General features: G+C 72.7%; 51 protein-coding genes and 1 pseudogene (2 of these 52 only partly in view). 33 read left to right on the top strand and 19 right to left on the bottom strand.

Annotation, left to right across the window (positions count from 1 at the left end; genetic code table 11):
• From ACF08F_RS04350 to ACF08F_RS04340, 3 genes are all read left to right on the top strand, one after another.
• Positions 1-178: the 3' portion of a GNAT family N-acetyltransferase gene (locus tag ACF08F_RS04350; protein WP_392296973.1), read on the top strand. It extends 290 nt beyond the left edge of the window; the window shows 178 of its 468 coding nt (coding positions 291-468); the start codon falls outside the window, past its left edge; it ends in the stop codon at positions 176-178.
• Between the two features lie 113 nt (positions 179-291).
• On the top strand, positions 292-1,878 hold the full coding sequence (locus ACF08F_RS04345; RefSeq protein WP_392296972.1) for a Na+/H+ antiporter: 1,587 nt from the start codon (positions 292-294) through the stop codon (positions 1,876-1,878).
• Between the two features lie 90 nt (positions 1,879-1,968).
• Positions 1,969-2,538 carry a dienelactone hydrolase family protein gene (locus tag ACF08F_RS04340; RefSeq protein ID WP_392296971.1) on the top strand — a complete coding sequence of 190 codons (570 nt, stop codon included), beginning with the start codon at positions 1,969-1,971 and terminating at the stop codon, positions 2,536-2,538.
• A gap of 76 nt (positions 2,539-2,614) precedes the next feature.
• Here the strand turns inward: ACF08F_RS04340 and ACF08F_RS04335 are convergent, their stop codons facing one another.
• From ACF08F_RS04335 to ACF08F_RS04315, 5 genes are all read right to left on the bottom strand, one after another.
• Positions 2,615-3,571: a zinc metalloprotease gene (locus ACF08F_RS04335; protein WP_392296970.1), complete on the bottom strand. Its 957-nt coding sequence runs from the start codon at positions 3,569-3,571 to the stop codon at positions 2,615-2,617.
• A 356-nt stretch (positions 3,572-3,927) separates the two neighbouring features.
• Positions 3,928-5,577 (bottom strand): alkaline phosphatase D family protein, encoded by a 1,650-nt coding sequence (locus ACF08F_RS04330; RefSeq protein WP_392296969.1) that lies wholly within the window; start codon positions 5,575-5,577, stop codon positions 3,928-3,930.
• Positions 5,578-5,795: 218 nt separating this feature from the next.
• On the bottom strand, positions 5,796-6,611 hold the full coding sequence (locus ACF08F_RS04325; RefSeq protein WP_392296968.1) for a DsbA family protein: 816 nt from the start codon (positions 6,609-6,611) through the stop codon (positions 5,796-5,798).
• A gap of 59 nt (positions 6,612-6,670) precedes the next feature.
• Complete coding sequence (locus tag ACF08F_RS04320) at positions 6,671-7,357, bottom strand: hypothetical protein (protein ID WP_392296967.1); 687 nt, start codon at positions 7,355-7,357, stop codon at positions 6,671-6,673.
• Between the two features lie 85 nt (positions 7,358-7,442).
• A complete protein-coding gene (locus tag ACF08F_RS04315) occupies positions 7,443-8,792 on the bottom strand; it encodes a DUF2252 domain-containing protein (RefSeq protein WP_392296966.1) in 1,350 nt (449 codons plus the stop codon).
• A 190-nt stretch (positions 8,793-8,982) separates the two neighbouring features.
• Between ACF08F_RS04315 and dnaE the strand changes: the two genes are divergently transcribed.
• Positions 8,983-12,522 carry a DNA polymerase III subunit alpha gene (dnaE, locus tag ACF08F_RS04310; protein ID WP_392296965.1) on the top strand — a complete coding sequence of 1,180 codons (3,540 nt, stop codon included), beginning with the start codon at positions 8,983-8,985 and terminating at the stop codon, positions 12,520-12,522.
• 106 nt (positions 12,523-12,628) lie between these two features.
• Here dnaE and ACF08F_RS04305 read toward each other — a convergent pair whose 3' ends face one another.
• A complete protein-coding gene (locus tag ACF08F_RS04305) occupies positions 12,629-12,802 on the bottom strand; it encodes a hypothetical protein (protein WP_190622960.1) in 174 nt (57 codons plus the stop codon).
• 259 nt (positions 12,803-13,061) lie between these two features.
• On the opposite strand from ACF08F_RS04305, the gene ACF08F_RS04300 reads away from it, so the two are divergent.
• The 4 genes from ACF08F_RS04300 (at position 13,062) to ACF08F_RS04285 (ending at position 16,929) form a co-directional block, all read left to right on the top strand.
• Positions 13,062-14,357, top strand: coding sequence for an NYN domain-containing protein (locus tag ACF08F_RS04300; protein WP_392296964.1), 1,296 nt, complete (start codon positions 13,062-13,064; stop codon positions 14,355-14,357).
• A 20-nt stretch (positions 14,358-14,377) separates the two neighbouring features.
• On the top strand, positions 14,378-15,349 hold the full coding sequence (locus ACF08F_RS04295) for an ABC transporter ATP-binding protein (RefSeq protein WP_392297320.1): 972 nt from the start codon (positions 14,378-14,380) through the stop codon (positions 15,347-15,349).
• 61 nt (positions 15,350-15,410) lie between these two features.
• Entirely contained in the window at positions 15,411-16,235 is an 825-nt protein-coding gene (locus ACF08F_RS04290; RefSeq protein WP_392296963.1) for an ABC transporter permease, read from the top strand.
• 34 nt (positions 16,236-16,269) lie between these two features.
• On the top strand, positions 16,270-16,929 hold the full coding sequence (locus ACF08F_RS04285) for a DUF2567 domain-containing protein (protein ID WP_392296962.1): 660 nt from the start codon (positions 16,270-16,272) through the stop codon (positions 16,927-16,929).
• A 75-nt stretch (positions 16,930-17,004) separates the two neighbouring features.
• On the opposite strand, the gene ybaK is transcribed toward ACF08F_RS04285, so the two are convergent.
• The 4 genes from ybaK to ACF08F_RS04265 form a co-directional block, all read right to left on the bottom strand.
• Positions 17,005-17,502 carry a Cys-tRNA(Pro) deacylase gene (ybaK, locus tag ACF08F_RS04280; RefSeq protein ID WP_392296961.1) on the bottom strand — a complete coding sequence of 166 codons (498 nt, stop codon included), beginning with the start codon at positions 17,500-17,502 and terminating at the stop codon, positions 17,005-17,007.
• Between the two features lie 17 nt (positions 17,503-17,519).
• Positions 17,520-18,257 carry an LON peptidase substrate-binding domain-containing protein gene (locus tag ACF08F_RS04275; RefSeq protein WP_392296960.1) on the bottom strand — a complete coding sequence of 246 codons (738 nt, stop codon included), beginning with the start codon at positions 18,255-18,257 and terminating at the stop codon, positions 17,520-17,522.
• 10 nt (positions 18,258-18,267) lie between these two features.
• Complete coding sequence (locus ACF08F_RS04270; protein WP_392296959.1) at positions 18,268-19,308, bottom strand: hypothetical protein; 1,041 nt, start codon at positions 19,306-19,308, stop codon at positions 18,268-18,270.
• 165 nt (positions 19,309-19,473) lie between these two features.
• Positions 19,474-21,087: an oxidoreductase gene (locus ACF08F_RS04265; RefSeq protein WP_392296958.1), complete on the bottom strand. Its 1,614-nt coding sequence runs from the start codon at positions 21,085-21,087 to the stop codon at positions 19,474-19,476.
• Between the two features lie 214 nt (positions 21,088-21,301).
• Between ACF08F_RS04265 and hisD the strand changes: the two genes are divergently transcribed.
• The 10 genes from hisD (at position 21,302) to ACF08F_RS04215 (ending at position 29,084) form a co-directional block, all read left to right on the top strand.
• On the top strand, positions 21,302-22,645 hold the full coding sequence (gene hisD, locus ACF08F_RS04260) for a histidinol dehydrogenase (protein ID WP_392296957.1): 1,344 nt from the start codon (positions 21,302-21,304) through the stop codon (positions 22,643-22,645).
• Positions 22,642-23,763 carry a histidinol-phosphate transaminase gene (locus ACF08F_RS04255; RefSeq protein ID WP_392296956.1) on the top strand — a complete coding sequence of 374 codons (1,122 nt, stop codon included), beginning with the start codon at positions 22,642-22,644 and terminating at the stop codon, positions 23,761-23,763. The genes hisD and ACF08F_RS04255 overlap by 4 nt, the downstream gene beginning before the upstream one ends.
• Positions 23,760-24,353: an imidazoleglycerol-phosphate dehydratase HisB gene (gene hisB, locus ACF08F_RS04250; protein ID WP_351818962.1), complete on the top strand. Its 594-nt coding sequence runs from the start codon at positions 23,760-23,762 to the stop codon at positions 24,351-24,353. Before ACF08F_RS04255 ends, hisB begins: the two co-directional genes overlap by 4 nt.
• Before the next feature lie 2 nt (positions 24,354-24,355).
• Positions 24,356-24,520, top strand: a complete 165-nt coding sequence (locus ACF08F_RS04245; RefSeq protein ID WP_189505976.1) for a hypothetical protein — start codon at positions 24,356-24,358, stop codon at positions 24,518-24,520.
• The gene (hisH, locus tag ACF08F_RS04240) at positions 24,517-25,167 is read left to right on the top strand and encodes an imidazole glycerol phosphate synthase subunit HisH (RefSeq protein WP_392296955.1); all 651 of its coding nucleotides are present in this window, start codon (positions 24,517-24,519) and stop codon (positions 25,165-25,167) included. The genes ACF08F_RS04245 and hisH overlap by 4 nt, the downstream gene beginning before the upstream one ends.
• On the top strand, positions 25,164-25,892 hold the full coding sequence (gene priA / locus ACF08F_RS04235; protein WP_055644081.1) for a bifunctional 1-(5-phosphoribosyl)-5-((5-phosphoribosylamino)methylideneamino)imidazole-4-carboxamide isomerase/phosphoribosylanthranilate isomerase PriA: 729 nt from the start codon (positions 25,164-25,166) through the stop codon (positions 25,890-25,892). Before hisH ends, priA begins: the two co-directional genes overlap by 4 nt.
• Positions 25,889-26,290 (top strand): RidA family protein, encoded by a 402-nt coding sequence (locus ACF08F_RS04230; protein ID WP_392296954.1) that lies wholly within the window; start codon positions 25,889-25,891, stop codon positions 26,288-26,290. The genes priA and ACF08F_RS04230 overlap by 4 nt, the downstream gene beginning before the upstream one ends.
• On the top strand, positions 26,287-27,042 hold the full coding sequence (gene hisF / locus ACF08F_RS04225) for an imidazole glycerol phosphate synthase subunit HisF (RefSeq protein WP_392296953.1): 756 nt from the start codon (positions 26,287-26,289) through the stop codon (positions 27,040-27,042). Before ACF08F_RS04230 ends, hisF begins: the two co-directional genes overlap by 4 nt.
• Before the next feature lie 111 nt (positions 27,043-27,153).
• Positions 27,154-27,747 (top strand): helix-turn-helix domain-containing protein, encoded by a 594-nt coding sequence (locus ACF08F_RS04220; RefSeq protein ID WP_392296952.1) that lies wholly within the window; start codon positions 27,154-27,156, stop codon positions 27,745-27,747.
• A complete protein-coding gene (locus tag ACF08F_RS04215; protein WP_392296951.1) occupies positions 27,744-29,084 on the top strand; it encodes an MFS transporter in 1,341 nt (446 codons plus the stop codon). The genes ACF08F_RS04220 and ACF08F_RS04215 overlap by 4 nt, the downstream gene beginning before the upstream one ends.
• A 4-nt stretch (positions 29,085-29,088) precedes the next feature.
• Here ACF08F_RS04215 and ACF08F_RS04210 read toward each other — a convergent pair whose 3' ends face one another.
• The gene (locus tag ACF08F_RS04210) at positions 29,089-29,724 is read right to left on the bottom strand and encodes a TIGR03085 family metal-binding protein (protein ID WP_392296950.1); all 636 of its coding nucleotides are present in this window, start codon (positions 29,722-29,724) and stop codon (positions 29,089-29,091) included.
• 84 nt (positions 29,725-29,808) lie between these two features.
• Between ACF08F_RS04210 and hisI the strand changes: the two genes are divergently transcribed.
• The 11 genes from hisI to lgt all read left to right on the top strand — a co-directional run bounded on the left by hisI (position 29,809) and on the right by lgt (position 39,577).
• Complete coding sequence (gene hisI, locus ACF08F_RS04205; RefSeq protein ID WP_392296949.1) at positions 29,809-30,159, top strand: phosphoribosyl-AMP cyclohydrolase; 351 nt, start codon at positions 29,809-29,811, stop codon at positions 30,157-30,159.
• 11 nt (positions 30,160-30,170) lie between these two features.
• Entirely contained in the window at positions 30,171-31,661 is a 1,491-nt protein-coding gene (locus tag ACF08F_RS04200) for an anthranilate synthase component I (RefSeq protein ID WP_392296948.1), read from the top strand.
• Positions 31,662-31,675: 14 nt separating this feature from the next.
• Entirely contained in the window at positions 31,676-32,326 is a 651-nt protein-coding gene (locus ACF08F_RS04195) for a TIGR02234 family membrane protein (RefSeq protein WP_392296947.1), read from the top strand.
• A 154-nt stretch (positions 32,327-32,480) separates the two neighbouring features.
• Entirely contained in the window at positions 32,481-32,735 is a 255-nt protein-coding gene (locus tag ACF08F_RS04190; RefSeq protein ID WP_392296946.1) for an HGxxPAAW family protein, read from the top strand.
• A gap of 77 nt (positions 32,736-32,812) precedes the next feature.
• Positions 32,813-33,505, top strand: coding sequence for a DUF2752 domain-containing protein (locus ACF08F_RS04185; RefSeq protein WP_392296945.1), 693 nt, complete (start codon positions 32,813-32,815; stop codon positions 33,503-33,505).
• 154 nt (positions 33,506-33,659) lie between these two features.
• Positions 33,660-34,469: an indole-3-glycerol phosphate synthase TrpC gene (trpC, locus tag ACF08F_RS04180; protein ID WP_392296944.1), complete on the top strand. Its 810-nt coding sequence runs from the start codon at positions 33,660-33,662 to the stop codon at positions 34,467-34,469.
• 7 nt (positions 34,470-34,476) lie between these two features.
• Positions 34,477-34,758, top strand: coding sequence for a tryptophan biosynthesis modulator TrpM (gene trpM / locus ACF08F_RS04175; RefSeq protein WP_150271250.1), 282 nt, complete (start codon positions 34,477-34,479; stop codon positions 34,756-34,758).
• A gap of 726 nt (positions 34,759-35,484) precedes the next feature.
• A complete protein-coding gene (trpB, locus tag ACF08F_RS04170) occupies positions 35,485-36,774 on the top strand; it encodes a tryptophan synthase subunit beta (RefSeq protein WP_392296943.1) in 1,290 nt (429 codons plus the stop codon).
• Positions 36,771-37,589, top strand: coding sequence for a tryptophan synthase subunit alpha (trpA, locus tag ACF08F_RS04165; protein ID WP_392296942.1), 819 nt, complete (start codon positions 36,771-36,773; stop codon positions 37,587-37,589). Before trpB ends, trpA begins: the two co-directional genes overlap by 4 nt.
• Before the next feature lie 64 nt (positions 37,590-37,653).
• Positions 37,654-38,502 (top strand): DsbA family protein, encoded by an 849-nt coding sequence (locus tag ACF08F_RS04160; RefSeq protein ID WP_392296941.1) that lies wholly within the window; start codon positions 37,654-37,656, stop codon positions 38,500-38,502.
• A 64-nt stretch (positions 38,503-38,566) separates the two neighbouring features.
• On the top strand, positions 38,567-39,577 hold the full coding sequence (lgt, locus tag ACF08F_RS04155) for a prolipoprotein diacylglyceryl transferase (protein ID WP_392296940.1): 1,011 nt from the start codon (positions 38,567-38,569) through the stop codon (positions 39,575-39,577).
• A gap of 70 nt (positions 39,578-39,647) precedes the next feature.
• Here the strand turns inward: lgt and ACF08F_RS04150 are convergent, their stop codons facing one another.
• The 7 genes from ACF08F_RS04150 to ACF08F_RS04120 form a co-directional block, all read right to left on the bottom strand.
• Positions 39,648-40,481, bottom strand: a complete 834-nt coding sequence (locus ACF08F_RS04150) for an HpcH/HpaI aldolase/citrate lyase family protein (RefSeq protein ID WP_392296939.1) — start codon at positions 40,479-40,481, stop codon at positions 39,648-39,650.
• Entirely contained in the window at positions 40,478-41,704 is a 1,227-nt protein-coding gene (locus ACF08F_RS04145) for a CaiB/BaiF CoA transferase family protein (RefSeq protein WP_392296938.1), read from the bottom strand. Before ACF08F_RS04145 ends, ACF08F_RS04150 begins: the two co-directional genes overlap by 4 nt.
• Positions 41,701-42,621 carry a ribokinase gene (rbsK, locus tag ACF08F_RS04140; RefSeq protein WP_392296937.1) on the bottom strand — a complete coding sequence of 307 codons (921 nt, stop codon included), beginning with the start codon at positions 42,619-42,621 and terminating at the stop codon, positions 41,701-41,703. Before rbsK ends, ACF08F_RS04145 begins: the two co-directional genes overlap by 4 nt.
• Complete coding sequence (locus ACF08F_RS04135) at positions 42,618-43,994, bottom strand: ADP-ribosylglycohydrolase family protein (protein WP_392296936.1); 1,377 nt, start codon at positions 43,992-43,994, stop codon at positions 42,618-42,620. The genes rbsK and ACF08F_RS04135 overlap by 4 nt, the downstream gene beginning before the upstream one ends.
• Complete coding sequence (locus tag ACF08F_RS04130; RefSeq protein WP_392296935.1) at positions 43,991-45,157, bottom strand: ADP-ribosylglycohydrolase family protein; 1,167 nt, start codon at positions 45,155-45,157, stop codon at positions 43,991-43,993. The genes ACF08F_RS04135 and ACF08F_RS04130 overlap by 4 nt, the downstream gene beginning before the upstream one ends.
• Positions 45,123-46,484 carry an ADP-ribosylglycohydrolase family protein gene (locus ACF08F_RS04125; protein WP_392297319.1) on the bottom strand — a complete coding sequence of 454 codons (1,362 nt, stop codon included), beginning with the start codon at positions 46,482-46,484 and terminating at the stop codon, positions 45,123-45,125. Before ACF08F_RS04125 ends, ACF08F_RS04130 begins: the two co-directional genes overlap by 35 nt.
• A 266-nt stretch (positions 46,485-46,750) precedes the next feature.
• A complete protein-coding gene (locus ACF08F_RS04120; protein WP_392296934.1) occupies positions 46,751-47,743 on the bottom strand; it encodes an ADP-ribosylglycohydrolase family protein in 993 nt (330 codons plus the stop codon).
• 254 nt (positions 47,744-47,997) lie between these two features.
• On the opposite strand from ACF08F_RS04120, the gene ACF08F_RS04115 reads away from it, so the two are divergent.
• The 3 genes from ACF08F_RS04115 to ACF08F_RS04105 all read left to right on the top strand — a co-directional run bounded on the left by ACF08F_RS04115 (position 47,998) and on the right by ACF08F_RS04105 (position 55,294).
• Positions 47,998-48,726, top strand: a complete 729-nt coding sequence (locus ACF08F_RS04115; RefSeq protein WP_392296933.1) for a VIT1/CCC1 transporter family protein — start codon at positions 47,998-48,000, stop codon at positions 48,724-48,726.
• Between the two features lie 555 nt (positions 48,727-49,281).
• Positions 49,282-53,841 carry a glutamate synthase large subunit gene (gene gltB / locus ACF08F_RS04110; protein WP_392296932.1) on the top strand — a complete coding sequence of 1,520 codons (4,560 nt, stop codon included), beginning with the start codon at positions 49,282-49,284 and terminating at the stop codon, positions 53,839-53,841.
• Positions 53,834-55,294, top strand: a complete 1,461-nt coding sequence (locus tag ACF08F_RS04105; RefSeq protein ID WP_392296931.1) for a glutamate synthase subunit beta — start codon at positions 53,834-53,836, stop codon at positions 55,292-55,294. The genes gltB and ACF08F_RS04105 overlap by 8 nt, the downstream gene beginning before the upstream one ends.
• A gap of 251 nt (positions 55,295-55,545) precedes the next feature.
• Here the strand turns inward: ACF08F_RS04105 and ACF08F_RS04100 are convergent.
• Positions 55,546-56,668 (bottom strand): annotated as a pseudogene (locus ACF08F_RS04100) (LLM class flavin-dependent oxidoreductase).
• A 141-nt stretch (positions 56,669-56,809) separates the two neighbouring features.
• Here ACF08F_RS04100 and ACF08F_RS04095 point away from each other — a divergent pair.
• On the top strand, positions 56,810-56,964 hold the beginning of the coding sequence (locus tag ACF08F_RS04095; protein WP_392296930.1) for a PadR family transcriptional regulator. The gene runs 436 nt beyond the window's last position; the window shows 155 of its 591 coding nt (coding positions 1-155); it begins with the start codon at positions 56,810-56,812; the stop codon falls past the right edge of the window.

Raw genomic sequence — 56,964 nt, 5'->3', positions numbered from 1 at the left:
CGGCGCGGCCCTCGTGCGGGGCATCGAGGAGGCGGCGCGCGAGCGCGGTCTGACCGCCGTCGACCTGCACGCGCAGACCCACGCGCTCGGCTTCTACGAGCGGCTCGGCTACGAGGCGTACGGGCCCGAGTTCCCGGACGCCGACATGCCGCACCGGGCCATGCGAAGGGCCCTGTAGGCCGGAGGTCCACCCCGGGGCGGGCCGGACACCGCGTCCGTCTTCCGGGCTCCGTCGGGACGGTCACGGGGGGCAGTTGCTATGAAAACGGACATACGTGGCAGGGTGTGTCCGTGGATCAATTGGCCCTGTTGTTCTTGCTGCTGCTCGGCGCCCTGCTCACCGTTCCCCTCGGTGACCGGCTCGGACTGCCCGCCCCCGTCCTGATGACGCTCGTCGGGATCGCGCTGGCCTTCCTGCCGTTCGTGCCGACCGTCGAGATCCCGCCGGAGTTCATCCTCCCGCTGGTGCTGCCGCCCCTCCTGTACGCCTCCGTGCAGCGCACGTCCTGGCGGCAGTTCGCGGCGAACAGACGGCCCATCTTCCTGCTCGCGGTCGCGCTCGTCTTCGTGACCACCGCCGCCGTCGGCGCGGTCGCGCACGCGCTCGTGCCCGGCATCTCGCTGGCCGCCGCGATCGCGCTCGGCGCCCTCGTCGCGCCGCCCGACCCGGTCGCGGCGACCGCCGTCGCCGGCTCGCTCGGGCTGCCGCGGCGGCTCGTGTCGATCCTGGAGGGCGAGGGCCTCTTCAACGACGTCACCGCGATCGTGCTGTACCACGTGGCGATCGCCGCCGTGGTCAGCGGCTCCTTCTCCTGGCCCGAGGCGATCGGCGAGTTCGTGCTGTCCGCGGTGGTCGCCACCGTCCTCGGCCTGGTGCTCGGCTGGCTCACCAACAAGCTCATCGGGCTCCTGGGGGACGCCACGCTCCAGACCGGGCTCACCCTCCTCGTCCCCTTCGTGAGCTACGTCCTCGCGGAGGAGCTGCACGGCTCCGGCGTCCTCGCGGTCCTGATCACCGCCCTCTTCCTCGCCGAGCACTCGGCCGACGCCGACGACGTCATGGGCCGGCTCGCCGGACAGACCTTCTGGCAGATCGTGGACACCCTCGTCACCGGCATCGCCTTCGGGCTCATCGGTCTGGAGCTCGTGCACGTCTTCGGGGTGGCCGAGGGGCGCGGCTGGGAGATGCTCGGCTGGGGGGCCGCGGTGGTCGGCGTCGTCGTCGGGGTCCGGCTGCTGTGGCTGCTGCCCGCCACTTGGCTGGCGAAGCGGCTCCACACGCGCCGGGACGTCGACGAGGAGATCCCGATGAGCTGGCGGGAGACCGTCGTCATGTGGTGGGCGGGGATGCGCGGGGTGGCCTCTGTGGCGCTGGCGCTTGCCATCCCGCTCCGTACCGACGACGGCGAGCCCTTCCCGGGCCGCGACGAGATCGTCTTCATCGCCTTCTGTGTGATCATCACCACCCTCGTCTTCCAGGGGCTCACCCTGCCCTGGCTGGTCCGGAAGCTCGGGGTCCGGGCCGACGCCGACGCGGAGCGGGCGCTGGAGCGGGATCTGGCCGTCCGGGCCGCGAAGGCGGCCAAGCGCAGGCTCAAGGAGATCGAGGAGGTCGAGGAGCTGCCCGAGGAGGTCCAGGAGCGGCTGCTGCGCGGGGCGTACGACATCGGGGCGCGGATCAGTCCGGACATGGTCGACGAGGAGCGCCGGGCCGCGTTCGTCGAGCGGACGAAGCGGTTCAAGGCGGTGCAGCGGATCCAGCGGGAACTGATGTCGGCCGCCCGGCACGAGGTGCTCTCGGCCCGCAGCGAGCCGGGCGCCGACCCGGAGGTGGTGGACCGGGTGCTGCGGCAGCTGGACGTGCGGAGCATGCGGTGAGTCCGGCGCCGGGTGAGCGGTGCGGCCGGCGGTCCGGGTGAGCGGTCGGGGTGAGCGGTGCGGTCCGGGCCGGGTGGCAGGATGGGACGCATGGACATCATGCTCTTCCACTCGGCCTACGGGCTGACCCCTTCCGTCGAGGCCGCTGCCGAGCGGCTCCGGGCCGCCGGGCACCAGGTCTGGACGCCGGACCTGTACGACGGCAAGACGGTCGGGACCGTCGAGGAGGGCGTGGCGCTCCGGGACGAGGTCGGCAAGGACGAGCTGCTGAAGCGGGCGGTCCTGGCCGCCGCCCCGTACTCCGAGCGCGGCCTGGTCTACATGGGCCTGTCCCTCGGGGCCTCGATCGCCCAGACCCTGGCCCTCGGCGACGAGAAGGCGCGTGGGCTGCTGCTGTTCCACGGCACCTCGGACCTCGCGGAGTCGGCCTCGGTCGACGAGCTGCCCGTACAGCTGCACGTGGCGGAGCCGGACCCCTTCGAGACGGACGACTGGCTGTCGTCCTGGTACCTCCAGATGCGCAAGGCCGGGGCGGACGTGGAGATCTACCGCTACCGGGGCGCGGGGCACGTCTACACGGACCCGGAGCTGCCCGACTGGGACGCGGAGGCGGCCGAGCGGACCTGGTCGGTGGCGCTGGCCTTCCTGGACAGCCTGTAGGAACCACGCCCGAGGGCGCGGCGGGAGTCTCTCCCGTCGCGCCCTCGGTGTGTGTCCCGGTGTCAGCCGTGCTCGGTCAGCCGGCGCGGTACGAGGTCCAGAACTGGTTCATCCGGGTCACCTGACCGGCGGTGAACTGGTACATGCACGCGTCGTACGTGTAGTCCATGAAGTTGTGGATCGGGTCCACACCGGCCTTGGAGGCGCAGGAGTCACGGCCGGTCGGGCACTCGTACGCGGGGCTCTTCTCGGCCGGGGTGTCGGCGACGGAGTCACCGGCGCCGTTGCAGCCGCCCTGGAAGGTGTGGTAGAGGCCCATCCAGTGGCCGACCTCGTGGGTCGCGGTGTCACCCTCGTTGTAGTTGGCCGAAGAGCCGCCCGGCAGCGAGGAGTCCAGGACGACGACACCGTCCATGGACGGGTTCGAGGCGTACGAGGACGGGAAGGTCGCCCAGCCGAGGAGGCCGCCGCTCAGGTTGGCGGTGTAGAAGTTCAGCGCGCCGGCGCCGCCCTTGCGGAGGGTCTGCTTCATCTGCTTCTCGGCGGTGGAGCCGGAGGCCAGGTTGTACCAGGAGGCGTTGTCCGTGTAGTCGGTACCGGCCAGCGTGAACTGGAAGTTGGTGTTCACATTGCCGGTGCCCTGGCCGGCGTAGGCCGCGTTCAGGACGTTCAGCTGGTTGTTGATGGCGGTGGCGGAGAGCTTGCCCGTCGTGCCGCTGTGGATGACGTGGAAGTAGACGGGGATGTTGACCACGGCGGCGGCGTCCGCGGCGGCGCTGAGGCGCCCCTGGACGGCGGCCGAGGCCAGCTTCTTCTTCAGGTCGTCGTCCATGGCCTTGGCCTTGGCGGCCGAGAGCTCGTTGGGCTCGGCGGCGTGGCTGTCGGCACCGCGCGCCTTGCGGGCGCTGGAGACGCCGGCGTGGTCGGAGTGGTCGTCCACGCACTCCTCGGCGGAGGAACCGGCCAGGGCGGCGCTGGACGCGCCGGTGGCCACGGGGGCCGAAAGCGGAGCCAGGGCCAGCGTTCCGGCCATGACGGCGGTACCGAAAATACGACGTGACATACGGGGCGAAATACGGGCAAGAGCACGCATGGTGACTCCTCGTGGGGGAGGGTGGGAGAGGAACTTCCTCGCCACGGCCCGGAGATTACGCGTCCATGTCAGACGTCGTTGAGGAGTGATCAAGCCCAATCATTCGTCGGGCAATTCGGTACATCGGGAAGAAATTCTTGCGCCGATTCCGGAGGTTGAGACCTCGACGTAACGGATGAAGTGCCAGAGGCGGGTGGTGTGTCCGGATTCGATCTCCGAAACTCGCCACCCGCCGTAGCGATGTGATCTCCCGTTAACACGAAAGATCATGGCTGAAAATCGCCGTTAGGAACTGGTCAGCGGACCGGCTGGTACACCCGCTCGACACGCTGCGTTCCGTTCTTGGTCCGGTAGGAGCGCGCCCAGGCGGTCGTCGCGGCCGGATCCGCCTTGTCGGAGACCGTGTAGTAGTCCATCTGCGAGTGCTCGGATGTCACGTCGAGCACGCCGTAGCCGTGGTGGTCCATGTCCACCCACTTCACATGGCGGTTGGCGGCCTTCACCGCGCCCGCGGCCACGACCGAGAGCGTCCCGGGGGCCACGTTCAGCATGTCGTCCAGGTTGTCCGAGCTCACCGAGGTGACGACGAACTCGGTGGCCGCCGAGGCCGACAGCGGGTACGTCGCCGCCTTCACCGGCACGTCGTTGGCCCAGGCCATGTGGATGTCGCCGGTCAGGAAGACCGTGTTGCGGATCGCGCGCGAGGTCAGGTGCCCGATCAGCTCCTTGCGGTCGTCGGTGAAGCCGTCCCACTGGTCGACGTTGACCGCGAGCCCCTCCTTCGGCAGGCCCATCAGCTCGGCGAGCGGCTCCAGGAGGTGGGCGGGCAGGGCGCCGAAGGCGATCGGCGAGATCATCACCGAGGTGCCGACCAGCTGCCAGGTGGCGTCCGAGCCCGCGAGACCGGCCTTGAGCCAGTCCAGTTGGGCGCGGCCGGCGATCGTCCGCTCCGGGTCGTCGACCGAGCCGCTGCCGGTCTTCGCCGGGGCGGAGCGGAACGTCCGCAGGTCGAGCAGGTGCAGATCGGCCAGCTTGCCGAAGCGCAGCCGCCGGAAGACCGTGCCCTCGGTGGAGGTGCGGACCGGCATCCACTCGAAGTACGCCTGCTTGGCGGCGGCCACCCGGGCCGCCCACTCGCCCTCGGCGCCGGGGGTGTGGTTCTCGGCCCCGCCCGTCCAGGCGTCGTTGGCGAACTCGTGGTCGTCCCAGATGGCGACCACCGGGTGGGCGGCGTGCAGCGCCTGGAGGTCGGCGTCGGTCTTGTAGTGCCCGTGCCGGGTGCGGTAGTCGGCGAGCGAGACGATCTCGTGGCGCGGCTCGTGCTGCCGGACGGTGTCCTTCGCCTCGGGGTAGACGCCGCTGGCGTACTCGTAGACGTAGTCGCCGAGGTGGAGGACGGCGTCCAGGTCGGCGCGGCCGGCGAGGTGGCGGTACGCGGAGAAGTGGCCGGACTCCCAGTTCGCGCAGGAGACCACGCCGAAGCGGACCCCGGGGGCGGCGGCGTCGGCGGCCGGCGCGGTCCGGGTGCGGGCGACCGGGGAGACGGCCTCGCCCGCGGTGAAGCGGAACCAGTAGGCGGTCGCGGGGCGCAGGCCCCGCACGTCGGCCTTCACGGTGTGGTCGGAGGCGGCGCTCGCCGTGGTCGTGCCGGAGGCGACGGTCCGGTCGAAGCCGCGGTCCTCGGCGAGCTCCCAGCCGACCGTGACGTCCGGGCCGAGGCCGGAGCCGGGGACGGCCTCGGGGGAGGGGGTGACGCGCGTCCAGAGGAGGACGCCGTCGGGCAGCGGGTCGCCGGAGGCGACACCGTGGAGGAAGGCGGGTGCCCCGGAGTCCGCGAGAGCGGGGGAGGCGGCGCCCAGGAGGGCGGGCGCGGCGACGGCGGTGACGGCGGCGGCCTTGACGACCGTGCGACGACTGGGGGCAGAAGATATGAACTGACTGGTCACGGGCAGTCAGATTACTGACGGGTAGGCCAGTTGGGCAGCCGAATTCCGGAAGTTCGTCGACTTGTCGCCCACAGGACGCGCCGCGCCCCTCGGAACACCGGCGCCACACCCGAACTGCCGGCCGTGCGTCGGCGCCGTCGGCGAGGTCCGGTACGTCGCCGGCCCCGGACCTCAGGGGAGGTCCGGGGCCGGGCGAAGGGTGGGGCGGGTGCCGAGGGTCAGGCCTTCAGGGCCGCGTCGATCGCCGTGGTGAACTGGTCGGCGGTCATCGGCGGGCTGTCGGAGCCCTGCGCGGTGACGGCCTTGCCGTCCATCTTCAGCGTCGGCGTGCCCTGCACGCCGCTCTCGTCGAAGGCCTTGGACATCTTCATGGCCCAGGCGTCGAACGTGCCGTTCTCGACGTTCTTCCTGAACTCGGCGTTGCTCTTGAGGGCCGGGACCGAGTCGGCGATCTCCAGGAGGTACGAGTCCTTGGCGAACTTGTCCTGGTTCTCCTCCGGGTGGAACTCCGTCGAGTAGAGCGCCGACTTGAACTTCAGGAAGGCCTCGGGGCTCACGTTCAGCGCCGCGCCCAGGGCGGACAGGGCGTTCTTCGAGCCCTCGCCGGGGACGCCGTTGTCGATGAAGGTGGCACCGACGTACTTGATCTTGTACTTGCCGGCCTCGACGTCCTTCTCGATCGTCGCGCCCACGCCCTGCTCGAAGGTCGCGCAGACGGGGCAGCGCGAGTCCTCGTACAGCTCCAGGGTCTTCTTCGCGGAGGACTTGCCGATGACGACCGTCGTGCCGTTCGTGCCCGAGGTGTTCTTCGGGGCCGTGACGGTCGTCGCCTCCGCGGCCGTCTCCCACTGGGTGGGCTTGTTCGACTGCACCACCGCGTAGCCGATGCCGCCGGCGGCGGCCAGGACGGCCACGGCCGAGACGCCGACGACGAGCTGCCGGCGCGCCCGGTCCTTCTTCGCCTGCCGCTCGCGCTCGACGCGCAGCCGCTCGCGGGCGGCGGCCTTGTTGGACTGGCTGTTGCGTGCGCTCATGATCGTGATCTCCGTGAAGGTGTGGGGAAGAGAAGAGGGGAACCGCTGTACCGGGTCGCTCAGACGAGAGCGAAGCCCGGGAACGGCGGCCCCCGCCGCCCCACGGAGTGCACGAGCAGCCGGACACGGGACGACCGGGGCCGTCCCGCGGGCCGGACGGCCCGGCCCGGAGCCGAACCGCCACCGCGGAAGAAGGCCACCACGAGCAGCAGCGGCCGGAACGCGAAGGCGGCCACCGCGCCGAGCAGCCGGGCCAGCGCCCGCTCCCCGCCGCGCAGCCAGAGCGCCGCCGTGAGTCCGACACCGATGTGCGCCAGGAGCAGCAGCCACGGCAGCGCCGGGTCGGGGGAGTCGAGCAGGGCGGCCGCGGTCCCGCTCTCGGGGGCGGCCACGCCGGGCAGCGGGGCGCCCACCGCACCACCGCAGAAGACCTCCACGCCGACCGCGCGCAGCGAACCGGCGACCGGGCCGCCCGCGGCGCCGTAACAGACCACCTGGCCGCTGGTGAACAGCGTGTCGGCCGCCAGCTCCAGCGGGACGAGGAGCCCGGCGATCGGGCCGAACCCGCGCTCACGGCCGGCCAGCGCGTACGCCACGGCGAAGACGCCGGCCGCGACCGGGACGACCGTCCCCAGCGGCAGCGGCACGCCGGAGAGCAGCACGTGGGACGCCACGGACAGCGTCACGACCAGTGCCGTGAAGAACGCCGCCCGCAGCGCCCTCAGCTGCGTCCCTGCCATGTCCATCGTCGTGGAGTGTGCCATGCCGAGCCGTAAGGGGTCGCTAAAGGCAGCCTGTGAACCGCCCCTGCGGGCCCTTCCGGCCACCGCGCTACAGCCCCGGGATCCGGCCGTTGCGGAAGAGGTCCACGAAGATCTGGTGGTCGGCCCGCGCACGGGCGCCGTACGTGTGCGCGAAGTCCACGAGCAGGTCGGCGAAGCCCTCCTCGTCGGCGGCGATCGCCGCGTCGATGGCCCGCTCCGTCGAGAACGGCACCAGCGACTGCCCGCTCGACTCGTCCGCCGCCGCGTGCATGGTCGCCGTCGCCCGGCCCAGGTCCGCGACGGTCGCCGCGATCTCGTCGAGGTCGTCGATGTCCGACCAGTCCAGGTCCACCGCGTACGGCGAGACCTCGGCGACCAGCTGCCCGGCGCCGTCCAGCTCCGCCCAGCCCAGCCAGGGGTCGGCGTGCGCCTGGAGCGCCCGCTGCGAGATCACGGTGCGGTGGCCCTCGTGCCGGAAATACTCCCGTACCGCCGGGTCGACGACGTGCCGGGAGACCGCCGGGGTCTGCGCCTGCTTCATGTAGATCACGACGTCGTTCTCCAGGGCGTCGCTGTGCCCCTCCAGCAGGATGTTGTACGAGGGGAGGCCGGCCGAGCCGATGCCGATCCCGCGCCGCCCGACGACGTCCTTGACCCGGTACGAGTCGGGGCGGACCAGGCTGGCCTCCGGCAGCGTCTCCAGGTAGCCGTCGAAGGCGGCCAGGACCTTGTAGCGGGTGGCCGCGTCCAGGTCGATCGTGCCCCCGCCGGCCGCGAAGCGGCGCTCGAAGTCGCGGATCTCCGTCATCGAGTCGAGCAGCCCGAAGCGGGTCTGCGCCCGGGCGGCGCGCAGCGCGCCGAGCAGCGCGCCCTCGGCGGTCTCCAGGGTGAAGGGCTGCACCTCGTCCTCGCCGGCGCCGGTCGCGAGGGCGTGGATCCGCTCGCGGTAGGCGGCGGCGCAGATCCGGACCCCCCGGGTGATCTGCTCGTCGCTGAGCGCCTTCGCGTAGCCGATCAGGGCGAGCGAGGCGGCGAGCCGCTTCAGGTCCCAGGTGAAGGGGCCCACGTACGCCTCGTCGAAGTCGTTCACGTTGAAGGTCAGCCGGCCGGTGGCGTCCATGTACGTGCCGAAGTTCTCGGCGTGCAGGTCGCCGTGGATCCAGACCCGGCCGGTGCGCTCGTCCAGGTAGGGGCCGGCGTCGATGCTCCCGCCCGCCCGCCCGGCGCTCTCCTTCTCCAGGTCCGAGTAGAAGAGGCAGGCCGTCCCCCGGTAGAAGGCGAACGCGGAGCCGGCCATCTTCCGGAACTTGACGCGGAAGGCCGCGGGGTCGGCGGCGAGGAGCTCGCCGAAGGCGGTGTCGAAGACGGCGAGGATGTGCTCACCGCGCTCCGCGACGGTGGGCTGGGGGACCGACATCGAGCTGCCTCCTGGTACCGGACGGGATGCGAGAATGTTCACGACAAATGGGACACGTGTTCCCGGTCTCTCAACGCGCGACCCTAGCCGTGAGTGCCCGACGTCTGTCAGTCCGGAGACGTAGACTTCCACGCTGTCCCCCCAGACTGCCCGCAGCCTGTCGACCCCCGTTCTCCGGAGGCCCCCCGCCGTGACCAAGCCGCCCTTCACGCACCTCCACGTCCACACCCAGTACTCGCTGCTGGACGGTGCCGCGCGGCTCAAGGACATGTTCAACGCGTGCAACGAGATGGGCATGACCCATATCGCCATGTCCGACCACGGCAACCTGCACGGGGCGTACGACTTCTTCCACTCGGCGAAGAAGGCCGGGGTCACCCCGATCATCGGCATCGAGGCGTACGTCGCCCCCGAGTCCCGGCGCAACAAGCGCAAGATCCAGTGGGGCCAGCCGCACCAGAAGCGGGACGACGTCTCCGGTTCCGGCGGTTACACCCACAAGACGATCTGGGCGGCGAACTCCACCGGACTCCACAACCTCTTCAAGCTCTCCTCCGACGCGTACGCCGAGGGCTGGCTGCAGAAGTGGCCCCGGATGGACAAGGAGACCATCTCCCAGTGGTCCGAGGGGCTCATCGCCTCCACCGGCTGCCCCTCCGGAGAGCTGCAGACCCGGCTCCGCCTCGGCCAGTTCGACGAGGCCCTCAAGGCCGCCTCCGAGTACCAGGACATCTTCGGCAAGGAGCGGTACTTCCTGGAGCTGATGGACCACGGCATCGAGATCGAGCGCCGGGTCCGCGACGGACTCCTGGAGATCGGCAAGAAGCTCGGCATCCCGCCGCTCGTCACGAACGACTCGCACTACACGTACGCGCACGAGTCGACCGCGCACGACGCCCTGCTCTGCATCCAGACCGGCAAGAACCTCTCCGACCCGGACCGCTTCCGCTTCGACGGCACCGGCTACTACCTCAAGTCCACGGACGAGATGTACGCCATCGACTCCTCGGACGCCTGGCAGGAGGGCTGCCGCAACACCCTCCTGGTCGCGGAGCAGATCAACACCGACGGCATGTTCGTCGAGAAGAACCTCATGCCGAAGTTCGACATCCCGGAGGGGTACACCGAGGTCAGTTGGTTCCGCGAGGAGACCATGCGGGGCATGCACCGCCGGTTCCCCGGCGGCATCCCCGAGGACCGCATGAAGCAGGTCGAGTACGAGATGGACACCATCATCTCGATGGGCTTCCCCGGCTACTTCCTCGTCGTCGCCGACTTCATCATGTGGGCGAAGAAGCAGGGCATCGCCGTGGGCCCGGGCCGAGGCTCCGCGGCCGGCTCGATCGTCGCGTACGCCATGGGCATCACCGACCTCGACCCGATCCCGCACGGACTGATCTTCGAGCGCTTCCTCAACCCCGAGCGCGTCTCGATGCCCGATGTCGACATCGACTTCGACGAGCGTCGGCGCGTCGAGGTGATCCGGTACGTGACGGAGAAGTACGGCTCCGACAAGGTCGCCATGATCGGCACGTACGGCAAGATCAAGGCGAAGAACGCCATCAAGGACTCCGCGCGCGTCCTCGGCTACCCCTACGCCATGGGCGACCGGCTCACCAAGGCCATGCCCGCCGACGTCCTCGGCAAGGGCATCGACCTCAACGGCATCACCGACCCCTCGCACCCGCGCTACGGCGAGGCCGGCGAGATCCGCGCGATGTACGAGAACGAGCCGGACGTCAAGAAGGTCATCGACACCGCGCGCGGCGTCGAGGGCCTGGTCCGGCAGATGGGCGTGCACGCGGCCGGCGTGATCATGTCCAGCGAGCCCATCGTCGAGCACGCCCCGATCTGGGTGCGGCACACCGACGGCGTCACCATCACGCAGTGGGACTACCCCCAGTGCGAGTCGCTCGGCCTGATCAAGATGGACTTCCTGGGCCTCAGGAACCTCACGATCATGGACGACGCCGTCAAGATGGTGAAGGCCAACAAGGGCGTCGAGCTCGACCTGCTGGCCCTGCCGCTGGACGACCCCAAGACGTACGAGCTGCTCTGCCGGGGCGACACCCTCGGCGTCTTCCAGTTCGACGGCGGGCCCATGCGGTCGCTGCTGCGGCTGATGAAGCCCGACAACTTCGAAGACATCTCCGCCGTGTCCGCCCTGTACCGGCCGGGCCCGATGGGCATGAACTCGCACACGAACTACGCCCTGCGCAAGAACAAGCAGCAGGAGATCACCCCGATCCACCCCGAGCTGGAGAAGCCGCTCGAAGAGGTGCTCGCGGTCACCTACGGCCTGATCGTCTACCAGGAGCAGGTGCAGAAGGCCGCCCAGATCATCGCCGGCTACTCGCTCGGCGAGGCCGACATCCTGCGCCGCGTGATGGGCAAGAAGAAGCCCGAGGAGCTGGCGAAGAACTTCGTCATCTTCCAGGAGGGCGCGAAGAAGAACGGCTACAGCGACGAGGCCATCCAGGCGCTCTGGGACGTCCTGGTGCCCTTCGCCGGCTACGCGTTCAACAAGGCGCACTCCGCCGCGTACGGCCTGGTCTCCTACTGGACGGCCTATCTCAAGGCGAACTACCCCGCCGAGTACATGGCCGGTCTGCTCACCTCGGTCAAGGACGACAAGGACAAGTCCGCCGTCTACCTCAACGAGTGCCGCCGCATGGGCATCAAGGTGCTCCCGCCGAACGTGAACGAGTCCGAGTCGAACTTCGCCGCCCAGGGCGACGACGTGATCCTCTTCGGCCTCTCCGCCGTGCGGAACGTCGGCACCAACGTCGTCGAGTCGATCATCAAGTCGCGCAAGGCCAAGGGCAAGTACAGCTCCTTCCCGGACTTCCTCGACAAGGTCGAGGCCGTCGTCTGCAACAAGCGGACCATCGAGTCGCTGATCAAGGCCGGCGCCTTCGACGAGATGGGCCACACCCGCAAGGGCATGGTCGCCCACCACGAACCGATGATCGACAACGTGGTCGCGGTCAAGCGCAAGGAGGCCGAGGGGCAGTTCGACCTCTTCGGCGGCATGGGCGAGGAGACGAGCGACGAGCCCGGCTTCGGTCTGGACGTCGAGTTCTCCGACGTCGAGTGGGAGAAGTCCTACCTGCTCGCCCAGGAGCGCGAGATGCTCGGCCTCTACGTCTCCGACCACCCGCTCTTCGGCATCGAGCACGTCCTGTCCGACAAGACGGACGCGGCGATCTCCCAGCTCACCGGCGGCGAGCACAGCGACGGCGCGGTCGTCACCATCGGCGGCATCATCTCGGGCCTCCAGCGCAAGATGACCAAGCAGGGCAACGCCTGGGCGATCGCCACCGTCGAGGACCTGGCCGGCTCCATCGAGTGCATGTTCTTCCCGGCCACCTACCAGCTGGTCTCCACCCAGCTCGTCGAGGACACGGTCGTCTTCGTCAAGGGACGCCTCGACAAGCGCGAGGACGTGCCCCGGCTCGTCGCCATGGAACTGATGGTCCCCGACCTGTCCAACGCCGGGACCAACGCCCCGGTGATCCTCACCATCCCGACGGTGAAGGTGACCCCGCCGATGGTCAGCAGGCTCGGCGAGATCCTCAAGCACCACAAGGGCAACACCGAGGTGCGGATCAAGCTCCAGGGCCCCCGGACCACGACCGTCCTCCGGCTCGACCGGCACCGGGTGACGGCCGACCCCGCCCTCTTCGGCGACCTGAAGGTGCTGCTCGGCCCGTCCTGCCTGGCCGGCTGACCTCCTCCGTACCCCCTACGGCACGCGCGCGGGGCGCGTCCGCAGTACACGCGCAAGGGGCGCGCCCGTCGTCACGGGCGCGCCCCTTTGCCGTCGATCGATCGCGTCAGTTGTGACCGAAGCGCTTCTGACGGCCCTTCCGTGCCATGTCACCCGGGGTCACCTGGGTGGCGCGCTGCTCCGCCTGCGACTCCATCGCGGACTGCTGCGCCTGCTGGGTGCCACGCTCTGCTGCCGACGCCTTCTGCTGCATACGGTCCTGCTTGCGGTTCTTGGCCATGGGGATGATGCCTCCTCAAAGGGACCTAGGGGCCAGGGCCGCTGTCAGACTCACACACGGGAGAATGGGCCGCATTTTGGATCATTACGGAACGTAAGGTCCGGGGTGGACGTGATATCCGCCACGCCGATGATCCAGTTCCGACCGTCAAGCCCCCGGCCGTCGGGCAGACTCGAGGGCAACGAAGAACGCGAAGAGAACGAAGAGACCCCGAGCACCTTCCGACCCCCGAGTCCGACCCCGAGGTTCCCGAAAGAGGGTGGAACACGTGGACCGCTGCGTCGTCCTGGTGGACGCCGGCTACCTGCTGGGCGCCGCCGCCAGTCTCCTCGCCGGGGAGCCGGCCCGTTCCAGAATCGCCGTCGACCACGCCGCGCTCATCCAGCAGCTGCGGGAGCGCGCCGAGGCCGAGACCGCACTGCCCCTCCTGCGGATCTACTGGTTCGACGGCGCACCCGACCGGGTGCCCCAGCCCGAGCACCGCAGACTGCGCGTGATGCCCCGGGTCACGGTCCGGCTCGGCGCCCTGACCAGGAGCGACGGACGCTGGGCGCAGAAGGGCGTCGACGCGGCCATGCACACCGAGCTGACCGAGCTCGCCCGCAACAGGGCCTGCTCCGACATCGTGCTCGTCACCGGCGACGGCGATCTGCTGCCCGGCCTCATGTCCGCCAAGGAGCACGGGGTCGCCGTCCACCTGTGGGCCGTCCAGGCCGCCGACGGCGACTACAACCAGTCCGAGGACCTCGTGGCCGAGGCCGACGAGCGGCGGGTCCTCGACCGGACCTGGATCACCCGGGCCGTCCGCGCCAGGGACCTCACCGGCATCTGCGCGCCCCCGCCCGCCCCGCGCCCCGAGATCGCCGCGATCCTCTCCGCGCCGCTGCCGGAGGCAGCCCTCGCGGCCTCCGCCGAACGGGCGGCCGAGGCGGCGTCGGCCGCGCGGAACGGCAGGGGGCCGGCCCCGGCCGAGACGCCCTCCTCCGACGGCCACGCGCACAGCGTCCCCGCCCCCGGCACGGGCAAGGGCGTCCCCACGCCCAAGGACCTCGCGGGACTGCGCGGCCCCGGCGCGCCGGGCGGACCGCTCGCCCCGGTGCCGCAGGGCGCGAGCGCGCTCCGCTGGTCCTCCGACCGGGGCTGGATCGACCGCCCGGCCACCTCCGCGCTCGGCGAACCGGCCGAGACCGCGTCCCTGCCCACCCTCGCCCTCCTCACCAGCGCCGAGCAGCGCTGGGCGGACCGCGAGGAGGACATCACCACCGTCGGCGGCGACCCCTTCGAGGTCGGACAGGTGTTCGCCCGCCGCTGGATGGAACGGCTCCCCGAACAGAGCCACGTCCAGAAGCTCTCCACTCTCTACCCCCGCATCCCGCACCGCATCGACGGCGAACTCCTCCGCTACGCGGCACGGTTCGGCCTGCTCGCCCACAAGGACGACCAGATCGACGAGCACGACCGGTACGCCATCCGGGCCGGCTTCTGGCGCGAGATCGACGTCCGAGCCGCCGCCGAACACGCCCCCGCGCCCGGAGCGGGCCCGGGGACCCCGTAGGCTCTTCCCCCGTGAGTACGGTGTGCGTGGTGCGGGATCTGGTCAAGACGTACCCCGCCACGCGCGGTAGGCGCGGTGCGCCGGGGAGTCCTGAGGTGCGGGCCACCGACGGGATCGGTCTCGACGTGCGCGGCGGCGAGATCTTCGGGCTGCTCGGACCCAACGGAGCGGGCAAGTCCACTCTCGTCCGGCAGCTCACCGGGCTCATGCGCCCCGACTCCGGCTCCGTCGAGCTCCTCGGCCACGACCTCGTACGCCACCCCGAGCGGGCGTCCCGGCTCCTCGCCTACCTCGGCCAGGAGTCCACCGCCCTCGACGAGCTCACCGTCGCCCTCGCCGCCGAGACCACCGGACGGCTGCGCGGGCTCGGCGCCCACGCGGCGCGCGCCGAGCGCGACGCCGTCCTGGAGGAGCTCGGCCTCACCGCGCTCGCCGGCCGTCCCCTCAAGAAGCTCTCCGGCGGCCAGCGGCGGCTCGCCTGCTTCGCCACCGCGCTCGTCGGTCACCGCCCCGTCCTCGTCCTCGACGAGCCCACCACCGGCATGGACCCCGTCGCCCGCCGGGCCGTCTGGGCCGCCGTCGACCGGCGGCGCGCCGAGCACGGCACCACCGTCCTGCTCGTCACCCACAACGTCATCGAGGCCGAGACCGTCCTCGACCGCGTCGCCGTCCTCGACCGAGGCCGGGTCATCGCCTGCGACACCCCGGCCGGGCTCAAGGAGCGCGTCGCGGGCGAGGTCCGCGTCGAGCTGGTCTGGCGCGAGGCGCCGCCGCTCCAGCTGCCCGAGGTCGCCGCCCTGCGCGGACTCGCCCAGGAGACCGGACGACGCTGGAGCCTCCGGCTCGCCCCCGACGCCGCCCGCGAGGCCGTCGCCACCGTCACCGGCGGGGCCGCCTTCGCCGCGCTCGACGACTTCACCCTGGCCACGCCCAGCCTGGAGGACGTGTACCTCGCGCTGGGCGGCGCGTCCGAGGGGCTGGTGAAGGCATGAGCCCCGACCTTTCGTCCGCGACCCCCCACGTTCCGCACGTGACCGTCAGGAGCTGTCCGCAGTGAGCACCGTGCCCGCCGAGGTGCCGACCGGCGCGCTCTCCGTCCGGTCGCAGGCCGCCGAGGACGGCGCGGCGCCGCTCGCCCCGCGCGCCCGGCTGCTGCCGGCCATGGCCGCCGTCTACCGCGCGCAGCTCTCGCGCGCCCGCGTGGCCCGCATCCCGCTCCTCTTCGTGGCCACCTTCCAGTCGATCGGGATCATGGTCCTGATGCGCGGGGTCGTCGACGGCGGCTCCGAGGCGCGGGCCGTCGTGGCCGGCTCCACCGTCCTCGTCGTCGCCTTCGTCGCGCTCAACCTGCTCGCCCAGTACTTCGGGCAGCTGCGGGCGAGCGGCGGCCTCGACCACTACGCCACCCTGCCCGTGCCGCCGGCCGCCGTCGTGCTCGGCGCGGCCGGCGCGTACGCCTCCTTCACCGTGCCCGGGACCGTCGTCACCGCGGTCGCCGGCTCGGTGCTCTTCGGGCTGCCCCTCGGCCAGCTGTGGATCCTCGGCGCCGTGGTCCCGCTCGCCGGGGCGGCGCTCGCCGGGCTCGGGGCCGCCCTCGGACTCCTCGCCCCCCGGCAGGAGCTGGCCACGCTCCTCGGCCAGCTCGGCATGTCGGCGGCTCTGCTCCTCGGCGTGCTCCCGGCCGAGCGGCTGCCGGAGCCGATCGGCTGGGCGCGGGACCTGCTGCCGTCGACGTACGGCGTGGAGGCCCTGGCCCGTACCTTCGACCCCCACCCGGACTGGGTCGCGGTCGGTCTCGACCTCGCCGTCTGCGGGGCGGTCGGCGTGGTGTCCCTGGCCGTCGCCACCTGGGCCTACCGGCGCGCGGCCGTCCGCTGAGGCGGGCCACAGACACACCTGGCACGATGGCGGGGTGACCGCACCTCTGACTCCGCCTCACCAGCCTCCGCACGACTCCGACTGGCCCCCGCCGCCCCCGCCGCCGCACGGGCCCGCCGGGGACCCGATCACGGCGGCCGAGGTCCTGCGGGGTGGCGTGGTGACCGCCGTCTCGGCGGCCGCGGGTGCGCTGCTCGGGCTGCTCTGGCTGTGGCTGGCGCCGCGCGTCCTGCTCATCTCGGACGGCAAGGGCGTCTACCTCCGCGACTCCGAGGGCGAGTCGGCGATCGGCGCGGACGGAACGTTCGTCCTCATCGCCCTGGCCTTCGGCGCGGTCGCCGCGCTCGTCGTCTTCCTGCTGTTCCGCGAGGGCGGGGTGCCGCTGGTGCTCGGCCTGGCGCTCGGCGGCGTCCTCGGCTCGCTGCTCGCCTGGGGCGTGGGGACCTACTTCGGCCCGGCTCGGGACGTGGTCGCCCACGCGAAGTCGGTCGGGCCCAACGTCGTCTTCGAGGCGCCCCTCGAACTGAACATGGCGGCCGCCGCCATGCTGGCCTGGCCGCTGGCGGCGATGATCGTGCACCTCGCGCTCACGGCGCTCTTCGGCCCCCGCGACCCGGAGCCGGAGTACTGGGGACCGCAGCAGCCGCAGTCGCACCCCGACCCGCAGACGCGGCCCGAGCACAAGTCGCTCTGAGCGGGCAGGCGCGGCCCGAGCGTGTGTCGCTCCGAGCGGTCGGCCGCGGCCCGAGCGCGCGTCGTGTACCGACTGTCAGCCGCGGCCGATCGGGGCCACCACCGCCGAGGTGAGGGCGGCCAGGTCGGCCGGGGCGAGCTCCACCTCCAGGCCGCGGCGGCCCGCCGAGATGCAGATCGTCGGGTGGTCCGAGGCCGAGGCGTCGAGGACCGTACGCAGCCGCTTCCGCTGGCCCAGGGGAGAGATGCCGCCCCGGACGTACCCCGTCGTGCGCTCCGCGGCGGCGGGGTCCGCCATCGCCGCCCGCTTCCCGCCGACCGCCGAGGCCAGCGCCTTCAGGTCCAGCTGCCCCGCGACCGGGACGACCGCGACCGTCAGTTCGCCGTCGACGTCGGCCACCAGCGTCTTGAAGACCCGGTCGGGGGAGACGCCGAGCGCCTCCGCCGCCTCCTCGCCGTACGAGGCGGAGGCCGGGTCGTGCTCGTACGCGTGGAGGGTGAAGGGGGTCCCTGCCGTGGTCAGCGCGACCGTCGCCGGGGTGCCCCCGCTGTTCTTCTTCTGCTTCTTCGCCACGCGCTCCTCGCCCTTCCTCAGTTCGGGTTCGTCGGACCCTGCGTCAGGTCGACCGCCGGCAGCGAGGGCAGGTGCCGCAGCACCGCCGTCTCCGCGCGCAGCAGCGCCAGCTCCTCGCGCAGCCGCGTCGCCGTGTCCGGGGCCTGGAGCAGCCGCTGCTTCGACGGGGTGTCGAGCACCGCGGCCGCCGCGACCAGGTACGACACGACCGAGGGGTCGTCGGGCAGCTCGCTCGTCGTCAGGGACCGCTCCCGCGCCCCCGCCAGCCGCTTCTGGTAGTTGCGGAAGGCCCGCAGCACGCCCTCGGAGAGGCTGCCCGCGTCCTCGCCCCGCTCCTCCGGGATCTCCTCGACCTCGGCGACCAGGAACGGCCCGCTCGCGTCGACCGAGAGGAGCTTGACCCGGGTCGTCCCGGTGGCCATGACCTCGAAGCTGCCGTTGGAGCGCTCGCGGATGCTCGCCGCGTCGGCGATACAGCCGACGCGGTGGAAGGCCTGGATCGGGTCGGCGCCGAAGCCGGCCGCGGGGCCCTTCTCCGGCAGCGAGGTCGGGTCCGGCATCCCGGGGGCGGTGGGCGCGACCTCACGGCCGTCGCGGATGGCGACGACGGCGAAGCGGCGCGGCTCCGTGTCGTCGATCGTGAGCAGCTCGCGCATCATGGCGCGATAGCGCTCCTCGAAGACGTTCAGCGGCAGCACGAGGCCAGGGAACAGCACCGCGTTGAGCGGGAAGAGAGGCAGGCGAGCGGTGGTCACGGCGGCAAGCCTAATGGCCGCCGGGACCGCCCCGTCCGGCCCGTCCGCTTCCGGGCCTCCACAGCGGCTTCCGGCCGCCCGACTCGGCCCGTACGACCTCCCGCACGGCCAGGAAACGGCGGAGGGGATCCTCCTGCACGCCGCCCCGCGGCGCACCCCAGGGGAAGGAGGTCGCGTGGGGGCCGATCCGGCGGAACTCGTCCAGCGCGTCCGCCCACCGCGCCCGCTCCACCAGCACGTACGCCAGAAGGTTGCGCACCTCGGCGGGCCACGGGTCGCCCACCGGGAACGCGGCCGAGAGCGCGAGCGCCCGGTCGGCGGCCCCGTCGAGCCGGGCGGCGGGGGCCGACCGGTCCGGTGCGGGCAGCGACCGGAGCCGGTCGTAGGCCGCGCGGACCGGGAGGGCCCGCACCAGAGAGTCCGGGGCGGCGTCGTCGGCGGCCTGCTCGGCGAAGTCGAAGGCGGCCCGGTGCGAGCCGTACCACTGCGCGGAGAGGTACTTGAGCGCCGCGACGTGGCTGCCGTAGTGGTGCGGGGAGCGGCGCACGGCCTGCTCCCACAGCGTCTCGAAGACGGCGTGCCCGGCGTGCGCCCCGCGCGCGTGGTCCAGCGCGAGCCGCCACGGCACCGGGTCGTGCGGTGCCTCCTCGGTGACCGTCCGGATCAGCGGGTCGAGCTCGCGCAGCCGCTCGGCCCGGGCCGGGGACTCCCAGGCCCGGCGGACGGCGAGCTGAGCCGAGAGGAGCAGGGCGTCGGGGTCTCGGGGAGTGACGGCGAGCCAGTGGGCCAGCCAGTCGCCCCGGTGGTACGCGAAGGTGGCGAGCCGGGTGACGTACCGGTCGCGGTCCTCCCACTCGGCCGCGTCCCGGGTGGTCGCGAGCAGCTTCGCCGCGGGCTCCGGGTCGGCGAGGGCGGCGGCGACCAGGGCGGGGGCGAGCCGCTCGTCCGGGGCGTCGAGCAGCACGTCGTCGTCCGGCACGAGACCGGCGGCGGACCGCGGGTCGTGCCGGGCCGAGCGGACGGTGCCGATCAGGGCGCGGAGGAAGGACATGGTGCGAAGTATTTTCCCACCGGGTCGTGCTGTTTCGCGCCCATCTGCCCAGCCCTTTCACCCCCACCTCACCCGGCCCCCTCAGATCACCGCGACGTGCTGACCCCATGGGGGCCGGCCGCGGCCCGCGCGAGTCCCCGCCCCGGCCGGTCGCGCCCCCTCGGGTCACCCGCGGCGCAGGAGACGCGTCGCGCCCGCCGCCACGGTCGTCGCCAGGATCCAGCCGAGGAGTATCAGCACCGCCGCCGCCCACTGCCAGACGCCCTCCAGGCGCCAGTAGCCGTCTTGCCCGAGGTTGATCACCGGCAGCAGCAGGTCCAGCGCGTACAGCGTCCCGTTCCACGCCGGGGCCTCCTCCGCCTTGAGCGGGACCGGGCGGTAGTGCGAGAAGGCCACCGTGCCCGCGGCCCACAGCACCGCCATCCACAGCGCCGCCCGGCCCGGCCGGTAGCCGTACGCCACCGTCAGGTCCTGGACGTACCCCCACAGCTTCCCCGCCACCGGCAGCGTCTCCCGCCGGCGCCGCTGCTTGGCGAGGAGCACCTCGCGCGCGTCCGCGTCCTCCCCGCTGTTCCGCAGGACCGTCGCCAGCCGCTCGTACGGCTCGGGGGCGTACTCCGGGGTCGCCGCCGCGACCCACTCCAGCCGCCGCGACAGCGGGAAGTGCCCGTACGGCACGAGGTTCTCGTAGACGAACCCGCCCATCGCCAGGCCGCCGGGCCCCGGCCAGCTGGTCGACAGGTCGATCAGCGTCACGATCCTGGCGCCGTTCAGCACCACCCGGCCCTCCTCCGGGCGCTCGCCGTTGAACCGCAGCTCAGGGGTGGCGATCCGGCGCAGCGACACCTCCTCGCGGCGCGAGCCGTTCAGCAGGAACCGGGCCGAGTGCAGGTCCACCGCGTCGCCGAACCGGCCGTCGTCGAGCCGGACGCCGCCGTGGCACTCCACCGGCTTGCGCCGGGTGCCCTGGGCGGGCGTCACACCGTAGGGCGGGGTGGCCGACACGCTCCCCACGCTCCCGGCGGCCCCCGACTCCTCGTACACCCACGCCGCGTTCAGGTAGAGCGAGCGCTCCACCGTCAGCTGCGGGGCGTTGAGCGCGCGCCGCTGCTGCGCCCCGCGCAGCACGCTGCCCCGCAGGCTGAGCGAGACGCCGACCTTCGCCCCGCGCAGGCTCAGCTCGCCGTGCGTCTCGATCAGCTCGGCCTGGAGGTCCTGGGCCACCACCATGCCGTCCGCCGTGATCGCCCGGCCGCGCCGGTCCGGCCATACCTGGATCTGGTTGATGAGGAGGTCCGTGCCGATCTGCGCGTCCGTGAGCCGGATGCCCCTGCCCACCCGGCAGCGCGGCAGGTGCAGGTCGCCCGTGGTGTGCAGCCGGGCGGCCTCCAGGCGCGGGATCGCGCAGGCGACCATCCGCAGGGTGCCGAACTGGGCCTCGGGGAGCACGACCTCGCCGTCGAACCGGCAGCCGTGCAGCTCCACGTACGGCCCTATCGTCCCGCCCGCCAGGTTCAGCACGCCCGTGATCCGCACACCGCGCAGCTTCAGCGCGGCCACCCGCCCCGACCTGGCCGGCGGCCCGTCGAGCAGCAGCAGGGCCACCACGTCCGCGCGGACGCTCCGCTCCGGGCCCCACTCACGCGAGCCGAACGGGTCGTCCCGCTCGGCGATCCCCTCCGTCAGATCACAGGTCCTGCCGATCCGGAACGCCCGCCACACGGCCCGCTCCGGGCCCGTGAGCCCGTCGGGCATCCCGTCGTCGTGCGGCTCGGTCACGCCGCCCCCCTCGCTTTCCACGTCCGCTCCCACGATGTCCCGCGCCGGGATCCGTGGATTCGTACAGCCGTTCTTCCCGCTGAGTGACGGGCTGAACGCTAACGGTCAGCTGTGGCGACAAGACGCCAGTGTGGCGGGTATCAGTCAGTGATTGGCATGTATCAGCTGTTGATACGGACGACCGGCGTTCTAGGCCGTCTGCGAGAATTGACCCGTGATCTCGCGAATCGATCTGCGCGGTGAGACCCTCCCCGAGGGTTCCGCCCTGCGCGACCTGCTGCCCCGTGCCGAGTTCGACGTGGAAGCCGCCCTGGAGACGGTGCGGCCCATCTGCGAGGACGTCCGGCATCATGGCGCGGCCGCGGTGATCGACTACGGGGAGAAATTCGACGGCGTCCGCGTCCCGGGCCTGCGCGTCCCCGCCGAGGCGATCCACCGCGCCCTCGACGAGCTCGACCCGGCCGTCCGCGCCGCCCTGGAGGAGTCCATCCGGCGCGCCCGGCTCGTCCACCGCGAGCAGCGCCGGACCACCCACACCACCCAGGTCGTCCCCGGCGGCACGGTCACCGAGAAGTGGATCCCGGTCGAGCGCGTCGGTCTGTACGTGCCGGGCGGACGCTCGGTCTACCCGTCCTCCGTCGTGATGAACGTCGTCCCGGCCCAGGAGGCCGGCGTCGAGGGCATCGCCGTCGCCTCGCCTCCCCAGAAGGAGTTCGGCGGCCTGCCGCACCCGACGATCCTCGCCGCCTGCGCCCTCCTCGGCGTCGACGAGGTGTACGCGGCGGGCGGCGCCCAGGCCATCGCCATGTTCGCGTACGGGACCGCCGGCACGGACACCGAGCCCGGCTGCGCCCCCGTCAACCTGGTCACCGGCCCCGGCAACATCTACGTGGCCGCCGCCAAGCGCCTCCTCAAGGGCCGCATCGGCATCGACGCCGAGGCCGGCCCGACGGAGATCGCGATCCTCGCGGACTCCACCGCCGACCCCGTGCACGTCGCCGCCGACCTCATCAGCCAGGCCGAGCACGACCCGATGGCCGCCTCCGTCCTCGTCACCGACTCGGACGAGCTGGCCGCCGCCACCGAGGCCGAACTGAAGACCCAGGTCGCCGCCTCCAAGCACGTCGACGACCGGATCGTCCCGGCCCTCGCCGGCCGCCAGTCCGCGATCGTCCTCGTCCGCGACCTGGCCGACGGCCTCAAGGTCGTCGACGCGTACGGCGCCGAGCACCTGGAGATCCAGACCGCCGACGCCGCCGCCGTCGCCGACCGGGTCCGCAACGCGGGCGCGATCTTCGTCGGCCCCTGGGCGCCGGTCTCGCTCGGCGACTACTGCGCGGGCTCCAACCACGTCCTGCCCACCGGCGGCTGCGCCTGCCACTCCTCGGGCCTCTCCGTGCAGTCCTTCCTGCGCGGCGTGCACATCGTGGACTACACGCGCGACGCCCTCGCCGACGTGGCCCACCACGTGGTGACGCTCGCCGAGGCCGAGGACCTGCCCGCGCACGGCGCGGCGATCAAGGCACGGTTCGGATGGAAGGTTCCCGAGAGCAAGTGACCTCGAACGACACCCTCCGCATCGACGACCTGCCCGTCCGCGACGAGCTGCGCGGCAAGTCGCCCTACGGTGCGCCCCAGCTCGACGTCCCCGTCCAGCTGAACACCAACGAGAACCCGTACCCGCTGCCCGAGCCCCTGGTGGCCCGGATCGCGGAGCGGGTCGCCGAGGCCGCCCGCGGCCTCAACCGCTACCCCGACCGCGACGCGGTCGAGCTGCGCACGGAGCTCGCCGCCTACCTCACCCGCACCGGCGGGCACCGCGTCGGCATCGAGAACGTGTGGGCGGCCAACGGGTCCAACGAGGTCCTCCAGCAGCTCCTGCAGACCTTCGGAGGCCCCGGCCGTACCGCGATCGGCTTCGAGCCCTCGTACTCGATGCACGCCCTGATCGCCCGCGGCACCGGCACGGGCTGGATCTCCGGCCCGCGCAGGGACGACTTCACCATCGACGTGGCGGCGGCCGCCCAGGCCATCGCCGAGAACGCGCCGGACGTCGTCTTCATCACCTCTCCCAACAACCCCACCGGCACCGCGGTCGAGGCCGACACCGTCCTCGCCCTGTACGAGGCGGCCCAGGCGGCCGGGCCCTCGATGGTGGTCGTCGACGAGGCGTACGTGGAGTTCAGCCACCGCGACTCGCTGCTGCCGCTCCTCGAAGGCCGGCCCCACCTGGTGGTCTCCCGGACCATGTCCAAGGCCTTCGGCGCCGCCGGACTGCGCCTCGGCTACCTCGCCGCGCACCCGGCCGTCGTCGACGCCGTCCAGCTGGTCCGCCTGCCGTACCACCTCTCCGCCGTCACCCAGGCCACCGCGCTCGCCGCCCTGGAGCACACCGACACCCTCCTCGGGTACGTCGAGCAGCTCAAGGTCGAGCGCGACCGGCTCGTCACCGAGCTGCGTGCCCTCGGCTGCGAGGTCACCGAGTCCGACGCCAACTTCGTACAGTTCGGCAGGTTCGCCGACACGCACGAGGCCTGGCAGCGGATCCTCGACCGGGGCGTCCTGGTCCGGGACAACGGCGTACCGGGCTGGCTGCGGGTCACCGCAGGTACACCCGAAGAGAACGACGCGTTCCTCGACGCGGTCCGTGAACTGATGAAGGAGCAGAAGCGATGAGCCGCGTAGGCCGCGTTGAGCGCACCACCAAGGAGACGTCCGTCGTCGTCGAGATCGACCTCGACGGCACCGGAAAGGTCGACGTGTCGACCGGGGTCGGCTTCTACGACCACATGCTCGACCAGCTCGGCCGGCACGGCCTGTTCGACCTCACGGTCAAGACCGACGGCGATCTGCACATCGACTCGCACCACACCATCGAGGACACCGCCCTCGCCCTCGGCGCCGCCTTCCGGCAGGCCCTCGGCGACAAGGTCGGCATCTACCGCTTCGGCAACTGCACCGTCCCGCTGGACGAGTCCCTCGCCCAGGTGACCGTCGACCTCTCCGGCCGCCCCTACCTCGTGCACACCGAGCCCGAGAACATGGCGCCGATGATCGGCTCGTACGACACGACGATGACCCGGCACATCTTCGAGTCCTTCGTCGCCCAGGCCCAGATCGCGCTGCACATCCACGTCCCGTACGGGCGCAACGCCCACCACATCGTGGAGTGCCAGTTCAAGGCCTTCGCCCGCGCGCTGCGCTACGCCTCCGAGCGCGACCCGCGCGCCGCCGGAATCCTCCCCTCCACGAAGGGCGCGCTCTGACCGTGAACGGCCTCTCCACCATCCTCATCGTCGTCGGGCTGTTCCTGCTCGGCGGCATCTACTCCTTCGTCAAGCAGCAGATGCCCAAGGGCGTCATCGTGCTCGTCGCCATCGGCGCCGCGATGTCGCTCGGCGCCGGCGTGCTGCGGCTGGACGTGTGGTCATGAGCGTGACCGGCAGCCCCAAGAAGGTCGTCGTCTTCGACTACGGCTTCGGCAACGTCCGCTCCGCCGAGCGCGCGCTCGCCCGGGTCGGCGCCGAGGTCGAGATCACCCGCGACTACGACAAGGCCATGAACGCCGACGGACTCCTCGTCCCCGGCGTCGGCGCCTTCTCCGCCTGCATGAGCGGCCTCAAGGAGGCCCGCGGCGAGTGGATCATCGGCCGCCGGCTCTCCGGCGGCCGCCCCGTCATGGGCATCTGCGTCGGCATGCAGATCCTCTTCGCCCAGGGCATCGAGCACGGCGTGGAGACCGAGGGCCTCGACGAGTGGCCCGGTACGGTCGAGCCGTTGAACGCCCCCGTCGTGCCCCACATGGGCTGGAACACCGTGGACGCGCCCGAGGACACCCAGCTCTTCGCGGGCCTCGACGCCGACGCCCGGTACTACTTCGTGCACTCCTACGCGGTGCGCGAGTGGACCCTGGAGGTCGGCAACAAGAACATGCGCGCCCCCAAGGTCACCTGGGCCACCCACGGCGAGCCGTTCGTCGCGGCCGTCGAGAACGGCGCCCTGTGGGCCACCCAGTTCCACCCCGAGAAGTCCGGCGACGCCGGAGCCCAGCTCCTCACCAACTGGATCGGAACCCTGTGAGCACTCTCGAACTCCTCCCCGCCGTCGACGTCCGCGACGGCCAGGCCGTCCGCCTCGTCCACGGCGAGTCCGGCAGCGAGACCTCCTACGGCTCTCCTCTGGAGGCCGCCCTGGCCTGGCAGCGTTCCGGCGCCGAGTGGCTCCACCTGGTCGACCTCGACGCCGCCTTCGGCACCGGTGACAACCGCGAGCTGATCGCCGAGGTCGCCAAGGCGATGGACATCAAGGTCGAGCTCTCCGGCGGCATCCGCGACGACGCCTCCCTCGCGGCGGCCCTCGCCACCGGCTGCACCCGCGTCAACCTCGGCACCGCCGCCCTGGAGACCCCCGAGTGGGTCGCCAAGGTCATCGCCGAGTTCGGCGACAAGATCGCCGTCGGCCTCGACGTGCGCGGCACGACCCTGCGCGGCCGCGGCTGGACCCGCGACGGCGGCGACCTGTACGAGACGCTCGCCCGCCTCGACGCCGAGGGCTGCGCCCGCTACGTCGTCACCGACATCGCCAAGGACGGCACCCTCCAGGGCCCCAACCTGGAGCTCCTGAAGAACGTCTGCGCGGCCACCGACAAGCCCGTCGTCGCCTCCGGCGGCGTCTCCTCCCTGGACGACCTGCGGGCCATCTCGGAGCTCGTCCCGCTGGGCGTCGAGGGCGCCATCGTCGGCAAGGCGCTCTACGCCAAGGCCTTCACCCTCGAAGAGGCGCTCGCCGCGGTGGCCGCCGTATGACCGACTCCGTACGCAAGGTCGTGACCGGCGCTCCCTGGGAGGAGCAGTTCGGCTACTCCCGCGCGGTGGAGCTGCCCAACGGCACGGTCCTGGTCGCCGGCTGCACGTCGGTGGTCGACGGCCAGATCGCCGACGGCGGCCCGTACGACCAGACGGTGAACTCCTTCGACGTGGCCTTCGCCGCGCTGAAGCAGCTCGGCATGGGCCCGGAGCACGTCGTGCGGACGCGGATGTACATCACCCACGCCCGGGACGTGGACGAGGTCGGCCGCGCCCACAAGGAGCTGTTCGACACCGTCCGCCCCGCCGCCACCATGATCATCGTCTCCGGCTTCGTCGACCCCCGCCTGGTCGTCGAGGTGGAGGTCGAGGCCTACCGGACGGAGGGGGCCGCATGAGCCTCGCCGTACGGGTGATCCCCTGCCTCGACGTGGACAACGGCCGGGTCGTCAAGGGCGTCAACTTCCAGAACCTCCGCGACGCGGGCGACCCCGTCGAGATGGCCAAGCTGTACGACGCCGAGGGCGCCGACGAGCTGACCTTCCTCGACATCACCGCCTCCTCCGGGAACCGGGAGACGACCTACGACGTGGTGCGCCGCACCGCCGAGCAGGTCTTCATCCCGCTCACCGTGGGCGGCGGGGTCCGCGCGGCGGAGGACGTCGACAAGCTGCTGCGGGCCGGGGCCGACAAGGTGGGCGTCAACACCGCCGCCATCGAGCGCCCCGAGCTGATCCAGGAGATCGCGGAGCGCTTCGGCCGCCAGGTGCTCGTCCTGTCGGTCGACGCCCGGCGTACCGCCTCCGGCTCCTTCGAGGTGACGACGCACGGCGGCCGCAAGGGCACCGGCATCGACGCCGTCGAGTGGGCGCACCGGGCCGCCGAGCTGGGCGCGGGGGAGATCCTCCTCAACTCGATGGACGCCGACGGTACGAAGGACGGCTACGACACAGAGATGATCGCGGCCGTCCGCCGGCACGTGACGGTCCCGGTGATCGCCTCCGGGGGCGCCGGCAAGCTCGCCGACTTCCCGCCGGCCGTCGCGGCGGGCGCGGACGCGGTGCTCGCGGCCTCCGTCTTCCACTTCGGCGACCTGCGGATCTCGCAGGTCAAGGACGCGCTGCGGGAGGCGGGCCACCCGGTCCGCTGAGCCGTGGTCGGAAGGGGCTCCTCCGGGAGCCCCTTCCTCTTCACCGGATGTGCAGGATTATTTGTGCAATTTCTGTTGTGCAAGTTTTCCTTCGTATCTAGGGTCGGTGGCATGACCTCGCAGGAGAACCGTCGGATCACCGACCTTGGCACCCTCAAGGCCGTCTCGCACCCGTTGCGGATGCGCCTCTACCGGGCCCTCTTCGTGGCCCGCACGGCCACGGCGTCCCAGCTCGCCGACCAGGTCGACGAGGCCGTCTCGCTGGTCAGCTACCACCTGCGCAAGCTCGCCGACCACGGCCTCATCGAGGAGGCGGAGAACCGGTCGGCGGACGGCCGCGAGCGGTGGTGGCAGCCCGCCTCCGACGGCTTCAGCGTCCAGGAGGAGGACATCGAGGACGCCCCCGAGCTCCTCGCCGCGAGCGCCGCCCTCGGCCGGACGCTCAGCGAGCAGCGCGCCGGGCTGCACCGCCGCTTCCTCGACGAGCGCCTCACCTGGTCGAGCGAGTGGCGGGCCGCCGCCGTCAGCTCCGAGTGGCTGCCCCGGTTCACCGCCGCCGAACTCGCCGCCCTCGGCGAGGAGCTCGAAGCCGTCCTCAGGAAGCACGACCGGAAGGCCCGCGCCGCCGAGGCCGCCGGCGACACCGAGGGCCGCGAGAACGTCGCCGTCCACCTGCACGGCTTCCCGTACCGGGGCGTCGGATGACCGCCGACGCCAGCTCCGCGGGCACTGGGGGCGCGGTGGGCACCACAGGCATCACGAGTACCCCGGGCACCACCGGCAGCACGAGCACCGCAAGCACCCCGCCCCCCGCCGGCGCCGGAGCGGCGACCGCCCCCGCCCACCGCGACCCGCAGGTCCTGCGCTGGCTCGGTGCCCACACCGCCTCCACACTCGGCGACAGCGTCTACCACCTCGCCCTCTCCTGGACCGCCGTCAGCAGCGGCACCCCCGCCCAGGCCGGACTCGTCATGGCCGTCTCGGCCGTGCCCCGCGCCCTGCTCATGCTCGCCGGGGGAGTCATCGCCGACCGCCTCGGCCCGCGCCGGGTCGTCATCGCCTCCGACACCGTCCGCTGTCTGCTCGTCCTCGGCCTGGCCGCGACCCTGCTCCTCACCTCACCCGGCCTGTGGGTCCTCGCCGCCGTCGCCCTCCTCTTCGGCATCGTCGACGCGCTGTTCCTGCCCGCCGTCGGAGCCCTGCCGCCCCGCATCACCACCCGCGACCAGCTCGCCCGCGTCCAGGGGATGCGCGGCCTCTCGTACCGCCTCGGCGCCGTCCTCGGCGGCCCGCTCGGCGGCCTCGCCGTCGCCCTCGGCGGCCAGGCCACGGCCTTCGGGGTCGCCGGACTGCTCTTCGCCCTCTCGATACCCCTGCTCTGCGCGCTCCGCCTCCGGCAACTGCCCGCCGGCGACGAGACACGGGACGGCACCGCCCTGCGCGACCTCGCCGACGGACTGCGCTACGTGCGCGGCCACCGCGTCCTCGGCCCGCTGATGATCGTCGTCCTCCTCAGCGACCTCGGCTTCGTCGGCCCCTTCAACGTCGGCCTCGCCCTCCTGGCCGAGCAGCGCGGCTGGGGCGCCTCCGGCATCGGCTGGATCCTCGCCGGCTTCGGCACGGGCGCGGGCGCCGCCTCACTGCTCCTGACCGTCCGGGGCCGCGTCCCGCGCGCCGGACTCCTGAGCGGCTGGACCATGACCGTGGGCGCCGTCTCCGTGGGCGCCCTCGCCCACACGGCACACCTGGCGGCCGCGGTCGCCCTCGCCCTCTCCGTCGGGCTGCTCGCCGGACTCTCCGGGGCGCTGTGCAACGCCCTCGTCCAGACCGAGTGCGACCCCGCCTACCTCGGCCGCGTCACCGCCGTCGCGAGCCTCTGCTCGCTCGGCGTCGCGCCGCTCAGCTTCCCCGTCACGGGCGCGGCGATCCAGCTGTGGGGCATCGGACCGGTGTACGCCGTGAGCGCGGCGATCTGCGCCCTCGCGGGCCTCTACAGCCTCGCGGTCCCGGCCGTCCGCCGCGCCGAGCTGCCCCGGGGCTGACCGCTCAGATCCCCAGCTGCTTCGTCTCCCGCAGCCGCTCGATCGCGTCCGGCTCGCCCTCCAGGGCCACCTTGGCCGAGTCCTGGCGCCCGTACAGGTACATCACCAGCTCGCCCGGCTCCCCGGAGGCCGTCACCACCGGGGTGCCGCGGTGGGCCACCGCCGTCTGGCCGTTCGGGCGGCGCAGCACCAGGCCCACCGGGGCCTTCCGGCCGACCAGCCGGGCCGTGCGCTCCAGCCGGGACCACAGGGCGTCCGCGAAGACCGGGTCGAGCTCGCGCGCCGACCACTCGGGCTGGGCACGCCGTACGTCCTCCGCGTGGACGTAGAACTCGACGACGTTCGCCCCCTCGTCCACCTGCTTGATGGTGAACGGCGAGAACCTCGGCGGGCCCGAACGGATGAGCTGGATCAGCTCCTCGTACGGCTTGTCGGCGAACTCCGCCGTCACCCGTTCCAACCGATCCTTCAACACCGGTACGACCGCACCCGCCGCCGCGTCCGGGCGCCGCTCCCGCACCACCACGTGGGCCGCGAGGTCCCGGGTCCGCCAGCCCTCGCAGAGCGTCGGGGCGTCCGGGCCCGCCGCCTCCAACAGATCGGCGAGCAGAAGCCGTTCACGTTTCGCATGCGTCGACATGCCCGCCAGCGTACGACCGCTGCCGCCGGTCCGCCCAGTGGACACCGCGCCGGACACCGCCTCCGCGCGCGGCACAATGGCCCCATGAGCAGCAATCTCGACCCTGCCGTCGCCGCCCGCCTCAAGCGCAGCCCCGACGGGCTCGTGCCCGCCATCGCCCAGCAGTACGACACCGGCGAGGTGCTGATGCTCGGCTGGATGGACGACGAGGCCCTCCACCGCACCCTCACCACCGGCCGCGCCACCTACTGGTCCCGCAGCCGGGGCGAGTACTGGGTCAAGGGCGACACCTCCGGGCACGTCCAGCACGTCAAGGCCGTCGCCCTCGACTGCGACGCCGACACCGTCCTCGTCAAGGTCGACCAGGTCGGAGCCGCGTGCCACACCGGCGACCGCACCTGCTTCGACGCCGACGTGCTCCCGCTCTCCCAGTAAGGTCTGGCGCCATGGATCTCGAGACCTTCCGCAAGCTGGCGGCCGACCGCCGCGTCATCCCCGTCAGCCGCAGACTCCTCGCGGACGGCGACACCCCGGTCGGGCTCTACCGCAAGCTCGCCGCCGAACGGCCCGGCACCTTCCTCCTCGAATCCGCGGAGAACGGCCGCAGCTGGTCCCGCTACTCCTTCGTCGGCGTCCGCAGCGACGCCACCCTCACCGTCCGGGACGGCGAGGCCCACTGGCTCGGCACCCCGCCCGTCGGCGTCCCCACCGACGGCGACCCGCTCCAGGCCCTGCGCGCCACCGTCGAGACCCTCCACACCCCGCGCGACCTCGCTTCCGGGATGCCCCCCTTCACCGGAGGCATGGTCGGCTACCTCGGCTACGACATCGTCCGCCGCCTGGAGAAGATCGGGGACTCCACCCGCGACGACCTGGAGCTCCCCGAGCTCACCATGCTCCTCACCAGCGACCTCGCGGTCCTCGACCACTGGGACGGCACGGTCCTGCTGATCGCCAACGCGATCAACCACAACGACCTGGACACCGGCGTCGACGAGGCGTACGCCCACGCCGTGGCCCGCCTCGACGCCATGGAGGCCGACCTGGCCCGCCCGGTCGCCACCGTCCCCGGCGCGCTCCCCCCCTCCGAGCTCCCCGAGTTCTCCGCTCTCTGGGGCGGCCCGGCCTACCAGGACGCCGTCGAGGACATCAAGGAGCGGATCCGGGCCGGCGAGGCCTTCCAGGTCGTCCCCTCCCAGCGCTTCGAGACCCCCTGCAAGGCCTCCGCGCTCGACGTCTACCGGGTCCTGCGGGCCACCAACCCGTCCCCGTACATGTACCTCTTCCGCTTCGAGAACGGCTTCGACGTCGTCGGATCCAGCCCCGAGGCCCTCGTCAAGGTCGAGGACGGCCACGCGCTCCTCCACCCCATCGCGGGCACCCGGCACCGCGGCGCCACCCCGCAGGAGGACCACGACCTCGCCGAGGAGCTGCTCGCCGACCCCAAGGAGCGCGCCGAGCACCTCATGCTCGTCGACCTCGGCCGCAACGACCTCGGGCGGGTCTGCGCGCCCGGCTCGGTGGAGGTCGTCGACTTCATGTCCGTCGAGCGCTACTCGCACGTCATGCACATCGTCTCCACCGTGACCGGCAGGGTCGCCGAGGGACGGACCGCCTTCGACGTCCTCACCGCCTGCTTCCCGGCCGGCACGCTCTCCGGAGCGCCCAAGCCCCGCGCCATGCAGATCATCGAGGAGCTCGAACCCTCCCGGCGCGGTCTGTACGGCGGATGTGTCGGTTATCTCGATTTCGCCGGGGACGCGGACACGGCCATCGCCATCCGCACCGCCCTGCTCCGTGACGGAACGGCGTACGTGCAGGCCGGAGCGGGTGTCGTCGCGGATTCCGATCCGGTCGCCGAGGACAACGAGTGCCGCAACAAGGCCGCCGCCGTGCTCCGCGCCGTACACACCGCCAACCGGATGAACGGAGCCTGAGCACGTAGGGGATAGTGGGGTACGTGAGTGCCGTACCCGTACCCCAGCCCCGGGCCGCCCGAGTGGCCGTCCCCACCGGCGGCCGCCGCAGCCTGGCCGCGGCCCTCCTCCTCGGCGCCCTCGGCGCCACCGTCGTCCTGCTCTCGGCCGGTCAGATCTGGGCGGAGGGCACCGCCTCCGTCGGCGGCGGCACCGTCCCCGTCGAGGCGGAGGGCGGCACCGTCACCGGGGTGCCGACCGCCCTCGCGATCGTCGGACTCGCCGCGCTCTTCGCCGTCTTCGCCGTCCGCCGCACCGGCCGCACCCTCGTCGCCGCGCTCCTCGCGCTGAGCGGCGCGGGCGCCGCGCTCGCCGCCTTCCTCGGCGCCTCCGACAGCGCCGCGCTGGACGCCGAGGCCGCCCGGATCAGCGGCGACACGGCCGCCGCCGTGGCCGGCCTGACCCACACCGCCTGGCCGTACGTCACGGCCGCCGGCGCCGTCCTCATCCTGCTCGCCGGCCTCTTCGCGCTGCGCTTCGGCAAGACCTGGCCCGCGATGGGCGGCCGCTACGAGCGCTCCGGGGCCCCGCGCACCGCGCGGAAGGCCCCCGCCGTCGACCCCGACCGGCCCGAGGACCTGTGGAAGGCCCTGGACCGCGGCGAGGACCCCACCCGGGGCGAGTGACCGGCCGGAGGGGCCCTTCGGAGGGGCGCGACGCGACGCGTGATCGTCCGGGCACCCCCGATTCATCCTCGCGCGCCCGCGTGCGGGACAATGGACACCGAGTGTCCGCGCACGCGAGACCTCACCATCGAGCAACTGCAACGAGGAGCAACTCATGGCGGGCAGCGCCCACGGACACACCCCGGCCGCCTGGACCGGTGTCATCATCTCCTTCATCGGCTTCTGCATCGCCGGCGTCTTCATGGTGGCCGCCAACCAGCCCGGATTCTGGGCGGGCGTGGGTGTCATCGTCCTCGGCGGCATCGTCGGCGGCGCGATGAAGGCGGCGGGCCTCGGCATGCCGAAGGAGTCGGCGGCCGTCGCCGCCGCCCGCGAGGCCGCGACCGCGACCGCGCGGGCCCGCGCCTGACGCGACACGCAGCACCCGAGAGCGCAGTCCGGCGGTGCCGGGCTGCGCTCTCGCGCGTCAGGGGCGAGAATCACCGGGTGGACCCGCAGCCGACGGCCGAAGCCGAGACCGACGCACCTCTGCCCCGACCGGGTGAATCCACCCACCCGACCACTCCGGGCCCGACCACGCCCACGGGCCCGGTGGAGTTCCCGACCGGCCAGGCGGGCCAGACGGGCCGGGCGGGCCAGGCGGGCCAGACGGGCCGGGCGGGGTCCGGGCCCGCGGCCTTTCCGGCCGGCCAGGCGTCGCTTCAGGCCGGCCAGGTGTCCTCCGGCCCCGCGGGGACCTTTCCGTCAGGCCAGGCGTTCTCCGCGCCGCCCGCTCCACCGCGGCCCCTCGTCCGGCGGCTGCTCGCGCCCGTCGTGACCCTCGCAGGGGTCGCCGCCGCCTTCGCCTACGTCGGGACCGTCGACCCCAACGAGCCCGGGCACTACCCCGTCTGCCCCATGCTCCGCTTCGCCGGTGTCCTGTGCCCCGGGTGCGGCGGACTCCGCAGCGCCCACGCCTTCGTCCACGGCGACCTCCCGGCCGCCCTGGGCGCGAACGCCCTCGCCGTCGTCGGTTACGGCGTCTTCGCCGTCGTCATGGTCCTGTGGCTGGTTCGCACCGCCCGCGGGGTGCCGATGCGCCTCGCGATCTCCCCGGTCTGGTGGTGGGGGATCGGGGCCGTACTCGCTCTCTTCACCCTGGTCCGGAACCTTCCCTTCGGCTCTGCGCTGGCCCCGTGAGGGCCCGCGCGCTCCCGGCCGGACCCCTTCGGGAGTCCCAGCAGGTGGGACGCGACTCCGGCCGATGCGAGTCCGGGGCCGTCCTGCGGATAGGATCGATGTGGCTGAACCTGGTTCATCATCACCATCACCGTCCCGGAAGGGGGCCCCTCGCGTGAGTGTGCTCGACGAGATCATCGAAGGCGTACGCGCCGACCTCGCAGAGCGGCAGGCGCGGGTCACCCTCGACGAGCTCAAGGAGCGCGCCGCCAAGGCGCCGCAGGCCAAGGACGGCGTCGCCGCACTGCGTGGCGACGGCGTCAAGGTGATCTGCGAGGTCAAGCGCTCCAGCCCGTCCAAGGGTGCGCTCGCCGCGATCGCCGATCCGGCCGGACTCGCCGCGGACTACGAGGCGGGCGGCGCGGCCGTCATCTCCGTCCTCACGGAGGAGCGCCGCTTCGGCGGCTCCCTCGCCGACCTGGAGGCCGTGCGCGCCCGGGTCGACATCCCCGTCCTGCGCAAGGACTTCATCGTCACCGCGTACCAGCTCTGGGAGGCCCGGGCGTACGGAGCGGATCTCGCGCTCCTCATCGTCGCCGCCCTGGAGCAGGAGGCGCTGGTCTCCCTCATCGAGCGTGCCGAGTCCATCGGGCTGACCCCGCTGGTCGAGGTCCACGACGAGGAGGAGGTCGAGCGCGCCGTCGACGCGGGCGCCCGGATCATCGGCGTCAACGCGCGGAACCTCAAGACCCTCAAGGTCGACCGCTCCACCTTCGAGCGCGTCGCCCCCGAGATCCCCGCGCACATCGTCAAGATCGCCGAGTCCGGTGTCCGCGGCCCGCACGACCTGATCGCGTACGCCAACGCCGGCGCCGACGCGGTCCTGGTCGGCGAGTCCCTCGTCACCGGCCGCGACCCGAAGGGGGCCGTCGCCGACCTGGTCGCCGCCGGCGCCCACCCGGCGCTGCGCCACGGCCGGAGCTGACACCGCCATGACCCTCGTCCGCGCCACGCCGACCGCCCTGGGCTCCGCCCCGGGCGGGCCGGTCGTGCCCGCGGACGCCTCGGGACGCCGTGGCCGTCTCCGTACGGCCGCCGCCCCCGTCTCCAAGCACGCCCCGCTGGCCAGGGGCTGCCGACCGCGTGGTTGCCGCGCGCCCGCCCGCCGTGTCCACGGCCGCCGGGTCCGGTACGTGATCGGCGACGAGCCGGGCCAGGTCAACGGCATGCGATGGCGCCCGCGCCTCGCGCGCACCTTCACGTACGACGCATAGCCGACACCGAGCGAGCCCGCGCTGCACTGGGCCCGAGCCCGGTCCGAGCTTCCGCCCGTCCGTACAGGCCCACCCCGCCCGTGCCCACCCCGGTGGCCACGCCGCCTGCGCCGCCGCCACCTCCGCGTGGTCGCGCCGCTCGCGTCGTTGCCGCCTCCGCGTGGTCGCGCCGCCTGCGCCGCTGCCGCCTCCGTGTGGTCGCATCGCTCGCGCCGCTGCCCACCCCCGTGTGGGCCGCACTCCTGCAGGTCGGTGCCCACCCCCGTGTGGGCAATCGTCCCGCTGGGCTGGGGGTCCCCCTCTGGGGGAGGGTGGGCACACGGGACGGCGCCCTTCGCGGGCGCCTCCGCCCCCTGTACCGGCCCGCACCACCAGCGAGCCGCGCACCAGGTGCGGGTTCAGGCGCGGAAGCCTAGGCCCGGCAAGGGGCGGCGCCGTCCCGTTGTGCCGACCCTTCCCCAGAGGGGGGACCCCAGCCCAGCGGAACACTGCCCACAACGGGCGGGGCACCGCTCAGGCGGCACCCCCGCAACGGGTGGGGCATCGCTCAGGCGGCACCCCCGCGACGGGTGGGGCACCCCGCAAGCGGGCGCACCCCGCACGCGGGCGGCGCCCGCAACGGGCGGCGTATCGGCCATGGCGTTGGCGTACGGGAAGGGCTCGCGCGCATACCGTGACCATCAACCACACGTATCCCGGGGCACCCGCCCCGCGAGGAGCATCCGCATGTCCAGCGAGTTCTTCATTCCGGACCCGGAGGGTCAGGTTCCGACCGCCGAGGGCTACTTCGGTGCCTACGGCGGCAAGTTCATCCCGGAGGCCCTCGTCGCCGCCGTCGACGAGGTCGCCGTCGAGTACGACAAGGCCAAGTCCGACCCCGAGTTCGCCCGCGAGCTCAACGACCTCATGGTCAACTACACCGGCCGCCCGAGCGCCCTCACCGAGGTCCCCCGGTTCGCCGAGCACGCCGGCGGTGCCCGGATCTTCCTCAAGCGCGAGGACCTCAACCACACCGGCTCGCACAAGATCAACAACGTCCTCGGCCAGGCCCTGCTGACCAAGCGCATGGGCAAGACGCGGGTCATCGCCGAGACCGGCGCCGGTCAGCACGGCGTCGCCACCGCCACCGCCTGCGCCCTCTTCGGCCTCGACTGCACCATCTACATGGGCGAGATCGACACCCAGCGCCAGGCCCTCAACGTGGCCCGGATGCGGATGCTCGGCGCCGAGGTCGTCGCCGTGAAGTCCGGCAGCCGCACGCTCAAGGACGCCATCAACGAGGCCTTCCGCGACTGGGTCGCCAACGTCGACCGGACGCACTACCTGTTCGGCACCGTCGCCGGCCCGCACCCCTTCCCCGCGATGGTCCGCGACTTCCACCGGGTCATCGGCGTCGAGGCCCGGCGCCAGATCCTGGAGCGCGCCGGCCGCCTCCCCGACGCGGCGATCGCCTGCGTCGGCGGCGGCTCCAACGCCATCGGCCTCTTCCACGCCTTCGTCCCGGACGCGGGCGTCCGCCTGATCGGCTGCGAGCCGGCCGGTCACGGCGTCGAGACCGGCGAGCACGCGGCCACCCTGACGGCCGGCGAGCCCGGCATTTTGCACGGTTCGCGCTCGTACGTCCTCCAGGACGAGGAGGGCCAGATCACCGAGCCGTACTCGATCTCGGCCGGCCTCGACTACCCGGGCATCGGCCCCGAGCACGCGTACCTCAAGGACAGCGGCCGCGGCGAGTACCGCGCCGTCACCGACGACGCCGCCATGCAGGCCCTGCGCCTGCTCTCCCGCACCGAGGGCATCATCCCGGCCATCGAGTCGGCGCACGCCCTCGCGGGCGCCCTGGAGGTGGGCAAGGAGCTCGGCAAGGACGCGCTGCTCCTGGTCAACCTCTCCGGGCGCGGCGACAAGGACATGGACACGGCCGCCCGCTACTTCGGCCTGTACGAGACCGACACCGAGGTCGCCGCGGACGCCGGAGCCGACGACACCGCGGAGATCGAGAGGGACGCGAAGTGAGTGGGAACATCCAGCTGCTGAGCGAGACCCTCGCCAAGGCCAAGGCGGAGAACAGGGCCGCGCTCATCGCGTACCTGCCGGCCGGCTTCCCGACCGTCGACGGCGGCATCGCGGCGATCAAGGCCGTCTTCGACGGCGGCGCCGATGTCGTCGAGGTCGGGCTTCCGCACAGCGACCCGGTCCTCGACGGGCCCGTCATCCAGACCGCCGACGACATCGCCCTGCGCGGCGGCGTCAAGATCGCCGACGTGATGCGGACGGTCAAGGAGGCCCACGCGGCCACCGGCAAGCCCGTCCTCGTCATGACGTACTGGAACCCGATCGACCGGTACGGCATCGAGCGCTTCACCGAGGAGCTCGCCGCGGCCGGCGGCGCGGGCTGCATCCTGCCCGACCTGCCGGTCCAGGAGTCCGCCGTCTGGCGCGAGCACGCCGACAAGCACGGTCTCGCCACCGTCTTCGTCGTCGCGCCCAGCAGCAAGGACGAGCGCCTCGCCACCATCACGGCGGCCGGCTCCGGCTTCGTCTACGCCGCCTCGCTCATGGGTGTCACCGGCACCCGCGAGTCGGTCGGCGAGCAGGCCGCCGACCTCGTCCGCCGCACCCGCGCCACCTCCGGACTGCCGGTGTGCGTCGGGCTCGGCGTCTCCAACGCCGTACAGGCCAAGGAGGTCGCCGCCTTCGCCGACGGCGTCATCGTCGGCTCCGCGTTCGTCCAGCGGATCCTCGACGCCGACGGCGACGAGGCCGCCGGGCTCGCCGCCGTAAGGGAACTGGCGGGCGAACTCGCGGCCGGCGTGCGTCGCGTTTCGTAACCCATCTGGGTGGATCTGGGACCGGGGAGGCGCGTACCTGCCTCCCCGGTTCGTTGCTGTGGGCGTGAGCGAGAAGAACCGTGGTGACGGTAACCGGAGCGCGCGGGAGCGCCTCCAGCAGCAGCGCGAGCGCGACAAGGCCCGCGAGAAGCAGCGGCGCGTCCTCATCGTGTCGACGGCGGTCGTCGGCGTCCTCGGCCTGGCCGCGGTCGTCGGGGTGATCGCCGCCAACAGCGGGGACGACGGCGGATCGGACAAGGCGGGACCGGTCGTGGCCCCGGCGGGGTCCGTCGAGGGCGACAAGCCCGCCATCCCCACGGGCAAGACGGACGCACCGTCGACGCTGGCGATCTGGGAGGACTTCCGCTGCCCCGCGTGCGCCCAGTTCGAGAACGTCATGCGGGACACCATCCACGAGCTGGAGGCCGCCGGCGCGCTCAAGGCCGAGTACCACCTCGCCACCCTCATCGACGGGAACATGGGCGGCAGCGGCTCGCTCCGCGCGGCGAACGCGGCCGCGTGCGCCCAGGACGCCGGGAAGTTCACCGCTTACCACGACACGCTCTACATCAACCAGCCGCCGGAGACGGACGACGCCTTCGGGAACAACGCCAAGCTGATCGAACTGGCGGCGAAGGTGCCCGGTCTCGACACGCCCGCCTTCCGCAGCTGTGTCGAGGACGGCACGCACGACGGCTGGGTGGCGAAGTCCAACGAGGCCTTCCAGAGCGGCGGCTTCCGCGGCACTCCGTCCGTCCTCCTCAACGGCGAATCGATCTTCCCGACGAAGGGGAACGAGCAGATCTCCCCGGAGAACCTGAAGAAGTGGGTCGCCGAGGCCAACAAGGGCAAGAAGCCGGGCACGGCCTCCGCCCCCGTCCCCGCGGCTCCGTCGACCTCTCCGGCGGGTTAGTTACCCATACGTTGCCGGGTGGGCTGCCGTCGCGCCCGCCCGGCAAGGTAGCGTCGGTCCTGCCATGGACCTTGCCTACATTCCCAGCCCGTCGACCGGCGTGATCAACCTCGGACCGATCCCGCTGCGCGGCTATGCCTTCTGCATCATCATCGGTGTCTTCGTCGCCGTCTGGTACGGCAACAAGCGCTGGATCGCCCGGGGCGGCACCGCCGGCACCGTGGCCGACATCGCCGTCTGGGCGGTGCCCTTCGGCCTCGTCGGCGGGCGCCTGTACCACGTGATCACCGACTACCAGCTGTACTTCAGCGAGGGTGAGAACTGGGTCGACGCCTTCAAGATCTGGGAGGGCGGCCTCGGTATCTGGGGTGCCATCGCGCTCGGCGCGGTGGGTGCCTGGATCGGCTGCCGCCGCCGGGGCATCCCGCTCCCGGCGTACGCCGACGCCATCGCCCCCGGCATCGCCCTCGCCCAGGCCATCGGCCGCTGGGGCAACTGGTTCAACCAGGAGCTCTACGGCAGGCCGACCGACCTGCCCTGGGCGCTGAAGATCACCGAGAGCGCGAACCGCGAGGCCGGGCTGTACCACCCGACCTTCCTCTACGAGTCGCTCTGGTGCGTCGGTGTCGCCGTCCTCGTCGTCTGGGCCGACCGCCGCTTCAAGCTCGGCCACGGGCGCGCCTTCGCGCTGTACGTCGCCGCGTACTGCGCGGGTCGCGGCTGGATCGAGTACATGCGCGTCGACGAGGCGCACCACGTGCTCGGCCTCCGGCTGAACGTCTGGACGGCCATCGTCGTCTTCGTGCTCGCGGTGACCTACATGGTGGTCTCGGCGCGGATCCGGCCGGGACGCGAGGAGATCGTGGAGCCCAGGGCCGAGAAGGCGGACAAGGCCGAGAAGGCGGAGAAGTCCGGGGAGAGCGCGGAGGGTGTCGACGGCGACGCCGATGGCGACGCCGACCTGGATCTTCGGTCCGACGCGCCCGAGGACGCCGTCTCCGACGCGGTCCCGCACTCCGACGAGGACGTGGACCACGGCGCCGGCAACGGCGCCGGATCGGCCGCCAAGGGCTGACCCCCTGCCGTCACAGGGCCGCCGGGACCGAGAGGTTCCGGCGGCCCTTTCGCGTACGGGGGTACGGAGGTCAGGCCGTGCGGGAGGCGAGGGCCAGCACCCGGTGGGCGCCCTCGACGACCGCCGCGTCGACGAAGCGGCCGTCGGCGAGGGCCAGGGCGCCCCGGTCCGTCCCGGCCGCCGCGACCACCTCCCGTGCCGCGTCGACCTCCTCCGGGGTGGGCAGGTAGGCCCGCTCGATGACGGGGAGCTGGCGTGGATGGATCGCCGCCCGGCCGAGGAAGCCCATCGCCCGGCCCCGGGCGCAGCCGGCGGCCAGCGCGTCCAGGTCGCCGATGTCGGGGTGGACCGACTGGGCGGGGGGCGGCAGGGCCGCCGCGCGGGCCGCCACCACCAGGCGTCCGCGGGGCCAGTCGAGGCCGCTGTCCTCGCGTACTCCCAGGTCGGCGCGGAGATCGGCCTCGCCGAGCGCGATGCCGCGCACGGCGGGGTGGGCGGTGGCGATGGCGTAGGCGTGCTCCACGGCGAGGGCGTTCTCCAGGAGCGGGTAGAGGGGGAGACCGGGGGCGAGGCCGGCGATCCGGTGGATGTCAGTGGCGTGTGTCACCTTGGGTACACGGAGACCGCAGAGGCCGGGGAGGGGGGCCAGGGTGGGAATGTCGTGCGGGGAGTGGACGCGGACGTGCACCGGTACGGGGTGGGCGTCGGCGAGCAGATCGACCGTGGCGTCCAGGGCGTACGCCTTGCGGTGCGGGGCGACCGCGTCCTCCAGGTCGACGATCACGACGTCGGCGCCGGAGGCCAGGGCCTTGCGGACGACCTCGGGGCGGTCGCCCGGTGCGTACAGCCAGGTGAGGGGGGTGCGCGGGCGCCCGGCGCCGCCGGTACCGCTCGTATCGCTCATACCGCTCCCCGGGCGCGGAGGGCGGCGATCTCGGCGGGGGTGAGGCCGAGCTCGGTGAGGACGTCGTCGGTGTCGGCGCCGTGCGGGCGGCCGGGCCAGCGGATCGCGCCGGGCGTCTCGGACAGCCGGAAGAGCACGTTCTGCATCCTGAGCGGGCCGAGTTCCGGGTCCTGCACCTCGGTGACGGTGCCGAGCGCCTGGAACTGCGGGTCGTCGAGGACGTCCCGGACGTCGTAGACCGGGGCGATGGCGGCCTCGGCCTTCTCGAAGGCGGCCATGGCCTCGTCGCGGGTGTGGCGCGCGATCCAGCTGCCGACCGCCTCGTCGAGGACCTCCGCGTGCGCGGCGCGGCCCGTGCCGTCGGCGAACCACGGCTCGTCGATCAGCTCCGGGCGGCCGACGAGGCGCAGCACGCGCTCGGCGATCGACTGGGCGGAGGTCGAGACGGCGACCCAGGAGCCGTCGGCGGTCCGGTAGGTGTTGCGTGGGGCGTTGTTGCGGGAGCGGTTGCCGGTGCGGGGCTGGACGTAGCCGAGCTGGTCGTACCAGAGGGGGTGGGGTCCGATGACGGAGAGCATCGGTTCGATGATCGCCATGTCGACGACCTGGCCGCGGCCGGTCGTGGTCCTGGCGGTGAGCGCGGTCATCACCGCGTATGCGGTGGCGAGGGCGGCGATCGAGTCGGCCAGGCCGAAGGGGGGCAGGGTGGGCGGGCCGTCGGGCTCGCCGGTGATGGCGGCGAAGCCGCTCATCGCCTCGGCGAGGGTGCCGAAGCCGGGGCGGTGGGCGTACGGGCCGAACTGGCCGAAGCCGGTGACGCGGGTGAGGACGAGACGCGGGTTGACGGTGGAGAGCTCCTCCCACCCCAGACCCCAGCGTTCCAGGGTGCCGGGCCGGAAGTTCTCCACGATGACGTCGGCCTCGGCGGCGAGTCCGAGGAGCGTGTCGCGGCCGCCCGGGGTGGAGAGATCGAGGGTGATCGTCCGCTTGTTCCGGCCGAGGACCTTCCACCACAGGCCGACGCCGTCCTTGGCGGGGCCGTGGCCGCGGGACGGGTCGGGCTTGCGGGGGTGCTCGACCTTGACGACGTCGGCGCCGAAGTCGCCGAGCATCGTGGCGGCGAGCGGGCCGGCGAAGAGGGTCGCGAGGTCCAGGACCCGCAGCCCGCGGAGGGGCGGCGCGGCAGGATCGGGTGTCGTGGGGGCGTGCTGCGTGGTGGTCATACGGGATCGGCCTCCAGGTCGCCGAGGGAGCCGAAGGCCGCCTCGATCTCGGTCCGGTACGGCATCGAGGTCGACGCGCCCTCGCGCTGGACGGAGAGCGCGGCCGCGGCCTGCGCCCAGGCCAGCGCCTCCGGGACGGGCCGGCCCTCGCCGAGGGCGACCGCGAGCGCGCCGACGAAGGTGTCGCCGGCCGCGGTGGTGTCCACGGCCCTGACGCGGGGGGCGGGCACGGCGACCGGCTCGGCGCCGCGCGCCGCGTAGAGGCTGCCGGCCGAGCCCAGGGTGACGACGACCGCGGGGACGTCCCGCAGCAGGGCCTGGGCGGCGGCGCGCGGGTCGGTGTGCCCGGTGAGCGCGGCGGCCTCGTGCTCGTTCGGGACCAGCAGGTCGGTGGCGGCGAGGAGTTCGGGAGGGAGCCGCTGGGCGGGAGCGGGCGTGAGGACGGTGCGGACGCCGAGGCGGCGGGCGTACGCGGCGCCCTCCGTGACGACGGAGAGGGGCAGTTCGAGCTGGAGGAGCAGGGCGTCGGCGGTGCCGATGAGGGCCTCGTCGCCGTGGCTGAGGGAGGTGACGGTGGCGTTGGCGCCGGGGACGACGACGATCGCGTTGCCGCCCTCGTCGTCGACGACGATGTGGGCGGTGCCGGAGGGGCCCTCGGCGGTGCGCAGGAGGTCGGTGTCGACGGCGCAGTGCTCCAGGTTGGCCCGGAGGCGGGTGCCGAAGTCGTCCGCGCCGACCGCGCCGATCATCGCCACCTCGGCGCCGGCGCGGGCGGCGGCGACGGCCTGGTTGGCGCCCTTGCCGCCGGGGACCGTGCGGAAGGCGCGGCCCGTGACCGTCTCGCCGCGGGCGGGGGCCCGCGGTACGTAGGCGACGAGGTCCATGTTCGTGCTGCCGAGTACGACGATGCTGGTCATGGGCGTACTGCCTCCAGGTGTGTCAGTTCGGCCAGGGTGTCGAAGCCGATGCCGTCGAAGGACGGGACCGAGGTCGCGAGCCGGTTCTTGAGGGGGGCGGTCCACCGCTCGGGCAGCCGGTCGGGGTGCCCGGCGAGCAGCCCGGCGACCGAACCGGCGGTGGCGCCGTTGGAATCGGTGTCCCAGCCGCCGGAGACCGCCGCGCAGACGGAGCGGGAGAAGTCGCCGTCGCCGTGGGTGAGGGCGGCGGCGAGGAGCGCGGCGTTGGGGACGGCATGGACCCAGTGGTACCCGCCGAGCTCGGTGTGCAGGCGGTCGACGACGGTGTCGAAGTCGCGTTCCTCGCGGGCGGACGCGACGCCCAGGCGGACGGCCCCGGCGAGGCGGGAGCGGGGCGGGACGACGGCGAGTCCGGCGGCGAGCGAGCGGTGCACGTCGGCGGTGCCGGTCGCGGCGGTGGCGAGGGTCGCGGCGACGAACATGGCCCCGTAGACGCCGTTCGCGGTGTGGGTGAGGGCCGCGTCCCGGTAGGCCTGCGCGGCGGCGGCGACCGGGTCGCCCGGGTGGGTCCAGCCGTGGACGTCCGCCCGGATCTGGGCGCCGATCCACTCGCGGAAGGGGTTGCGGCGGACGGCGGTGAGCGGGGGTTCGACGCCGTCGAGAAGGTTGCGGTAGGCGAGGCGCTCGGCCGTGAAGGTGCGGCCGGCGGGGAGTTCGTCGAGCCAGAGGCGGGCGACGTCGGCGGTGGTGAAGCCCCGGCCGTACCGCTGGAGGAGCAGCAGGTTGAGGAGGGGGTAGTTGAGGTCGTCGTCCTCGGGCATCCCGTCGATGTTCTCGGCGAGGGAGGTGGCGGCGGAGCGGCGGTTCCAGGGATGCGCGGCGAGCAGCTCGGGCGGTACGCCGCGGGCGGTGAACCAGGTGGAGAGGGGCCAGTTGCCGGTGGCGCGGGCGAGGGCGCGGATGGCGGTGAGGGGCAGCTTCTCGACGGGCTTGCCGAGCAGGCACCCGGCGGCCCGCCCGAGCCAGGCGGCGTGCAGGCGGTCGAGGAGGGCGCCGGAGCCCGGGCCCGGCGAGGGGCGTCGGGCGGGCGGGGGAGGGTGCGGGGCCGCGGCCCGGATCTCGGGGAGGGAGGTCGGCTCGTCGCCCGACAGGGGGGAGGGGAGGGCCGCCAGGGCGTCCAGGAGTTCCTCCGCGAGGGGGCGGAGGTCCGGGCGGGGACGGTCGGACGCGCCCGCCGTGGCCGGGGCGGTCGGGCCACCCGCCCCGTACCAGCGGGACGCCAGGGCGCGGGCGTCGCGGCCGTCCTCCGCGGCCTGGCGGAGCTCGTGGCCCACCAGGTCCTCCGGCTGCACCCAGGTCACCCGGAGGTTCACCGGTCCGCGCCCGTCAGTGTCGCGAACGCCGACTCGTGCGCCCGGCGGAGCTCCACGTCCCGGGCGAAGACCTCGCGGGCCACCCGGGCCAGCGCGGCCGCCGGGGCGTGCAGGTCGAGCCGGCTCGCCTCCGCGACGCGCTTCGCCCAGTCGACCGGCACGGCGGCCTCGCCGTGCAGCGCGCCGGTGATCGCCCCCGCCATCGTGGCGATCGAGTCGCAGTCGCGGCCGTAGTTGACGGCGCCGAGGACCGTACGCCGGAAGTCGCCCTCGCCGACGAGCAGCATGCCCAGGGCGATGGGCAGCTCCTCGATCGCGTGGAGCCGGGAGGGGCGGCGGGCGCCGAGGGAGGGGGAGCGGTAGTCGGGGCCGACCGTGTCGAAGGGGGCCACCGCCGCGCGGAGCGGGGCGAGGGCGGACTCGAAGTCCGTGTGCCGGACGGCCACTTCGGCGACGGCCTCGATCGCCGAGCGGGTGCCGTCCTTGGCGAGTGCGAGGACCGTGTCGACGACCGAGGAGGGCGTGGCGCCCGGCGCGCAGGCCGCGGCGACGGCCGCCGCGAACACGCCGGCCGCCTCCCGTCCGTACGAGGACTGGTGGGCGCCGGCGACGTCGAGGGCCTCGGCGTAGGCGGCCGCGGGGTGGGCGGCGTTGACGAGTCCGACCGGCGCCATGTACATCGCGGCGCCGCAGTTGACGATGTTGCCCTCGCCGGCCTCGCGCGGATCCACGTGCCCGTAGTGCAGCCGGGCCACGAGCCACTTCTCGGCGAGGAAGATCCGCTGGAGGGGGAGGGCCTCGGCCTCCAGCTCCGGGATCCAGACCGGGGAGCCCATGAGTTCGGGGACGAGGAAGTCCGCGACCGCGTACGCGTCGAGGTGGCCGCGGACCTTCTCGTACACCCGGATCAGGGCGTGGGTCATCAAGGTGTCGTCGGTGACGTGCCCGTCGCCCTTGTGGTACGGCGCGATGGGGCGGGCGGTGCGCCAGTCCTCGCCGTTCCAGGGGCCGACGATCCCGGTGACGCGGCCACCGTGGCGCTCCAGGATCTGCTGGGGGGTGTAGCCCTCGACGGGGCCGCCGAGAGCGTCGCCGACGGCGGCCCCGAGGAGGCTTCCGGTGATCCGGTCATCCAGGGTGGGCACATCCAGTGTGGGTGTCATGTCGGAATTGTCCACCTGGGGAGGCCGGTTCCGTGGCTCCCAGGTGCCCGGCGAGTTCGACCAGATCCGTCCCGGCGAGCCACGGCAGCGCGCATCCCGCGAGCGTCCGGCAGGCCTCGCGCCAGGTCGCCGGCACCGAACGGCCGCCGCCCAGAGCGCCGGTGAGGGCGCCGACGAGGGCGGGGGCGGAGTCCGCGACCCGGGAGAGGCAGACGGCGGCCGGCACGGCGGCCGTCATCTCGCCCCGGGCGGCGGTCGCGAGGGCGAGGGCGACCGGGACGGTCTCGGCGGCGGCGATCCCGTAGCTGTAGACGTGGTCCACGATCTGGTGCTCCAGGAGCGGGACCAGTTCGAAGGCCGAGACGGCGGTCCGGGCCAGCTCCACCGCGTACCGGGCGTTGCGGCCGATCTCGGTGGCGGGCGGGAGTTCGGCGAGCGCCGCGCCGACGGCCTCGTCGACCGTCGCCCCGCCGAGGGCCGAGGCGACGGCCGCGGCCGTCGCGCGGGCGCCGTGGACGCCGTCCCCGTCCTGGGTGTACCGGGCGTCGAACTCGGCGAGTTCGGCGGCGGCGCGCGGGTCGCCGGGGTGGACGACGGCGAGGACGGCGGCCCGGACGCAGGCGGCGTCGTCGAAGTAGTGCGGGTTGTCGTGGCCGGTGGCGGGCGGGCGCAGGCCCGTGGCGAGATTGCCGAGGCCGGCGCGGACGGAGATCCGGGCCCGGAGGGGGAGGACGGCGGACTCGACCTCGGGAGCGCGGTCGGCGGCGGCCGCGACCTGGCCGGCGAGGGCGTTCCAGGCGAGGTCGACGGCGGCGCGGAGGCGGCGGTCCGGGGAGAGGCCGGCGAAGACGGGACCGGCGGCGGCGAGCACCGCCTCGGCGGTGAAGGCCGCCCACTCGGCGTCGTCGGAGGGGCCGAGACGGAGGGGCTCGGGGGGCTGGTTGAGGGCGATCGGGACGGGGAGGGTGGTCGTCGCGTTCTGCTCGGCGAAGGTGTCGAGTTCGCGGGTGAGGCGGCGGGTCCACTCGGGCATGCGGGCGGCGCGGTGGCGGGCGGCGGGCCAGCCTGCCGCGTCGCCCGCGGCGAGGCCGAGGAGGAGCCCTTCGACCGCGTCGCGGCCCGGCCTGCGGGGGGCTTCGGCGTGCGGGGCCCCGTGGGTGCCGCCCCAGGTGCCGGTGACCCGTACCGGGGGTCGGTTCTGCGCGGCGAGGTCCGGCGGTTCGGCGCCCGGCGGCGGGGGCACCGCGAGGTCCGGCGGATCGGCGCCCGGCACCAGGTGCACCGAGAGGTTCTGCGGGTCACCGAGCAGGGGGCCGGAACCCGGCATCGGGGGCTGCGCCCACCCTCCCCCGGAGGGGGGACCCCCACGCCCTGCGGGACGACCGCCCACAGCGGCGGGGGAGGCGCCCGCGGCGGTGGGGTGGTCGCCCACCACGGTGCGGCAGTCGCCCGGCACGGTGGCGCGGTCGCTCGGGGCGGCGGCCTGGTCGCCCGGAGCGGCGGGACGGCTGCCCGCAGCGGTGAGACGGTCGCCCGCGGTGGGGCGGGGGTTCGGGTCCGGTGTGGCGAGGGTGGTCGTCAGGTCCGCGCTCATCAGGAGTCTCCCTCCGGGGTCAGGAGGTCTGCGACGTCCAGGATGTGATAGCCGCGCATGGAGGGCAGGCAGCTGCCCGTCACCGGGGCGATCGCCGTGGCCCAGTCCTCCGGGATGGAGTCCAGGCCGCCCGCCGCCCCGGCCAGGGCGCCCGCCACCGCCGCCGTCGTGTCGGCGTCGCGGCCCATGTTGACCGCCGTCAGGACCGCCGTGCGGAAGTCGCCGCGGGCCGCCGCGAAGGCGCCGAAGGCCAGGCCCACCGCCTCCGGGGCCAGGTCCGTCCAGGGGTAGCCGCCGATGACGACCGCCGAGCGGACCTGGCGTTCGCGGGTGAGCGGGTCCGGCTGGACGCGCTGGGCCGCGACCACCGCGCGGCGCAGGGAGCGGGCCGTCCAGGAGTCCATCGGGACGACGGAGAGCGCCGCCGCGATGACCGAGGTCACGCCCGCGCCCCCCATCGCCGCCGCGACGCCCGCCGCGACGGCCTGGCCCCCGTAGATGCCTTCTCCCTCGTGGCTGACGCTGCCGTCGATCGCGACCAGGCGCGCCGCCTCCGCGGGGCGGCCTGCGGCGAAGACGCCGAAGGGCGCGGCGCGCATCGCGAGCCCGTCGCTCCAGGCGTGGCGGTGCTGCGCGGAGATGGGCGCGGCGAGCCCCCGGCGGAGGTTCTCCAGCGTGCCGCGCTCGGAGAAGCCCGCGCCGCGGAAGGGGCCCTCGTCGAGGTCGGCGATCCAGTGGTGCCAGGCCCGTTCGACGTGGTGGACGGTGAGCGCCGAGCCGTGGCGGGCGAGGAGCAGGGCGGAGAAGATCGCGTACTCGGTGTCGTCGGTGCCCGCCGGACGGTCCGTCACGAAGCCCTCGATACGGCCCCATCGGCGGCGGATCTCCGAAGGCCGCATGTTCTCCGCGGGGGCTCCCAGGGCGTCGCCGACGGCGAGGCCGAGGAGCGCCCCCCTCGCCCGTTCACGCGTGTCGCATGCCGTGGTCGTCATTGTCGCGGCCCCTTCCTCGGTGGGGGCGCGCAGTTCGGCGCCCCGATGCCTGGATCTGTGCCACCGCCGGCCGTGAACTCGCCGAAGAAACGGTTCTGTCACCCGGCTGACGCCACGCCAGAAAGTGTCACTGTCGGTGAGGCAGGCCTTAGTAAGTACGGCCTGCCTTGCTGGCGGACCCCTTACATCGCGCGTATTTTCGAGGTGTTGGGGGCGGCGGGTGCGACCCGGCCCGCCGGAACGAGGGGAGAGCCATGTCCATCATCGAAGCTCAGGCACCACTGCACGAGGCGCACCGCGACAACCACACGCACCGTGACGTGAACGGCGGTTGGCTGCGCCCGGCGGTGTTCGGCGCGATGGACGGCCTCGTCTCCAACCTCGCCCTGATGACCGGCGTCGCCGGCGGCGCGGTGTCCACGCAGACCGTGGTCATCACCGGCGTCGCGGGGCTCGCCGCCGGCGCCTTCTCCATGGCGGCCGGCGAGTACACCTCCGTGGCCTCGCAGCGCGAGCTGGTCCAGGCGGAACTGGACGTCGAGCGCCGCCAGTTGCGCAAGCACCCCATCGACGAGATGGAGGAGCTCGCCGCGCTGTACGTGTCCCGGGGCGTCGAGCCCGCGCTCGCCCGCGAGGTCGCGATGCAGCTGTCGAAGGACCCCGAGCAGGCCCTGGAGATCCACGCCCGCGAGGAGCTCGGCATCGACCCGGACGACCTGCCGTCGCCGATGGTCGCCGCGGTCTCGTCCTTCGGCTCCTTCGCGCTCGGCGCCCTGCTCCCCGTACTGCCCTACCTGCTCGGGGCGACCGCGCTCTGGCCCGCCGTGCTGCTCGCGCTCCTCGGCCTCTTCGCCTGCGGGGCGCTGGTGGCCCGGGTGACCGCCCGCGGCTGGCTCTTCAGCGGGATGCGCCAGCTCCTCCTGGGCGGCGCCGCGGCCGCCGTCACCTACGGGCTCGGGATGCTCTTCGGGGCGGCGCTCTAGCCTGGCGCGGGCAAGGCCGGAGCGGCGGTGTCGCGGCTCCGGATATCGGAACGGATTCCGTACCCGTAGAGACGACCGGGAGGCCCCTCCAAGGGGCCTTTCCGGCATTTCCGGGCACCTTTTCGGGGCGTAAGGCGTGAATCGGCTGTGACGTATATCCCTGGCTCGATCCACCGTCGCGATGAGACACTATGCACGGCGCCACATAAGTAGCCGGTTACCCCGCGGTTTCGAACTCGTGACCAACGGGAATGAGGCATGAGCGTCGTCGGGCAATGAGGCCCACCCGGGCGGGCAATGAAGCCCGCCCAGCGACGGACCGCCGGCAGACCGGAGATCGCTCCGGCTCCTCCGGCCCGTCCCCGCGGGACAGCCCCTGTTCCCGCACCCCACAAGTGAGAACACACCACCACTGCGTGTCGGTGGTGTCCGCATGCTGGAACGAGCTATCCACTTCGCGAGAAGCCAGCCATCATGTAACCTGCACGAAATTTCGCGGAGGGCCAACGTCGTCCCTCGGCAGTTGCATATGCCACGACGACGACGGGAGAGCCGATGCGTTCCGACGCCTGGTCGCCCATGGACGGTCGCCCCGCTCCGCAGGGGATGTACGACCCCCGTAACGAACACGACGCCTGCGGTGTCGGGTTCGTGGCCACCCTCACCGGTGTAGCCAGCCACGCGCTGGTCGAGCAGGCGCTGACCGTACTGCGCAACCTCGAGCACCGCGGCGCCACCGGCTCCGAGCCCGACTCCGGAGACGGCGCCGGCATCCTTTTCCAGGTCCCGGACGCCTTCCTGCGCGAGGTCGCCGGATTCGAGCTCCCCGAGGCCGGCGCGTACGCCGTCGGCATCGCCTTCCTCCCCGAGGACGGCACGGACGAGACCGTCTCGAAGATCGAGACGATCGCCGCCGAAGAGGGCCTCACCGTCCTCGGCTGGCGCGAGGTCCCCGTCGCCCCCGAGCTGCTCGGCGCCTCCGCCCGCTCCACCATGCCGGTCTTCCGCCAGGTCTTCGTCGCCGACGGCGAGAACACGGGCATCGCGCTGGACCGCAAGGCGTTCGTGCTGCGCAAGCGCGCCGAGCGCGAGGCCGCGACCTACTTCCCGTCGCTCTCCGCCCGCACCATCGTCTACAAGGGCATGCTGACCACCGGCCAGCTGGAGCCCTTCTTCCCGGACCTGTCGGACCGCCGCTGCGCCTCCGCCGTGGCCCTGGTCCACTCCCGGTTCTCCACCAACACCTTCCCGAGCTGGCCGCTGGCCCACCCGTACCGCTTCGTCGCCCACAACGGTGAGATCAACACCGTCAAGGGCAACCGGAACTGGATGACCGCCCGCGAGGCCCAGCTCGACTCCCAGGTCTTCGGCGAGGGCTCGCTGGACCGGATCTTCCCGATCTGCACCCCGGACGCCTCCGACTCGGCCTCCTTCGACGAGGTCCTGGAGCTGCTCCACCTCGGCGGCCGCTCGCTGCCCCACGCGGTGCTGATGATGGTCCCCGAGGCGTGGGAGAACCACGACTCCATGGACCCGGCCCGCCGCGCCTTCTACCAGTACCACTCCACGATGATGGAGCCCTGGGACGGCCCGGCCTGCGTCACCTTCACCGACGGCGTCCAGGTCGGCGCGGTCCTCGACCGCAACGGTCTGCGCCCCGGCCGCTACTGGGTCACCGACGAGGGCCTCGTCGTCCTCTCCTCCGAGGTCGGCGTCCTCGACATCGACCCCGCCAAGGTCGTCCGCAAGGGTCGCCTCCAGCCCGGCAAGATGTTCCTCGTCGACACCGCCGAGCACCGCATCATCGAGGACGACGAGATCAAGGCCGGCCTCGCCGCCGAGCACCCCTACGAGGAGTGGCTGGAGACCGGCGAGATCGAGCTCTCCGACCTCCCCGAGCGCGAGCACATCGTGCACACCCACGCCTCGGTCACCCGCCGCCAGCAGACCTTCGGCTACACCGAGGAAGAGCTCCGCGTCATCCTCGCCCCGATGGCCAACACGGCCGGCGAGCCGCTCGGCTCCATGGGCACGGACTCGCCGATCGCGGCCCTGTCCGCCCGCCCGCGGCTGCTCTTCGACTACTTCACCCAGCTCTTCGCGCAGGTCACCAACCCGCCGCTGGACGCCATCCGCGAGGAGCTCGTGACGAGCCTCCGCTCCTCGCTCGGCCCCGGCAGCAACCTGCTGGAGCCCACCTCCTCCTCGTGTCGCAGCGTCACCCTGCCCTTCCCGGTGATCGACAACGACGAGCTGGCCAAGCTCATCCACATCAACGCCGACGGCGACATGCCCGGCATGAAGGCCGCGACCCTCTCCGGCCTCTACCGGGTCTCCGGCGGCGGCGAGGCCCTCGCCGCCCGCATCGAGGCGATCTGCGCCGAGGCCGACACCGCGATCGAGGGCGGCGCCCGCCTGATCGTGCTCTCCGACCGGCACTCCGACGCCGAGCACGCGCCGATCCCCTCGCTGCTGCTCACCGCGGCCGTCCACCACCACCTCATCCGCACCAAGCAGCGCACCAAGGTGGGTCTGCTGGTCGAGGCCGGCGACGTCCGCGAGGTCCACCACGTCGCCCTGCTCATCGGCTACGGCGCCGCGGCGGTCAACCCGTACCTCGCCATGGAGTCCGTCGAGGACCTGGTCCGCGCCGGCACCTTCATCGAGGGCATCGAGCCCGAGCAGGCCATCCGGAACCTGATCTACGCCCTCGGCAAGGGCGTCCTCAAGGTCATGTCCAAGATGGGCATCTCGACGGTCGCCTCCTACCGCGGCGCCCAGGTCTTCGAGGCCGTCGGCCTCGACGCCGAGTTCGTCGCCACGTACTTCAACGGCACGGCCACCAAGATCGGCGGCGCCGGTCTCGACGTCGTCGCCAAGGAGGTCGCCGCCCGCCACGCCAAGGCGTACCCCGTCTCCGGCGTCCCCTCGGCGCACCGCGCCCTGGAGATCGGCGGCGAGTACCAGTGGCGCCGCGAGGGCGAGCCGCACCTGTTCGACCCGGAGACCGTCTTCCGCCTGCAGCACGCCACGCGCAACAAGCGGTACGACATCTTCAAGAAGTACACGGACCGGGTGAACGAGCAGTCCGAGCGCCTCATGACGCTCCGCGGCCTCTTCGGCTTCACCTCGGACCGCGAGGCCATCTCGATCGACGAGGTCGAGCCGGTCGGCGAGATCGTCAAGCGGTTCTCGACGGGCGCCATGTCGTACGGCTCCATCTCCCGCGAGGCGCACGAGACCCTCGCCATCGCCATGAACCAGCTGGGCGCCAAGTCCAACACCGGTGAGGGCGGCGAGGACCCGGAGCGCCTGTACGACCCGGCGCGCCGCTCCTCCATCAAGCAGGTCGCCTCCGGCCGCTTCGGCGTCACCAGCGAGTACCTGGTCAACGCCGACGACATCCAGATCAAGATGGCCCAGGGCGCCAAGCCCGGCGAGGGCGGCCAGCTGCCCGGCCACAAGGTCTACCCGTGGGTCGCCAAGACGCGTCACTCGACGCCCGGCGTCGGCCTCATCTCGCCGCCGCCGCACCACGACATCTACTCCATCGAGGACCTGGCTCAGCTGATCCACGACCTCAAGAACGCCAACCCGGTCGCCCGCATCCACGTGAAGCTGGTCTCCGAGGTCGGCGTCGGCACGGTCGCCGCCGGCGTCTCCAAGGCCCACGCGGACGTCGTCCTGATCTCCGGCCACGACGGCGGAACGGGCGCCTCCCCGCTGACCTCGCTGAAGCACGCGGGCGGCCCCTGGGAGCTCGGCCTCGCCGAGACCCAGCAGACCCTGCTGCTCAACGGCCTGCGCGACCGCATCGTCGTCCAGACCGACGGCCAGCTCAAGACCGGCCGCGACGTCGTCATCGCCGCCCTGCTCGGCGCCGAGGAGTTCGGTTTCGCGACCGCGCCGCTCGTCGTCTCCGGCTGCGTCATGATGCGCGTCTGCCACCTGGACACCTGCCCGGTCGGCATCGCCACCCAGAACCCCGCGCTCCGCGACCGGTTCTCCGGCAAGGCCGAGTACGTCGTCAACTTCTTCGAGTTCATCGCCGAGGAGGTCCGCGAGCTCCTCGCCGAGCTGGGCTTCCGCACGATCGAGGAGGCCGTCGGCCACGCCGAGCTGCTCGACACCAGCCGCGCCGTCACCCACTGGAAGGCGCAGGGTCTCGACCTGGAGCCGCTCTTCTACGTGCCGGAGCTGCCCGAGGGCGCGGTCCGCCACGCCCTGATCGAGCAGGACCACGGTCTGGAGAAGGCCCTCGACAACGAGCTGATCCAGCTCGCCGCCGAGGCCCTGAACGCCGCCTCCGCCGAGGAGGCCCAGCCGGTCCGCGCCCAGGTCGCCATCCGGAACATCAACCGGACCGTCGGCACCATGCTCGGCCACCACGTGACGAAGAAGTTCGGTGGCGCGGGCCTGCCCGCCGACACCATCGACATCACCTTCACCGGCTCCGCCGGCCAGTCCTTCGGCGCCTTCCTGCCGAGCGGTGTCACCCTCCGCCTGGAGGGCGACGCCAACGACTACGTCGGCAAGGGCCTCTCCGGCGGCCGCGTCGTCGTCCGCCCGGACCGCGGCGCCGACCACCTGGCCGAGTACTCGACCATCGCGGGCAACACCATCGGCTACGGCGCGACCGGCGGCGAGCTGTTCCTGCGCGGCCGCACCGGCGAGCGCTTCTGCGTCCGCAACTCCGGTGCCCTGGTCGTCTCGGAGGGCGTGGGCGACCACGGCTGCGAGTACATGACCGGCGGTACGGCGGTCGTCCTCGGCGAGACCGGACGCAACTTCGCGGCCGGCATGTCGGGCGGTGTCGCCTACGTCGTCGACCTCGACCGGGACAACGTCAACTCCGGCAACCTGGGCGCGATCGAGACCCTGTCGGACGCCGACAAGGACTGGCTGCACGACGTCGTGCGCCGCCACCAGGAGGAGACCGGCTCGACGGTCGCGGAGAAGCTCCTCGCCGACTGGGACGCCGCGGCGGCCCGGTTCAGCAAGATCATCCCCACCACGTACAAGGCAGTGCTCGCCGCCAAGGACGCCGCTGAGCTCGCCGGTCTCTCCGAGACCGAGACCACCGAGAAGATGATGGAGGCGGCGACCAATGGCTGACCCCAAGGGCTTCCTGACCACCGGGCGCGAGGTCGCCAAGACCCGGCCGGTGGGCGAGCGAGTCAGGGACTGGAACGAGGTCTACGTTCCCGGATCCCTGCTGCCGATCATCAGCAAGCAGGCGGGCCGCTGCATGGACTGCGGCATCCCGTTCTGCCACAACGGCTGCCCCCTCGGGAACCTGATCCCCGAGTGGAACGACTTCGCCTACCGCGAGGACTGGTCGGCGGCGCAGGAGCGCCTGCACGCCACCAACAACTTCCCGGAGTTCACCGGCCGCCTGTGCCCGGCTCCGTGCGAGTCGGCGTGCGTGCTCGGCATCAACCAGCCGGCCGTCACGATCAAGAACGTCGAAGTCTCCATCATCGACAAGGCCTGGGACGCCAACGACGTCAAGCCGCAGGTGCCCGAGCGCCTGTCCGGCAAGACCGCCGCCGTCATCGGCTCGGGCCCGGCGGGTCTCGCCGCCGCCCAGCAGCTGACCCGGGCCGGCCACACCGTGGTCGTGTACGAGCGTGCCGACCGCATCGGCGGCCTGCTGCGCTACGGCATCCCCGAGTTCAAGATGGAGAAGCGGCACATCAACCGCCGCATCGAGCAGATGCGCGCGGAGGGCACCAAGTTCCGCACCGGCATCGAGATCGGCCGTGACCTGACGGCGACGGACCTGCGCAAGCGGTTCGACGCGGTGGTCATCGCCGCCGGCGCCACCACCGCCCGCGACCTGCCCGTCCCGGGCCGTGAGCTGGCCGGCATCCACCAGGCCATGGAGTACCTGCCGCTGGCCAACAAGGTCGTCGAGGGCGACTTCGTCGCCTCGCCGATCACCGCCGAGGGCAAGCACGTCGTCGTCATCGGCGGCGGCGACACCGGCGCGGACTGCGTCGGTACGGCGCACCGCCAGGGCGCGGCCTCGGTCACGCAGCTGGAGATCATGCCCAAGCCGGGCGAGGACCGGAACGCCGGCCAGCCCTGGCCGACCTTCCCCATGCTGTACAAGGTCACCTCCGCGCACGAGGAGGGCGGCGAGCGGGTCTACTCCGTCTCCACCACCCACTTCGAGGGCGACGAGGAGGGCAACGTCCAGTTCCTCCACCTCGTCGAGGTCGAGTTCGTCGAGGGCAAGCTGACCCAGAAGCCGGGCACGGAGCGCAAGATCCCCGCCCAGCTGGTCACGCTCGCGATGGGCTTCACCGGCACGGACGTGGAGAACGGCCTGGTCGCGCAGTTTGGTCTGGACCTCGACGAGCGGGGTAACATCGCCCGTGACGCGGACTTCGCCACCAACGTCGATGGCGTGTACGTCGCCGGTGACGCCGGCCGCGGCCAGTCCCTCATCGTGTGGGCCATCGCCGAGGGCCGCTCCGCCGCCCGCGGCGTGGACCGCTACCTGACCGGAGCGAGCTCGCTCCCGGCCCCGATCCGTCCGACGGACCGTTCGCTGACGGTCTGATCCCACCGGATCACCCTGTGGACGTCCCGTACAACGACGTGCGGAACTGAGCGCGGCGCCCCCCGAATGTCCCCGACCGGACGACTGGGTGGGCGCCGCGGTGCTCCCGTAAAAGGCCCTCAGCTGTCCGTCGTGGGACACGTCGTGGGTTCGACGGCGCGTACGGTTGCTCGTGGTGATGCGGTGCGCGTCGGTGGGCGCTGCCCAGTGTTCGTGGTGTCCGTGGCGCTACTTTCGCAACACGCCCCAGGTCACTCGGACGGCGGGCGGAAGTGCGGGATGACCTTCGTGCCCCACTGGCGGATGGTCTCCAGGCAGGCCTCCTGGGGCACCGTGCCCATCTGGATCAGGCACATCACCTCGTCGACGCCGATCTCGCGCAGCCGCTCCACGTAGGCGATCGCGGTCGCGGCGTCGCCGTAGGCGTGGTCCGTGTTGTACGGGCCGGTGTCGACCGGGCGCGCCGGGACGTCCGCCTCGTGCAGCCGGGCCACCAGCTTCCGGCGCTCCTCCGCCAGCGCGCCCGTGTGGTCCTCGTCCTCCGCGTATCCGGTGGGCGCGGGGGCGCCGCCGTACCAGTGGGCGATCGACTCGGCGAAGAAGCGCTGACCGCGCGTGCCGAGCCGCAGGGCGCGCTGGGCGTCGTCCAGGACGACCGTCGGGCAGAGCGCCGAGAAGTGGTCGTTGACCTCGGTGGAGACGAACCGCGAACCGTCCCGGGCCGCGAGGGTCTCGTCGTACACCGCGCGCATGGCCCGCACGTCCTCGGCGCCCGCGAAGCCCATCACCAGGGCCCCGATGCCGAGTTCGGCCGCCTGTCGCAGGGAGTCGTGCTGCGAGCAGGCCATGAAGAGCGGCGGGTGCGGGTGCTGCACAGGACGCGGGAGGACCGCTCCGGGCCCGATGTCGAGGGAGCCGTGCCACTCGAACTCCGGCTCGCGCCAGGCCGCGGCGAAGATCCGCAGGGCCTCCTCCGTCTGCGGCCGGGTGTCGGCGGGGTCCACCCCGAACATCCGCATCTCCTGGCGGGTCGCGCCCCGGCCGGCGCCGACGTCGAGGCGCCCGCCGGAGAGCACGTCGAGCATCGCGGCGCGTTCGGCGACCCGGACCGGGTGCTGGTAGCCGAAGGGCATGGTGACCACGCCGTGCCCGACGCGGATCCTCCGGGTACGGGCGGCGACCCAGGTCAGGAAGATCTCGGACGCGCTCATGTGGGCGTACTTGGGTGAGGGAGTGGTGCTCGACCGCCCACACGCGGTCGAAGCCCATCTCCTCGGCGAGGACGGCCTGTTCGACGCAGTCGTGGATGACCGCGCGTTCGCGGGCGGGGGTGGGGTCGACGAGCTGCGCTTCGAAGATCATGGAGAACTTCACCGGGGGCTCCTCCCGTGGCGGCGGCCGGAAGAAAGACGGTCGTGCCTCATCTGGACGGTCGTGCCTGATCGAGCTATGCCGAATCGAAATACTTCTAGCAGGCATAGGTAGAGGAGGGAAGAGAGTCGTAGACTTCCCGCCGTGGTGGACGAAGAGACCGTGCCGGAGCTTCCCGCGACCAGCTGGGCCGTCCTCGGACTGCTCTCCTTCGGGAGGGAGTTGTCCGGGTACGACGTCAAGAAGTGGTCCGACCGGTCCCTCGGCCTCTTCTACTGGAGCCCGTCGTTCAGCCAGAT

Origin of the sequence: Streptomyces sp. NPDC015130 (assembly GCF_043080005.1) — a bacterium.
In the GTDB taxonomy this organism is placed as follows: domain Bacteria; phylum Actinomycetota; class Actinomycetes; order Streptomycetales; family Streptomycetaceae; genus Streptomyces.
This window is presented reverse-complemented; position numbering and strand designations above follow the sequence as displayed.

Bases quoted from the DNA above. Each gene is read 5' to 3' on its own strand.
- ACF08F_RS04340 (WP_392296971.1), top strand. From the start codon at position 1,969: ATGGACATCATGCTCTTCCACTCGGCCTACGGGCTGACCCCTTCCGTC.
- ACF08F_RS04335 (WP_392296970.1), bottom strand. From the start codon at position 3,571: ATGGCCGGAACGCTGGCCCTGGCTCCGCTTTCGGCCCCCGTGGCCACC.
- ACF08F_RS04325 (WP_392296968.1), bottom strand. From the start codon at position 6,611: ATGAGCGCACGCAACAGCCAGTCCAACAAGGCCGCCGCCCGCGAGCGG.
- ACF08F_RS04320 (WP_392296967.1), bottom strand. From the start codon at position 7,357: ATGGACATGGCAGGGACGCAGCTGAGGGCGCTGCGGGCGGCGTTCTTC.
- ACF08F_RS04315 (WP_392296966.1), bottom strand. From the start codon at position 8,792: ATGTCGGTCCCCCAGCCCACCGTCGCGGAGCGCGGTGAGCACATCCTC.
- ACF08F_RS04305 (WP_190622960.1), bottom strand. From the start codon at position 12,802: ATGGCCAAGAACCGCAAGCAGGACCGTATGCAGCAGAAGGCGTCGGCA.
- ACF08F_RS04270 (WP_392296959.1), bottom strand. From the start codon at position 19,308: ATGTCCTTCCTCCGCGCCCTGATCGGCACCGTCCGCTCGGCCCGGCAC.
- hisB (WP_351818962.1), top strand. From the start codon at position 23,760: ATGAGCCGCGTAGGCCGCGTTGAGCGCACCACCAAGGAGACGTCCGTC.
- hisH (WP_392296955.1), top strand. From the start codon at position 24,517: ATGAGCGTGACCGGCAGCCCCAAGAAGGTCGTCGTCTTCGACTACGGC.
- ACF08F_RS04230 (WP_392296954.1), top strand. From the start codon at position 25,889: ATGACCGACTCCGTACGCAAGGTCGTGACCGGCGCTCCCTGGGAGGAG.
- hisF (WP_392296953.1), top strand. From the start codon at position 26,287: ATGAGCCTCGCCGTACGGGTGATCCCCTGCCTCGACGTGGACAACGGC.
- ACF08F_RS04220 (WP_392296952.1), top strand. From the start codon at position 27,154: ATGACCTCGCAGGAGAACCGTCGGATCACCGACCTTGGCACCCTCAAG.
- ACF08F_RS04215 (WP_392296951.1), top strand. From the start codon at position 27,744: ATGACCGCCGACGCCAGCTCCGCGGGCACTGGGGGCGCGGTGGGCACC.
- ACF08F_RS04210 (WP_392296950.1), bottom strand. From the start codon at position 29,724: ATGTCGACGCATGCGAAACGTGAACGGCTTCTGCTCGCCGATCTGTTG.
- hisI (WP_392296949.1), top strand. From the start codon at position 29,809: ATGAGCAGCAATCTCGACCCTGCCGTCGCCGCCCGCCTCAAGCGCAGC.
- ACF08F_RS04200 (WP_392296948.1), top strand. From the start codon at position 30,171: ATGGATCTCGAGACCTTCCGCAAGCTGGCGGCCGACCGCCGCGTCATC.
- ACF08F_RS04190 (WP_392296946.1), top strand. From the start codon at position 32,481: ATGGCGGGCAGCGCCCACGGACACACCCCGGCCGCCTGGACCGGTGTC.
- trpM (WP_150271250.1), top strand. From the start codon at position 34,477: ATGACCCTCGTCCGCGCCACGCCGACCGCCCTGGGCTCCGCCCCGGGC.
- trpB (WP_392296943.1), top strand. From the start codon at position 35,485: ATGTCCAGCGAGTTCTTCATTCCGGACCCGGAGGGTCAGGTTCCGACC.
- lgt (WP_392296940.1), top strand. From the start codon at position 38,567: ATGGACCTTGCCTACATTCCCAGCCCGTCGACCGGCGTGATCAACCTC.
- ACF08F_RS04150 (WP_392296939.1), bottom strand. From the start codon at position 40,481: ATGAGCGATACGAGCGGTACCGGCGGCGCCGGGCGCCCGCGCACCCCC.
- ACF08F_RS04145 (WP_392296938.1), bottom strand. From the start codon at position 41,704: ATGACCACCACGCAGCACGCCCCCACGACACCCGATCCTGCCGCGCCG.
- rbsK (WP_392296937.1), bottom strand. From the start codon at position 42,621: ATGACCAGCATCGTCGTACTCGGCAGCACGAACATGGACCTCGTCGCC.
- ACF08F_RS04130 (WP_392296935.1), bottom strand. From the start codon at position 45,157: ATGACACCCACACTGGATGTGCCCACCCTGGATGACCGGATCACCGGA.
- ACF08F_RS04125 (WP_392297319.1), bottom strand. From the start codon at position 46,484: ATGCCGGGTTCCGGCCCCCTGCTCGGTGACCCGCAGAACCTCTCGGTG.
- ACF08F_RS04120 (WP_392296934.1), bottom strand. From the start codon at position 47,743: ATGACGACCACGGCATGCGACACGCGTGAACGGGCGAGGGGGGCGCTC.
- ACF08F_RS04115 (WP_392296933.1), top strand. From the start codon at position 47,998: ATGTCCATCATCGAAGCTCAGGCACCACTGCACGAGGCGCACCGCGAC.
- gltB (WP_392296932.1), top strand. From the start codon at position 49,282: ATGCGTTCCGACGCCTGGTCGCCCATGGACGGTCGCCCCGCTCCGCAG.
- ACF08F_RS04105 (WP_392296931.1), top strand. From the start codon at position 53,834: ATGGCTGACCCCAAGGGCTTCCTGACCACCGGGCGCGAGGTCGCCAAG.